Raw genomic sequence first — 57,671 nt, forward strand, 5'->3', positions numbered from 1 at the left:
ATGGCAAAAGAAAAGTTTGAACGCGTAAAACCGCACGTAAACGTAGGTACAATCGGCCACGTTGACCACGGTAAAACTACCCTAACTGCAGCAATCACTAACGTACTTGCAAAAGTATACGGTGGTGTAGCGAAAGACTTCGCATCAATCGATAACGCTCCAGAAGAGCGTGAGCGTGGTATCACAATCTCAACTTCACACGTTGAGTACGATACACCAACTCGTCACTACGCACACGTAGACTGTCCAGGACACGCCGATTATGTTAAAAACATGATCACAGGTGCTGCTCAAATGGACGGCGCAATCCTAGTAGTTGCTGCGACTGACGGTCCTATGCCACAAACTCGTGAGCACATCCTACTTTCTCGTCAGGTTGGTGTACCTTACATCATCGTATTCATGAACAAATGTGACATGGTTGACGACGAAGAGCTACTTGAGCTAGTTGAGATGGAAGTTCGTGAACTTCTTTCTGAGTACGACTTCCCAGGTGATGACTTACCACTAATCCAAGGTTCTGCGCTTAAAGCGTTAGAAGGCGAGAAAGAGTGGGAAGACAAAATCGTTGAGCTTGCAGAAGCACTAGATTCTTACATCCCAGAGCCAGAGCGTGACATCGATAAGCCATTCATCATGCCTATCGAAGACGTATTCTCAATCCAAGGTCGTGGTACAGTTGTAACTGGCCGTGTTGAAGCTGGTATCATCAACGTGAATGACGAAGTTGAAATCGTAGGTATCAAAGAAACTACGAAGACAACGTGTACAGGTGTTGAGATGTTCCGTAAGCTTCTAGACGAAGGTCGTGCGGGTGAGAACATCGGTGCACTTCTACGTGGTACTAAGCGTGAAGACGTTGAACGTGGTCAAGTACTAGCGAAGCCTGGTTCAATCACTCCACACACGAAGTTCACTTCAGAAGTATACGTACTTTCTAAAGATGAAGGTGGTCGTCACACGCCATTCTTCAAAGGTTACCGTCCACAGTTCTACTTCCGTACAACTGACGTAACAGGTGACGTACAGTTACCAGACGGCGTTGAAATGGTAATGCCTGGTGACAACATCAAGATGACTGTAGAGCTAATCGCTCCAATCGCGATGGACGAAGGTTTACGCTTCGCTATCCGTGAAGGTGGCCGTACAGTTGGTGCTGGTGTTGTAGCTACAATCGTAGAATAATCTACAGATTGCAGTAACACTGTGAAAAAGGTCGCTTAGGCGGCCTTTTTTAATGGTTAAAGAAAATGAGTTGAGCATTCACTCATCATTACTACTACTTTTTATTCCTCTAAAACTAATAGCTTAACTTGCCCCTAGGCTTCCTCTTTTGTTTCATCATTTCGTCATGAAAAGTCACTTTTTAAGTAACAAAACCTTTTTACCATAACCGCGCTGATTACTCTTGTGCAGTTTAGTTAGCACTCTAACTCTTTAAAAATAACGTACTAACGGAACGTAACGATGAAAATTAATAAAATTGCCACTGCAATTGGCTTAACGTTGGCATTCTCAGCCACCGCCAATGCGGGCGTGTTACCAGATAGTCAAAAACAAAATGATTGGTATAGTGCCGCAGAAGCTAAAGTAATAAAAAAAGAAGCGGCAGCTCAGGCTGAGCAAACGTTTAAAGCGAAGAATGTCATTCTATTTGTTGGTGACGGTATGGGTATCTCAACGCTCACTGCATCCCGCATCATGGCAGGGCAAATGGAAGGTAAGACGGGTGAAGAAGGCCTACTTAGCTTTGAGGAGTTTCCTTATTCTGCGCAAATTAAAACGTATAACGTTGATGCGCAAACCCCTGATTCAGCGGGGACGATGACGGCCATTATCTCAGGGGTTAAAACGGATGTTGGCGTAATTGGGGTTAATGAAAATATTGAACGTGGCAAGTGTGCGACAGTTGCTGGCAATGAGTTAATCACGGCGACTGAACTGGCTGAAATTAAGGGCCTAGCAACTGGGGTAATATCAACAGCACGTATCACACACGCAACACCAGCAGCGACCTATGCAAAATCGGCTGATCGTAATTGGGAAGATGTATCAGATATGCCAGCGGATGCAATAGAAGCTGGTTGTGAAGATATTGCCTCACAACTGGTTAATTTTGAGAAAAATCTAGAAGCGCGTTTCGTTGGTACGGATGTAGATGGTCTTGATGTGGTAATGGGCGGCGGTCGTCGCCACTTCTTACCAAAAGATGTGTCATTTAATTCGGCTGATGCTGTCAGCAGTGTTGAAGGTGACCGTACCGATGAGCGTGACTTAACTGCTGAATGGCAAGCAATGTACCCTGATGGCAAGTATGTGATGGACCAAGCTGGCTTCGATGCACTGGTTGGCGATGAGAAAAAAGTTTTTGCATTGTTTAACGAATCACATATGCAGTATGAAGCAGATCGTGATAATGACGTTGCAGGTGAGCCTTCACTTTCACAAATGACAACTAAAGCAATCGATATATTGAAGAATAATGAAAAAGGCTTCTTTTTAACTGTTGAATCAGGTCGTATTGATCATGCCCATCACGCAGGCAACGCTTATAACGCGTTAAACGATACTATTGAATTTGCTAAAGCGGTGCAATCAGCAGTCGATAACACGAACCCTGAAGAAACATTAATCCTTGTTACTGCTGATCACAGCCATGTATTTACGATTGCTGGCTATCCCAAGCGTGGTAATCCAATCCTAGGTCAAGTAGTTGCAGTGGGTAGCGAAGAGCCAAGTCTTGCTGCAGATGGTATGCCTTATACCACCGTTGGTTATGCAAATGGTTTAGGGTTTCGTGATTTAGGCGATGAAACTGATGCAGATGCATCATATAACGACGCTGCTTTTGCAGGCCGCGCTGATTTAGTGGGGGTTGATACGACTGCACCAGGTTATCACCAAGAAGCCATCGTGCCGTTAAGTTCAGAGACTCATGCTGGTGAAGATATTTCACTGCATGCGAAAGGTCCAGGTGCGCAACTTGCGCAAGGGGTTGTGGAGCAGAATGTAATTTTCCACATCATTAATCAAGCTCTCGAACTAATTGAAGAATAATGGCGACGACGATGAAAAAACTAAATTTAATTTCTCTTGCTGTAGTAGTGGCATTAACGGGTTGTTCTGATGATGATGACAACTCACCAAAAACGTTAACGGTTGAAAACACACTCGCTGTGGGGTCAGAGCAGTGTGTAAACGGTGGTACAGAAACGCTAACTGGCACCGATAGCAATGATAACGGTACATTAGACTCAGCAGAAGTTACCGATACAACTTTGTCATGTAATGCACCGGCAACCACCTTAACAGCAGCACAGCTAGCGCCGCTTACGGATAATGACTGGTTTAAAGAAGCGCAAGTCAAAGTGGCTACTAGCGAAGAAAACATTGCTGCAGTTGCGAAAGACTCAGGTAAAGCGAAAAACGTGATCCTGTTTGTAGGTGATGGCATGGGTATTTCGACCGTGACTGCTGCACGTATTATGGCAGGTCAGCTAGAAGGTAAGCTAGGTGAAGAGCACCAACTTAGCTTTGAAGCTTTACCGTTTTCTGGTTTTGCTAAAACCTATAACGTGGATGCGCAAACACCTGATTCAGCGGGCACGATGACGGCAATGGCATCAGGTGTAAAAACCGATGCAGGTGTTATCGGCGTTGATGAAGATATCGAACGTGGCAACTGCGCAACGGTTGCGGGCAATGAGCTGGTAACGGCGACGGAGCTGGCTGAGATTGCTGGTAAGTCGACAGGGATTGTATCGACTGCGCGTATTACACACGCAACGCCTGCTGCAACGTATGCAAAATCGGCAGATCGTAACTGGGAAGACGTATCAGATATGCCTGAAACTGCAGTTACTGCTGGCTGTGAAGATATTGCATCGCAGTTAGTTAATTTTGAGGCAAACTTAGAAGCACGCTATGCCGGCTTAAATGTTGATGGTTTAGAAGTTGTGATGGGCGGCGGTCGTCGTCATTTCTTACCTAAAGACGCTGCATTTAACTCAGCAGATGCTGTGAGCTCTGTGGAAGGCGACCGTACCGATGGTCGCGACCTAACTGCAGAATGGAAAGCGAAATACCCAGCGGGTCAGTATGTGATGGACCAAGCAGGTTTTGATGCAATCAATGCAGATACAACAGAGCGCGTATTTGGTCTGTTTAATGAATCACATATGCAATACGAAGCAGACCGCGCGAACGATGTTGCTGGTGAGCCGTCACTTTCTGAAATGACCGCAAAAGCAATTGATGTACTCGATAACAACGACAATGGTTTCTTCTTAACTGTTGAAGCTGGTCGTATTGATCATGCTCACCATGCGGGCAATGCATACAATGCATTAAGCGACACAGTTGAGCTTTCAAAAGCTGTGCAAGTTGCCCTTGATAAAACCAGTATTGAAGACACGTTAATAATCGTAACAGCTGACCACAGCCACGTATTTACCATTGCAGGCTACCCAAAACGTGGTAACCCAATACTAGGTAAAGTGGTACCAGTGGGGAGTGATGAACCATCACTTGCCGCCGATAATATGCCGTACACAACGGTTGGTTATACCAATGGCGGTGGTTTCCGTGACCTAGGTGATGAAACCGATGCTGATGCAGGTTATAACTTTGCACCGGTGACAGGTCGCGTTGACCTTACCGATGTTGACACAACAACACCAGGCTTCCACCAAGAGGCTGTTGTACCATTGGGTTCCGAAACACATGCTGCAGAAGATGTGGGTGTGTATGCAGTAGGCCCTGGCGCGCATTTAGTAACGGGTACTAATGAGCAAAGCCTTATTTTCCATGTAATGGATTATGCCGCTGACCTTGTTAAACAAGCCGATGCTAAATTAGCACAGTAATGAGTTTTTGGGAGGCACTTAGAGCCTCCCTTACTCTGTAAGTTATTGATAGAAAACCGCAGATAAAAAGAGAATACCGTGAAAGCAGCTATCTTAATTGCCACATTAATGAGTCCACTCGCCGTTGCTGGCCAATGCAACATGAACACAGGTTTTACGCAAGCCAACTACAAAGTGACGACAGGTACTATTACTAATAAACAGCACACAGAAAGCATTTTTACTCTTTGGCGTACGCCGCATCAAGTGGCTAAACAAAACCCACAGTTTATTGAATTATGGCAAGAGTTACGGAATCAACAAATAAGACCAATTCGTTACTTTCAAGAGGCTCAGCGCGGTATTGAGTATCAACCCTCAGAAGTGCAAGGCAAGCAAGATTGGAGTAGTAAGTATCAGTTAGTCAGCGATAAGCTTTTAGCCTCAATGACGCACCAGAAAAGTACAGGTGAAGGCTGTGAGCTGGTGGAGTATTATACAAAGCAGCAAGGTGAGAGCAAGATAGAGCTAAGCTGGCTTGCGAATCAAAAATTACTAAAATCAATTCGCATTTCATCACCACGCTATAGTCGTGAAATTGTTTTAACAGCCAGCAATCATAATCAACAAAAGGTGAAGGCACAGTTTGCAGAGTGGGATAACTATCAAACCACAGATTACGCAGACATTGGCGACAATGAAAACGACCCATTCCTCGCAAAAATGATTAACCAAGGCTTTGTTGAACATGGCGCCAGTGGTTTTTATGATGCTCAAGGTAACCAGTTACAAGGCTCACACAAACATCATCATTAATAAGAGTTATTGGCCATAATTGCTTATGGGCTTTAGCTCTTGGTTTTTTTCTTATTAACCCCAAGGTTATAGGATACAAGATAATTTTAGGAGTGTGTGATGACAAAGCATGTTGTGGTAACAGGTGCAAATAAAGGTATTGGCCTTAATTTTTGCAAGCAATACGTGACGAAAGGGTATCGAGTAACCGCCGTTGTTCGTTCCCCTAGTGAAGAGCTTAAAGCATTAGATATCAAAATCATTAGTGATATTGATGTGGCCAACGCCGATGATGTTACCACGTTAGCAAATCACCTCCATGGTGACAAAATTGATATTTTGATTAATAACGCTGGTGTTTTTCATAACGAAACTTTAGACGATATGGACTTTAGTGCAATTGAAAAACAACTTCACGTGAATGCTATCGCCCCTGTTCGAGTCACTCACGCACTACTACAAAGTTTGGGCCTTAATGCGAAGGTTGCGATGATCACATCACGAATGGGGTCAATTGCCGACAATAGTTCTGGTGGTTATATTGGTTATCGTATGTCTAAGGCTGCACTGAATGCCGCAGGGGTAAGTTTGGCGCACGAGCTTAAAGATAAAAAAATTGCGGTTGGATTATTTCATCCTGGGTTTGTGCAAACGCAAATGGTTAATTTTGCAGGTGATATTAGCCCCGACACAGCAGTAGAGCGTTTAATAAAACGTATTGATGAACTAAACCTGAGTAATACCGGAGGCTTTTGGCATTCCAATGGTGAAACCTTACCTTGGTAAGGCAAGCTCACCTTGTTTAAAAATAGGGTAGTTAGTGGTTAAATTGCTGCTAACTACTGATAACTTTCGCTAATTTTTGAACTTATTGTTTGCTATACTCGTATAATTGAAAGCCATATCGATGTAGAGAGCAGCACATGGAATTAGAGCAGAATAGCGATTTAACTCTTCCCCTTTTTTATTTTGACGAGAACCTTCACCGTCGTGACATTGAGTCCCCAGATTTACTTTTGCATGTCACGCTCAGTGAAGAGTTGCTGACTCAGCTTTGTCAAAACCCTGCGCAAGATAGCAGCGTAGCTATAACGCTGACAGATTACCGTGTTGATGTTCTTAGCGTTGATTACCAATCGCTTATTGATACAGAACACGATGCCCAATTAACCCTTGTTCGAGGCCCCTTACTAAGTGCAATGTTAAGCACCGAAGGGGAGCATAGCTTTGTATCGCCACAAGTCGATATGATGCCAACATTTGATTTGGGTGATGACATCGAAGATAGTGAGGAAGAAGGATGAAAAAGGCCTTAACCACGCTGTTTGGTTTAATATTATTAAGCGGTTGTGCTTATTTAGGTGCAGCGCATTACGATGAACTTTTTGGCAAAGAGCAGCCTCAAGAACGAGTAGTCGCTGCAGCCTCAGCTGAAGGTGTAGAGTTTTTAACGGATGTAAAACCTGTGCTTGATAGCCGATGTGTTGTGTGCCATGGCTGTTATGATGCACCGTGTCAGTTAAAACTGTCATCAGTAGAAGGAATTGATCGTGGCCTTAGTAAAGAGCGCGTTTATGATGGGACACGTTTACTTGCTCAGGAGCCTAGCCGACTACTGTTTGACGCACTTGATACTGCTCAGTGGCGTGAAAAAGGTTTTACTCCGGTGCTCAATGAGCGCATTCAAACTGAAGAAGCCAACCTTGCAGGCAGTGTGCTTTATAATGCCCTAGTGCTTAAACAAAGCAGCCCATTACCTGCGCAAGCAATTTTAGGCGATGAATTTGATTTCAGCCTTGATCGCGAGCAAACCTGTACCACAATGGGTGAATTCGACTCATTTGCTAAAAATAACCCTCACAGTGGTATGCCTTATGGTTTACCGGGGATTTCAACTGAAGAGTTTCAGCATCTTGCTAAATGGTTAAGAAAGGGGGGCTATTTAGCTCACATCGAGCCACCAGAGCCCGATGTTCTTGAGCAGGTTAAGCGTTGGGAAGCATTTTTTAATCAAGATGATCTAAAAGCTCAGCTAGCTGCGCGCTATATTTATGAACATTGGTATTTGGCTCATATTTACTTCCCTGAGCATGCTGATAAGCATAGTTATTTTAAACTCGTGCGTTCATCAACTCCGCCAGGGCAAGATATCAAAGTAATAAGTACTCGTCGCCCGTATGAAGATCCTAAAGTTGAACGAGTTTACTATCGCTTAATGCATGATCGCTCAACTATTTTAGCGAAAACGCACCTGCCTTTAGCACTTAATGATGAGAAGCTTGAACGCTTACATTCGCAATTCATTGAGGCTGACTATCAGGTAAATAAGCTACCGAGTTATAAACCTGAGGTTGCATCAAACCCATTTAAAGCATTTGCTGCAATCCCTGTTAACTCACGCTATCAATTTATGCTTGATGAAGCTGAGCTGATAATTATGGGCTTCATAAAAGGGCCTGTATGCCGTGGTCAAATAGCCTTAAATGTTATTAATGATCAATTTTGGGTGGCTTTTGCTAAGCCTGAAATGGCAGCTACACCTAAAGTGGGTGAGTTATTATTACAGCACGAAGATGCACTTGCGTTGCCAGCTGAAGAAGAGAGTAATGCTTTACCAATTTCCAGTTGGGTAAAATACTCTAAACGTCAAAACCAGTATTTGTCGGCAAAAGTCGCGTTGGCCAATAAAATGTTTGAAAATGGCCAACATTTAACAACGGATCTACTTTGGCAAGGTGACGGGCATAACCAAAATGCGGCGCTAACAGTATTTCGTCATTTTGATAGCGCAACGGTTGTCAAAGGTTGGATAGGCCAGCAGCCAAAAACAGCGTGGGTGCTTGATTATGCGTTGTTTGAACGTATTCACTACTTGCTGGTGGCAGGCTTCGACGTGTATGGCAATATAGGCCATCAGTTACTTACCCGTTTATATATGGACTTTTTACGTTTAGAAGGTGAAGCGAATTATTTGGCATTGCTACCAGAGGCTAAACGTAAGGAAATTAAAGCTCAGTGGTATCGTAAATCGCCACCTAGCTTAACTAACTTCTTCGAAGATGAGTTATCGTTTAGTCAACCAACAGGCATTGATTATAAAACATCAGATCCGCAAACTGAGTTGTTCACTATGTTAAAAGCAAAGTTGCAGTCTGTTTTGAGCCCTCGATTTGACTATACAAAAGTACCAGAGCCGTTAGCCAGTATTAATCATTTACCTGTTAAGGCAGTGAATCTATTGCCACAAATATCGTTTGTGTTAGTAAAAAATGGCAGCGATAAACACAAGGCATACACACTTATTCATCATAATGCTCACTATAATATTTCGAGCTTGTTGAATGAAGAAGGGCAACGTGCTTATGCAGAAGACACTGTCACTATTGTGCCTGGTTTTATTGGTGATTACCCTGAAGCTATTTGGTATCTACACAATGAACAGCAAGTCGCTGCGTTTGCATCTGGACTTGCAAAAGTAACGGATGAAGCTGCATATCGAGATTTAAAAAGTGAGTTTGCAATTCGCCGAACTCATCCGCAGTTTTGGCAGTACAGTGATATTTTGCACCAAACAGCGAAAGAATACCGTGGTGTTGAGTTTGGCCTATTCGATTACAACCGCTTAGAGAATAGGTAATAACGAGTAAGTAGTCTGATTTATAAAGCCTACAGCTATAGGCTTTATAAATCTTTTTATACTACACTGAATATAAAAAATACTTGAGTCGGATATGTTAGATCTGGTTGTAGATATCAGGAAACGATATCGCTGGGGATTGTTGGCAATCGCCATTTTAATTTCGGTATCTGTGTCTTTGATGCAGTATTTACTTTATATTCAAAAAGGTGATGCGCAAGTTATTAACATCGCTGGTAAACAGCGCATGTTGTCACAAAAAATAGCGCTTTATGGAAATGCGCTTATCTTCGAACCATCAGGGCAAACACAGCAGCATCGCATGCTATTGCAGCACGCTGTAGAGCAATTCGTGGCGGGTCATCAGTTTTTACTTCAAAAAGATAGCAGTGGACAGTTTCTTTATTTAAATGATGCGCTAAAGGCTCACTATTTCTCTTCTCCAACACAGCTAGACTTGCACGTTAAGCAATACATTAGTAAAGCGCAGCAGCTATTAAATAGTCGCTCTAATTATGGTACTCAAGGTCGCTCCCCATTTAGCAGTGAACATTTAGAAAAGCTTTTAATGGACTTAGATAAAGCTGTTTATCTCTTAGAGCAAAGCGCTGTTACCAAGGTAAAAGTCATTTCTATATTAGAGATTGTTTTTTGGGTTATTGCGATTGGATTGCTGATTGTGGAGCTTATGTTTATCTTCAAACCAATGGAAAAGCTCATTGCAAAAACAATAAAACAATATCAGCAACAAAAAGAAGTGGTAGAGCGTGTTAGCCATAATAAAGAGCGTTTTATAGCTCGCGCCAGTCATGAATTTAGAACACCATTGCAAGGATTGACAGCGTCAATAGGGGCGCTGGATATTAATGATAATCAGCAACTCACAAAAAAGCAGGCTTTATACTGCGTAAATAGGTTAGTCTCAATGCTGGATGAGCTACTTGATTTGCAGAAGCTTACTACAGGGGAGTGGCAGCTGAATTTAGCACAAGGCAATTTATTAACTAGCCTTCAGCAGGCCGTTACTCCGTTTGAATATGCGTGTAATGATAAAAAAATCACTTTTACGATTAACTTTGCAGAATCAGTAAACAAAGAGGTCATTAGTGATCATGGGCGACTCCAACAAGTATTTGCAGAGCTTGTAAACAATGCTGTCAAGTTCACTCCAACACAAGGGCGTATAGCGGTTACAGCCAGTTGCCAAGGTGAGAAAGGTTTTGTATTTGAGGTGCAAGATAATGGTAAAGGGTTTGACCACTCATCCAGTGATTTTTTAAATGACGAGCAAGATGCAGAGCAGAATTTTCAAGGTTTAAAAACGGGACTGCTCAGGGTAAAACAAATTATTAAAGCGCTTGAAGGGGATATTCAGTTTTTTAATGTCCCGCCCCATGGCGTGAAAGTGGTAGTAAAGCTAGCCTTTAAGCAAGCACCCAAAGAGGCAACTAAGGCATTATTACCTAGTAGCTTGCATTGTTTAATTGTTGAAGATAACACTTTAAATGCGACAATATTAGGCCGCATTCTGAGCCAATTTAATTATACTTATGATATAGCGCCAAACGGTTTAATCGCGACAGATATGACCGAAACTAAGCCATATGATGTGATATTCATGGATCTCAACATGCCTGTGATGGATGGCTTTCAAGCAATCGACATAATTAGAAATGAGCAATGTCAACTGACGCCTATTTTGGCTGTAACAGCCAATACCTCCAGTGAAGATTTGCAACGCATCTATGCGTTAGGTGCAAACCTTCACTTATATAAACCAATAACAGCCGAAACAGTAGAAAAAGCCTTGACGATTATGTTTGCTGAAAATAGACCAGAATAAGCGCCATTAAAGGTTTTAATTACTGACTTTTATATCGCCGACGCCCACCTCAACATCAATCTCAAATTGCCCATTACCACTATAGTTTGAGTGTGAACTGACAATTTTTCTGCTTTGTTTTGCTTCATTTAGCATGCCACGAATTTTTGTATCACCCACACCTGTTTCCAGCTCAATACGTTTGTAGTCATCAAGTGCACTATCGATACGCACAGCCCCCACTCCAAGCTCAATATCCACAGAGTTACTTGTATCATTTATTTCAATGTCACCCACACCTAGCTCTACATCAATCGCCATTGTGTTGGGCATTTTTACTAACCAATTTTGTTGAATATCATCGTTATCAAGCTTTAAGCTCAGTGAGCCTGCGCTTTGTGAATGACTAAGTTTAATATCTGATAAGTCCATTTCAGAGTCAAACCAACCTGTATCGTTTTTTGGCTCAATACGCACTGTGACCACCACTTCGCTGCCTGTGTAGTTTTGTACTTCTAAGCTGCCAACTGGAAAATCGATTTCAAGCTGGCTTGTGCCATTAATTGCAAAGGTGTGATTGAGCTCTCGTGAATCTTTTGCTGTAGAGTCTGAGGTTGCCAGTATCAGGCCTATTGCAGCCACACAAAGTAATTTTTTCATTGTTTTTTTCCTATAAATGACCTTTTATACCTTAGTCGCAGCTGTATTCAAAAAAGGTTTAAACGATTTTTAATTTTTTATCGAATGGGGTAACGTCAAGCTAACGGTAACTTAGAATGAGGATTCAACGTGCAACAAGTGCAGTTGGTTAATGTTAAAGCCAGCCTAAAGGGGCAGGGTAATGATATTTATTTTTTAGATGATCTCAATATTAATGTATCGGCATTGCAGCAATGGGTTTTACTTGGCGCCAATGGCGCGGGTAAATCAGCAGTGGCTGCAGCCATTGCCGGTTTTGCTAAAATAGAGCAAGGCCACTATGAGAATAGCTTTGAGCGCGTTGCATTGGTCTCACCAGACAGCCAAAAGCAGCTACTCGCGGCGGAGCTAACAAAAGATCAAGATGACATTGTTGAGGGTGTTACTGTCTCTAGCACCGTTTACGAGATTATGATTGCTGGCCGTGATGAGCAGCAGCTTGATAATGAGTTGCTACAACAATTAATTGCCATGTTTGATTTTAAAGATAAGCTTAGCAAGGCATTTCGCGATTTATCAACCGGAGAAACCCGTAAATTATTGTTAATTCAGGCTTTGGTAGGGCGACCAGATTTACTTGTGCTTGATGAGCCGTTTGATGGTTTAGATGTCACAGCGATGGCTGAGCTAAATCAATTATTAACAAGGTTAAGCGCAACAACAACTCTCATTTTTGTACTCAATAGATTAACTGAAATCCCTGATTTTGTTGAACACTACGGCTATGTTAAAGCGGGTGATGTGGCTCAGCAATTAGCAAACCCCACAATTGAGCAGCGCGATGATTTATTAAAGCTATTGCATCTAACTCATACAGAGCTACGAATACCTGACGCAGATAGTGATCATCAAGCACCCACACTTACTGATTCGATGTTAGTAAAACTAAAAAATGCTTCAGTGAGCTATGCGGGTGAGACAGTTTTTGAAAACCTAAACTGGCAAATAAATCAAGGCGAACATTGGCAGTTAACCGGCAAAAATGGCTCAGGTAAAACCTGCTTGCTGAACCTTATCACTGGCGATAACCCGCAGTGTTATAACAACGATATTAAGGTGTTTGGTTTTCAGCGTGGCAGTGGTGAGAGTATTTGGCAAATTAAACAGCACATTGGTTATATCTCTAATGCGCTGCATATGGATTATCGAGTCAGTATCACGGCACTCAATACCCTTGTATCGGGTTTTTATGACAGTATTGGCCTTTATCAAAAAGCCACTGATAAACAGCTAGAAATTGCTACCAAGTGGTTAGCTTTGCTGGGTTTAAGTGACAAAAAAAATAGCTCTTTTAGTCAGCTATCCTTTGGTGATCAGCGATTATTATTGATTGCGAGGGCAATGATAAAACACCCTAATTTATTAATTTTAGATGAGCCTTGCCTTGGTCTTGATGAAGCAAATAGGCAGCGAGTGCTATTACTGATAGAAAAAATCTGCGCCGCAGGGACAAGTACTGTTGTGTACGTTAATCATCATGCAAGTGACAAAATCACAGGTATTGAACACTATTTAGAGATGGCTGATTTCACAAAAAAAGCGCCATAAAAGGCGCTTATAAAATTTGAATTTGATTATAGAACATTTAGATACGTGTAACCGTGAAGCCTTTATCAGTTAGCTGCTTTAGCAAACCATGTTGTTCAGGCAAGTGCAAAGCACCAACGGCAATAAATAATTTTTCTTTGCCGATACGTGATGAAAGTTGCTTTACCCAATTATTATTGCGATCGATTAGCATTACTTGCTCACTTAGTTCACCATATTGAGAATCATCAAAGCTTTCGTTATAAAACTTTGCTAGCGTTTTCATATCGCCAGATTTCCACGCATTGATAAGGCCAAAAAAGTAAGTGTCGACATCAGCTAGCTGCTCAAATGTTTCTTCAATCATCTTATCGTTCATAACTGCTAAATGAGTAAACATTTCCATTTGTAGCTCAAGAGTTTCTAATTCACCGATAGGTTTATTGTGTGCTTGCGCATAAGCAAGTACTTGTTTGTCTATACCATACTGGTCAGAGAATCCCACATTTTGAAACTCCATTTGCATCATGGTGACCATCACAGCCCACGGTGCTAAGTTTTTAAACATTGCGATATCGATAGACTTATCGGCAAAGTATTTTTGTAGCTTATTGAAGTTATCTACAGAAAGCTCTGATTGCAGTGTTTTTCCATCTTTAAGCATCATAAAAGGCAATGAGCGGCGCTGCATTTCGGTTGCTGAAATGGTGCTGATATCTACCTCAACAATCACTTCATCACTGCTCTCAATTGCAGATGTAACCTTATTTGGTAGACCTTGCATGCTTTTATCACCCACATGCACGGTGCCAAATAAATAGGACGAAATACCGTTTTTTTCTATTTTCCATAGTCCTGGTTCTGCCAATGCACATTGGCTAAAACCAAGTAATAGCACCATAAAAAACAGAGCATTAAAGCGCTGAATGAATCTCATAATTTTCCCTTTCAAATTGTGACTGTTTTCAATACTAAACTAATTTTCCACAAGCAGTTAAATTAAATCGAATGAAAGCAGAAAAAATACCAGACAAGAGCTAAAAATTAATCAGCTATAGAATAGCTAATAAACAGGTATGAAGTTTCCATATTTGTATAAAAGTGAAATATAAACCCTTTTTAAATCATATTTTGAATATTAATTCCTTTTTAAGTGTTTTTTATATGTTTTTTTGAATTAATTTTATTGTTGACTTGAAGGGCTTAGCGCGGTACTAATAGAAAAAGGCAGCGGGATGGCTAGATTTCCGCTACAAATGAACAAAATTTGGTTACAGATAAATGCTTACAAACAAACTTTCTCTAATTCTGATTAACGTCGTGGTGATTATTATTACCGCGGGGGCGAGTTAGTGCTTAGAGAAAAGTGAAGCATTTAAAAAGCCCCCCGCACTTAACAGTTCGGGGGGCTTTTTCGTTTTAAGGTTTGAGTTGCAGCAAATACACAATGTCACTGAGGAATGAGGATTTACGATGACAGGCGCAGAGTTAACAATCGATTTATTGGCCAAACATGGCGTTAAGGATGTTTTTGGTTACCCAGGTGGTGCCATCATGCCTATTTACGACGCTTTGTATGGTGCGCCAGTCAAACATTATTTGACGCGCCATGAGCAAGGGGCTGGCTTTGCAGCGGTGGGCTTTGCGCGAAGCACAGGTAAGTTAGGCGTGTGTTTTGCAACTTCCGGTCCAGGGGCGACCAACTTAATAACCGCGCTTGCCGATGCGATGATGGATTCGGTGCCATTACTTGCTATCACAGGTCAAGTACCAACCGCAGCGATAGGTTCCGACGCCTTTCAGGAAGTGGATGTGTTAGGCATGTCGTTATCATGCACTAAACATAGTTACATGGTTGAAAGAGCTGAAGACTTAGCCGAAATCCTACAAGAAGCCATCCATATAGCACAAAGCGGCCGCCCAGGCCCTGTGTTAGTTGATATCCCTAAAGACATCCAAATGGCGCAAGTACCATTCCACCCTTGGTTAGCCGCCGAAGATCACTTACCAACATTAGATTCAAACCAAGTTGCTATTGCCAATCAAATCTTAAGTGAAGCGCAGCGCCCTGTAGCGTATATCGGTGGTGGTGTACAAGCTGCCAATGCGCAAGATGAATTAATGCAGTTTTTAGAAAAAACACATATGCCTGCAGTATCAACGTTAAAAGCGTTGGGTAGTGTATTACCTGATTATGAATATGACTTAGGCATGCTAGGTATGCATGGCGGTAAAGCGGCTAACTTAGCGGTGCAAGAGTGTGATGTTTTGGTCTGTATTGGTGCCCGCTTTGACGACCGTGTCACTGGCAACTTAAGCAAGTTTGCGGCAAAAGCAAAGGTTATTCACCTTGATATTGATGCGGCAGAGGTTGGTAAGCGTAAGCCTGCAAAAGCGTCATTAGTGGCAGATTTAAAAACGTCTTTACCGCAACTTGATTGTTTTGTTACACCAGATGAGTGGCTAACGCATATCGAAAGCATGATGAAAGAGCATGCATGGCGTTATGACTATCCGGGCGAGAAAGTATTTGCACCTTACTTGTTAAACCAGCTAAGCCAAAAAATGCCATCAACGGGTGTGGTGTGCTGTGATGTGGGTCAGCACCAAATGTGGGTGGCGCAGCATATGAAGTTTAGCCACCCAAGTAATCATTTAAGTAGTGGTGGTGCAGGTACCATGGGTTTTGGTTTGCCGGCCGCTATTGGCGCGCAAGTTGCTCGCCCAAGAGATTTTGTGATCACAGTGTCGGGTGATGGTTCAATCATGATGAACATTCAAGAACTGGCAACAATTCGCCGTAACAATCTGCCAGTTAAAATTCTAATCTTAGATAACCAGCGCTTAGGCATGGTACGTCAATGGCAGCAGCTATTTTTTGAAGGTCGTTATTCTGAAACAAACCTTTCAGATAATCCTGATTTTGTGCAGTTAGCAGCGGTGTTTGGCATTCCAGGTCAAACCATCACTAAAGCAGATGAAGTTGATGCTGCGGTTGATGCGTTAGTAAATAGTGAAGGCCCATACATTCTGCATGCCTGTATCGATGATAAAGAAAATGTATGGCCGCTTGTACCGCCCGGTGCTGCCAATGATGAAATGATGACGGAGACAGTAAAATGAAACACACCCTAACGATTGCACTAAAGAATCAAAGTGTTGCGGTAGAGCGCTTTTTACGCGTAGCGCGTCATCGCGGCTTTGACCTAACAACCATGAATTTAGAAATGGCTGACGAAGCGTTTCACGTCACTATGACGGTAGACAGCGATAAGCCAATTTATCTACTAACATCACAATTAAATAAATTGGTCGATGTTAAACACGTTAATGTTGAAAACCAATTTCAACAACAAGCAATCTAGTAAAAAAATCAACAGGTAACTAGAGCAATCAGATTGATGTTTTAGTGAGAAATAAATTAGGAATGAGGAAGTCAGTGGCATGCCACTGCAACAACTGAGGTAATTATGGCTAAATTAAGAAGTGCAACAACAACAGAAGGTCGCAAACGTGCTGGGGCGCGTGCTTTATGGCGTGCAACAGGGATGACAGATAAAGACTTTGGTAAGCCAATTATCGCTGTTGTTAACTCGTACACTCAGTTTGTACCAGGGCACGTTCATCTTAACCAACTCAGTGAGCTAATGGCCGAAACCATCACCGAAGCGGGTGGTGTACCAAAAGAATTTAATACCATTGCAATCGATGATGGTATCGCAATGGGTCACGGCGGCATGCTGTATTCACTCCCATCGCGTGATTTAATTGCTGACTCAGTGGAATACATGGTTAATGCACACTGTGCCGATGCCATGATCTGTATTTCTAACTGCGACAAAATCACCCCAGGGATGATGCTGGCAGCACTGCGTTTAAATATCCCCGTTATTTTTGTATCAGGTGGTCCAATGGAGGCGGGTAAAACACGCCTTGCTGATATCGACATTAAACTTGATTTAGTGGATGCCATGGTAAAAGGCGCTGATACCTCAGTAAGCGATGAAGACTCAGACAAAGTTGAGCGCTCTGCCTGTCCTACTTGTGGTTCATGTTCGGGCATGTTCACTGCCAACTCAATGAACTGCTTATTAGAAGCGATTGGCTTGGCACTGCCGGGTAACGGTACCACACTTGCAACGCATAAAGACCGTAAACAACTTTACGTTGAAGCGGGTGCGCGCATTGTTGATTTATGCCGTGAGTATTATCAAAAAGATAATGCAGCAGTATTACCGCGTGCTATTGCTAATCGCACTGCCTTTATGAATGCCATGGTGGTTGATATTGCCATGGGTGGTTCATCAAATACGGTTTTACACTTATTAGCTGCAGCGCAAGAGGCAGGTGTTGATTTTGATATGTCGCACATCGATGCGCTTTCTCGCAAAACTCCTTTCCTTTGTAAAGTGGCACCCGCAACCAATAAATATCACATTGAAGATGTACACCGCGCTGGTGGCATGATGGCAATTATTCGTGAATTAGGTAAGGCAGGCCTTGTCGATTTATCTGTTGATCACGTGGCGGGTCATACTATGGCTGAAATGGTGACTAAATGGGATGCGACTGACCCTAATAATGAAGTGGCGCAAAAATTCTATAAAGCAGGCCCAGCGGGTATCCGTACAACAAAAGCAATGAGTCAAGAATGCCGCTGGCCAGAACTTGATAATGACCGTGAAAACGGCTGTATCCGCAGTGTTGAAAATGCCTTTCGTCAAGATGGCGGCTTAGCAGTACTATCAGGTAACTTAGCCCTTGATGGCTGTATTGTTAAAAGTGCCGGTGTCGTTGAAGAAATGCTGCACTTTGAAGGCCCCGCAGTTGTATACGAATCACAAGATGATTCAGTTGAAGGGATTCTTAACGGTGAAGTGAAAGCGGGTGATGTGGTTGTTATTCGCTACGAAGGACCCAAAGGCGGCCCAGGCATGCAAGAAATGCTGTATCCAACGAGTTACTTAAAATCAATGGGCTTAGGTGAAAAATGTGCGCTTATCACAGATGGTCGTTTCTCGGGTGGTACATCAGGTTTATCCATTGGTCACGTTTCACCAGAAGCAGCAAGCGGTGGGGCAATCGCCTATGTTGAAAATGGCGATAAAATAGTAATTGATATCGCAACCCGTGAAATCACCCTAGCCCTGTCTGATGAAGAGCTTGAAGCACGTAAACAAAAGCAATTAGCACGCGGTAAAGATGCTTATAAACCACTGGACCGTGATCGCTATGTTTCATCTGCACTTAAAGCTTATGCGTTACTTGCAACCAGTGCAGACAAAGGGGCTGTGCGCGATTTAGCAAAACTTGAGGAGCTTAGTTAATTATGGTTTCTCAAGAGCTCGATTATTTTCGCGCTATCATCCAAGCGAACATGGAGCCGCTTGCAAAAGTCACCGAGGTCAGCGAAATGGCTGATCTTAGTGCACGGCTAGGCAACCATGTGTGGTTAAAGCGTGAAGACCAACAACCGGTTTATTCATTTAAACTTCGTGGTGCCTTTCATAAACTGAGCAAGTTGCCAAAAGGCTCTGATGTGATCACCGCTTCAGCGGGTAACCATGCGCAAGGTGTCGCACTCAGTGCCTCATTTTTAGGGCATAAAGCAACGATTGTAATGCCAGTCACAACACCAGAAATTAAAGTGAATGCAGTGCGTGCGTTAGGTGGTGAAGTGGTATTACACGGCCATCATTTTGATGCAGCAAAAGCCCATGCTTTAGAGCTTACTGAGCAGCGTAATGGGGTGTTTGTGCCACCGTTTGATGATCCCGATGTGATTGTTGGCCAAGGTACGGTTGCCCGTGAATTAATGCAGCAACTGAATGACCTTGATGCCGTCTTTATTCCTGTTGGCGGTGGTGGCTTACTTGCAGGCATGGCTGTGTATATAAAGTCGTTACGTCCTGATATCAAAGTCATTGGTGTTGAAGCTGATGAGAGTGCTTGCCTAAAAGCCGCGCTTGAAGCAGGCAAGCCCGTTGAGCTTGATCGTGTCGGTAGCTTTGCAGATGGCGTAGCCGTAAAAGTTATCGGCACAGAAACGTTTCGTTTAGCACAAAAATTTTGCGATGAGGTTGTCACTGTAACGGGCGATGAAATCTGCGCCGCAATGCAAGATATCTTTGTTTCAACCCGCGCTATAGCGGAGCCTTCAGGGGCGCTATCAACAGCGGGTCTGAAAAAGTGGTGCCAACAAAATGGGGTGAAAGGCTTAAACGTGGCTGCGATTTTATCGGGTGCGAATTTAAACTTTGACCGCTTACGTTATGTTGCTGAGCGAACGGCGCTAGGTGAAAAGAACGAAGCACTCCTTGCTGTGACGATTAAAGAAGAGAAGGGCAGCTTTAAGCAGTTTTGTAACTCGTTAGGCGGCAGGGCCATCACCGAGTTTAATTATCGCTATGCAGGCCCTGGCGAAGCGCAAATTTTTGTCGGTATAGCACTAAGGCAAGGCCAACAAGAGCTTGATGAGCTAAAAGCGGCACTGACAGAAAATGATTATACATTTTGCGATCTATCAGATAACGAGCTGGCTAAATTGCATATTCGTTATATGGTGGGAGGTAAAGCGCCAGCCCAACTTCATGAGCGATTACTGCGCTTTGAGTTTCCTGAATACCCAGGTGCATTAGCACGATTTTTAGATACCCTTGGTAGCAATTGGAATATCACTTTATTCCATTACCGCAATCATGGTGGATCGATTGGTAATGTGCTGGCTGCCTTTGCGATTGAACCGAGTGATTATGAGGTATTCAATGAGCATTTGAACCGTTTGGGATACAACGTTCAAGATGAAACGAACAATCCATGTTTCACCCAGTTCTTAACTAGCCAAGGTCAAGAATTGAGTGAAGTCAAAGCAGCTAATCAGTAACTAAATATAATCAAGACTGCTAATGAGGAGTCTTGATTTTCCCTCTATTTTTCCTATAGTTAATGCACGGTTTCAAGCAAGGATGTTGCGTGCAAGGTATAAAAGGCCTACTAGGGTTAACCTGTTTAATGCTCTCTATGAGCGCACAATGCGCTGATAAAGTTAGCCTACAACTAAAATGGACTCACCAGTTTCAATTTGCAGGCTACTATATGGCTGCAAAAAAAGGCTTTTATAAGGAAGCGGGCCTTGATGTTTCCATAATACCTGCCGATCCGAATGCGCCAGATACCTTCCCAAAACTGTTAAGTGGCGAAGCCGATTTTGCCATCACTCACTCAGGCATATTACAAAAGCGCCAGCAAGGCGCGCCAGTTGTTGCCCTTGGAGCCATACTGCAGTTTTCGCCATATTGTTGGATGGTAAAAAATAACTCAGATATTTTTCAGCCCAGAGACTTTGCTGATAAGAAGCTTAGTAAAATCGGTTCAGTTGAAAATGCAGAGTTATTGGTAATGTTGCAACGCGCGGGGCTTGATCAACAAAGTTTAATAGCTGCAAGTCATGAAGGGGGCATTGAACAGTGGCTTGCCGGTGACTTAGATGCGGTGCAAGTTTATGTCACCAATGAGCCCTACACGATGACATTACAAGGAGTGGGTCATCGACTCATTTGTCCGCAAAAGTTTGGTTTGAATGTGTATGGTGATATTTTATATACCAGCGAAGCAATGGTTGAAAAAAATCCAGATATCGTTGAGCGCTTTTATCATGCAAGTATTAAAGGCTGGCGTTACGCGTTATTACATTTAGAAGAGAGTATTGCCGTTACTCAACATGATTATGCTACTCATAAAAGCTTACAAGAGCTTGCTTATGAAGCAAATGTATTAACGAGTTATATTAAGCCGCCAGGCGTAAATCTTGGCAGTATGTCGATGGCAAAGTGGCGTTTAATTGCTGAATTATATGGCCTAGATCAAACCGAGTTTGACCGCGCGTTTAAAAACTTTATGTATCAACATCAAGATGATGGCGGCTTTGAATTATCTTGGATGCTTATTCTAGCTATTGTACTGAGTATTTTATGCATCCCTCTTTATATCCGTTTAATCAGCAGTGGTAGGCGTTAAAGGGTGAAAAACTGTTATAATCACTTTTATTTTTTGTCGTTTAGAAGTTATGACGCTTGCTCAGCAATTTATTGCCTTAGATACGCTGCTTTTTAAAACTCGCCAATACTGGCAATGCACCGCCTTCGATTTTGATGATCTTCCTTGGCCTGAATTAGCCAACTTACTATGGACGCTGGATGACCAACAAGTTAGCGAGCTTGATGCCGATCAGCCAGCTTTATATCGTTATTTTGCTGAGGCAATTGAGGGCATCGACCAGTTGGCTCTGTTGTGTGAACTGCCAGCTATCAGTACTGCCCGTAATGAGTTTCCGTTTTGGATAAGTAATGGCATTAAAGGTCGTAAATTTGAGCAACTACAAGACTTTGTTGCAGCGATTAGTCAGCAGTCATTAAACCGGCCTGTTTTAGAGTGGTGTGCAGGTAAAGGGCATTTAGGTCGTATGCTGGCATTCAATGGTGCGCCAAGTGTACATAGCATTGAGCTGCAACAGCACTTATGTGAACAAGGCCAGCACAGTGCTACACAACAGCACTTGGCAATGCAGTTTTCACAAGCTGATGTATTAACCGACAACACCGATGATTTTTTTGAAAGCCAGCAGCATGCTGTGGCTCTCCATGCCTGTGGTCGTTTGCATCAAACATTTATGCAGCAAGCAAGCAAAGCGAAAACCCAGCAAATCAGCTTTTCACCATGCTGTTATCATTTATTCACAGATAACGCTTATCAAGCAATGAGCGAGCCAGCAAAACAAAGTCAGCTTGCGCTTACGCATCGTGATTTAAAACTGGCACTACAAGAAACGGTAACGGCACCGAGTCGCGTCGATAAGGTAAGAAAAACAGAGGTTGAATGGCGTCTTGGGTTTGATGCGTTACGTAAATCAATCACTGGTGAATTACACTATGTGAGTGTGCCGTCAGTGAACAAGGCAATCTTCTCTGATTCTTTTGAATCATTTTGTTTATGGGCGGCTGAGAAAAAATCATTACCCCTACCTAAAGGTATTGATTACAATGAATTTTTAGAGGTAGGCAAAAAGCGCAAAAGGGTCACCGAGCGAGTTGAACTCGTCCGACATGTGTTCAGAAGGGCAATTGAAGTTTGGCTCGTGCTCGATCGTGCTTTATATTTGCAACAACAAGGATATCAAGTAACGGTGAGCACGTTTTGCGAGAAACAGCTGACACCAAGAAATATCTTGATCCAAGCTAATTATTAAAAACCGTAAAGAGGCGCAATGAGAAAGTTAAAAAATTTATTCGAAAATAATAGACGTTGGGCAGCACGTACGAGTGAAAATGACCCTGAGTTTTTTAAAATTCTATCAATGCAGCAAAATCCAGAGTACTTATGGATCGGTTGTTCTGACTCGCGTGTACCTGCAAACGAAATCGTAGACTTGTTACCGGGTGAGTTATTTGTCCACCGTAACGTAGCAAATGTGGTTGTACATACCGACCATAACTGCCTTTCAGTGATGCAATACGCTGTTGAAGTGCTAAAAGTAAAGCACATCATGGTAGTAGGTCACTATGGCTGTGGTGGTGTACAAGCGGTATTAAACGAAGCACGTTTTGGCTTAATCGATAACTGGCTACGCCATGTGGGTGATGTAAAAGAAAAACATATCGAACAACTCAATGCATTACCTGAGCAAGAGCGTTTAAATAGCTTGATCGAACTAAACGTTATCGAACAAGTGCGTAACGTATGCCGTACTAATATTGTGCAAGATGCTTGGGCGAAAGGCCAAGAGTTAACAATTCATGGTTGGGTGTATGGTTTAGCAAATGGTCATTTGAACGACCTAGAGTCGGTCGTAACCTGTGCTGAAGAAGCCAGTGATACCTATGGCATTGCAGTAAAGCGCGTTTTTGAACGTGTTGCTGAAAAAAGCTAATAACCAAAACTAGCTAGATAGAAAAAAGGAGAGCGAATTCGCTCTCCTTTTTTATTGTTCGTCTTGTTTGCTAGCAAGTTGTTGCTCTAATAAAGCCACTTTTTCTTCAAGCTCAGTGAGTTTTTCACGAGTACGAATAAGTACTTGGCTTTGAATATCAAATTCATCACGGCTTACAAAGTCCATCTCAGCAAGTTTGTTTTGAATAGCTTGCTTGGTTTTACCTTCGACTGTTTCGGCAAGGTTTTTCACGCCTTGCGGCATGTTATCGGTGATTTGCTTAGCGATTTCTTCAAGTTTTGCTGGGTTGATCATCTTCGTCCTTTGAGTCACGTAAAAAAACAATCTTACCTTATTGGCTAGGCGTAGTGTAGTGATTACGGTAAAATTGCCCGTCCTGTCTTTGGATAATTTCTTTAGGGGCTTATGAAACTCAACCCAAAACAAGATGAAGCGGTAAAGTATATTAGTGGGCCGTGCTTAGTATTAGCCGGTGCGGGCTCAGGTAAAACGCGTGTTATTACTAATAAAATCGCTTACTTGGTGCAAAAGTGTGAGTATCAAGCACGCAATATTGCTGCGGTAACCTTTACCAATAAAGCGGCGAAAGAAATGCGTGAGCGTGTAACGCAAACACTTGGCAAGCAGGAGTCGAAAGGCTTATGGGTTTCAACGTTTCATACCCTTGGGCTTGAGATCATCAAAAAAGAGTTAACGACGTTAGGTTTTAAACCTGGGTTCTCATTATTTGATGATCAAGATACCAACCAGCTATTAGCTGAACTGACCGAAGAAGAGCTTAAAAAAGACAAAGATCTACTCAACCTTCTGAAGATGCAAATAGGTAGCTGGAAGAACGAATTGATTCTACCAGAGCGTGCTATTCGAGAAGCCCGTGAGCCACAAAAAGCGTTGTTTGCTCAGCTGTATGCGCGTTATCAAAATCAATTGCGTGCTTACAACGCCCTTGATTTTGATGATCTGATCATGATCCCCACCTTATTGTTAGGCCAAAATGCTACGGCACGTGAACGTTGGCAACAGCGTTTTCGTTACTTGCTGGTGGATGAGTATCAAGATACTAATACCAGTCAGTATCAACTGGTTAAGCTATTGGTGGGTGAACGCGCTCGTTTTACCGTGGTAGGCGATGACGACCAGTCTATTTACTCTTGGCGTGGTGCTAAGCCACAAAACCTTGTGCTATTGAGTAAAGACTTTCCGGGCTTGCGTTTAATTAAGCTTGAACAAAATTACCGAAGTGCTGGGCGAATTCTTAAAGCGGCGAATATTTTGATTGCCAATAATCCTCATGAGTTTGATAAAAAGCTATTCAGTGAGCTAGGTTATGGTGAGCCTATTAAAGTGATTGGCTGTCGTGATGAAGAGCATGAATCTGAACGAGTGGTCGCTGAGATCATTTCACATAAATTTATGAAGCGCACTAGCTATAAAGATTACGCGATTTTATACCGTGGTAACCATCAAGCGCGTGTGTTTGAAAAAGCACTCATGAGCAACCGCATTCCTTATAAGATCAGCGGCGGCATGTCATTTTTCTCGCGTTCAGAAATCAAAGACATCATGGCGTATTTACGTTTGTTAGTGAACCAAGATGACGACAATGCCTTTTTACGTATTGTAAATACGCCTCGCCGTGAGATTGGTACGGTGACACTGGAAAAGCTAGGTACCCTAGCTAATGAAAAACACATTAGTTTATTTGCTGCCTGTTTTGAACCTGAGCTTGCGCACCGATTAAAAGGGCGTGGCTTTAATGCCTTAGCTGGCTTTGCTCGCTGGGTGGTTGAGCTTTCTGATAATGCGGTACGGGGCGATACCCTGGAAGCTGTAAAAGAGTTAGTTAGGCAAATTAACTACGAAGCATACCTATATGAGTCATCACCGAGTGCAAAAGCTGCTGAAATGCGTATGAAAAACGTTTCGGAGCTTTATCGTTGGATCACCGATATGTTAACAGGGGACGCAGACAATCCACCACTGAACCTTGCCGAGGTGGTTAGTAAACTGACCTTACGCGATATGCTTGAGCGTAACGAAGAAGAAGATGAATCTGATGCGGTACAATTGCTGACTCTGCATGCTTCAAAAGGTTTGGAGTATCCGTATGTGTTCATGGTAGGCATGGAAGAGGGCTTATTACCGCACCAAGTGAGTATTGATGAAGATAACGTTGAAGAAGAGCGTCGTCTTGCTTATGTAGGGATCACGCGTGCTCAGCAAGAGCTGGTCATGACCTATGCTAAGTTACGCCGTCAATTTGGTGAAACCTCAGACACAGAGCTGAGTCGCTTTGTGCAAGAATTACCACAAGATGATCTAGCCTTTGAAGCGAAGAAACCACCGTCTTCACAGGCTGAGCGTATGGAGAAAGGCCAAGCACGAGTCGCTAATCTAAGAGCCATGCTTAAGAAGTAATACTTTGTACTGTTTGTGAAAAAGGACTAAAAGGGGCTAGGGCGTGTTGTTTGCCTATAAACAAGGATAAACCGTGCTTATCTAACAAGGTGCGGTAGTTAAAAATCGATGGCCCCTTGGCGATTACCTGAATATTTTGGATATTCGTAATGGCCAACACGCCTTGCAATTGTAGGTGATAATTATCTTGTTGGAGCACACGTTTACTGAAAGTAGAACTAAGTAGTAAGTAATCAAAGTTAAACTCAGTCAGTAAATTAAGCTCACATCTGTCTTTTGCGAACTCGTTTAGTCCTACCGAAAACCCTTGTTCAATTAAGCTTTTTAAGTTTTCAATTTGTACCGCAGATGCATAACGGATTTCTTGCTCATTAAATAACAAACACATTCTCTGTGCGTTGTGTGCATTTAATAATTGGCGTAACGATTGAAAATTAATACGTTCTAACACTAAGCCTGAACAGGGGAAGAGTACTTTTTGTAAGTTAGCATTATGGGCTAATTCGAAAGCTTGTTTTAATAAGCTAAGCTCCACTTCGAAATGTTGAACTTTATCGGTTGCAAACTTTTTCAATACCTCAAAACTGGTACTGCCAAGCACGGGGTGTTCACCAAATGCTTCCAATAATGACTCAGCTCTAGATTCCTCATTGAGTGTGATGATTTCTGCGCTTCTAAAATGCATTGGCAGATCATCAAGATGATGCATACTCTCGGTTTCATGTTGAGAAGTGGTTGTATTCAATAAAGGGTGGAAGCACTCAAAACGGTTACGCCCTGCATTTTTTGCATAATACATCGCAGCATCTGCATCACGAATAATTTCATCGGTATGTTTATAACTTGCTTTTGAGTAAGTAATGCCAATACTTGCGCCACTTTGAACGCACTGACCTTTCATGCAGAAAGGTTTTTTCATTATCTCAATAATACGTTTTGCAACATCTTCTGCTTGCTGTCTTTCGGTTAAATGATTTAACAGTACCACAAACTCATCACCGCCTAAGCGAGCTAATAAGTCGTGCTCTCTTATACAGTGTGAGAAAGACTCGGCAACACCAATTAGAAATTGATCCCCTGCTTGGTGACCAAGTTGATCATTTATATCTTTAAATTTATCTAAATCAATAAATAAAACCGCAAATTGTTGCTCAGGATAACGTTGATAATGTTGTAATGTTTTTTCAAGTTGAGTTAAGAATAAGCTACGATTGGGCAAGCTGGTTAGTGAGTCATGATGTGCATCATGATATAGCTGTTGTTCTATTTTTTTACGCTCTTCAATTTGCATTTGTAAATGCATATTTGCTTGGCGAAGTTCTTTCGTTTTTTCTGTAACCCGTTGCTCAAGTTTTTGGTGGCTCAACTTTAACTCTTGGCTTGCTAAATGAGCCTGAATTACGCTTGCTATTTGATGTGATACAAAAGTAATTAATTCGCAATCATCTTGGCTAAATTCATGTTTATTACAATAAGCTTGGCAAACAATAAGACCAATGACCCCTTGTGACGTTTTTAGTGGAGCGCCTAACCAACTGGTTGCTCTTCTTTGTGGTGGGACATCGATAGGGCGTTCAATGACGCCTAGTTTTATTAAATCTTTTGCTCTTTGCTCATCTATCACTTGGCACTTTTCTGTACTAAGTACTAATTCACTGTAGCCTTTGGCGAAAGGCCTAGGTTTTGCGTTGTCATTAAATTCATCGACGCAATAGGGGAAGCTTAACCAATTAGTTGTTTGATCATACAAGGCAATGTATAGGTTATCGGCATAGGTGATGGTTTTAATAATTTCATGCACATGGGCATAGACGTCTTCAACGTTTTTACTCAAAGTTGCCAGCTCTGAGATTTTGAATAAAATTTGTTGGCGATCGAGTGCTTTTTTACGTTGTAAAATTTCATCATTTAAAGCTTGGTTACTTTGCGTCAGTGCACGGGTGCGAATTTTGACTTCAGACTCAAGTAACTCGCGTTTTTTCACCCGTTCGATTGCTGTTGCAAGGTAAAGCGACATGACTTCTAGTAGTTCTATTTGCTGCTCTGTATAGTTTTGTGCCTTGTCATAACTTTGCGCGACCATGACACCAATGATGGCTTTCTCACGGTAAACGGGTACGCCCACCCAATGCTCTGCTGGCGTGCCGTATGCTTTAAACAACCCCTTCTCAACGGCTTCTTGTGTTTGCTGTTTAGAAAAATAGCTTGTTTTGCCGTGCTTAAATACGTACCCAGTTAAACCATCTTTGAAGAAATGTTCATATTTTAGAGGGACAGACAGGCCATCTTTTTCATCGGCAAAATAAGAAAGTTCAAGGTTATCTGTAACAGGGTTATTTAGTACGACATAAAAGCTTTTACTGGGTATAAAGTCTTGAAGAATATTATGAATAGCAGGGTAGAGCAGGGTTAATTCGGCAACAGTACTTGCTTGCTCTGAAAGTTGTAGTAGAGCATGCTGCAAGTGATGTGATTGCTTATATTTCTTTATAAGCGATTTTAAGCGAGCATTTTTATGGGCTAGCTTTTCAATGTGTGTTGCTGAATCTTCCAATGATTTAGAACCAGTTATTATTTTTGTTTATTTATTGTTCTCTATAGTTCCACTTTTTTCGTAGATCGTCAAGTAGATGATGGTCTCTATTAGTAGTGAAGATATGCGATTATAGGTACGAATTGCTTGGGTTTGAGAGGAGTTAAAGAGCAAAAAAAAGGGCTTAACAGAGTTAAGCCCTTCGTCGTTATTTATTTAGCAATTATTTGCTAGTCATAAAGTCGATTGCTGCACTGATTTCTTCATCAGAACAGTCCATACACGTCCCTTTCGGCGGCATGGCATTAAAACCATTGATTGCGTGATCTAATAAGGTATCTTTACCTTTCGCAATTCGAGGAGCCCAGTCATCTGCTGATTTAGGTGCGCCAAGAGCACCTGTGCCGTGACATGCAAAACATGCGGCTTGATAAACTTGTTCACCAGAACGTGGACCTGTTGGCTCAGCAGCAGCAGCCGCTTTATCACCTTCTAGATATACAGAACCAATTGGCGCTAGACGCTTTTTAATGGCATCTTCAGTCAAAGAGTTGTCATATGCTTGCGCATATGCCGTTGTTGCTAGCAGTAATAATGCAGCTGATAGTTTTTTCATTTTGCCTTGCTCACTTCGATTTGAACGTGATCAATCACGATATATATGACGGAAATTAGAACGATTATAACGCTAAGCCACAATTTATAAAATGATCTGAAAGGCTTTTTCTTTATAAAAACCGTCATTTTTTGCGTTAGCGCAATAAAAATTAGCTGCTTAAATAGCGCACTATGCCAATTCGAGTACTTTTTTAACGAGTTTTTGAATCCCTGCATCAGCATCTAATAAACTCTGCGCTAACATATAGGCGGGTGTGGTGACGACTTTATGTTGCTCATCAATAACAATATCGTCAACAGCACACGCTTGGTGATCGCCGCCTAGCTTTTCGATGGCAGAGGCTGTGTCTGTATCATTACCAATGGTTGTTTTAACACCTTGACCGTAAATAAGAGGTAGCATAGCGGGCGCAATACACATATAACCTGCGGCTTTATTAGCTTTAACAAAATCTGTACAGGCTTTTAGTACGTCATTTTGCACCTGAGCTGCAGGGCCTTTTACTGCAAAGTCAGATAGATTTTTAGCGGCACCAAAGCCACCTGGGACAATTAACGCATCAAATTCATTTACCTTTAACTCTGTAATTGCTTTTATATCACCACGAGCTATGCGAGCAGCTTCTACTAACACATTACGATTAGGCGCCATTTCTTCACCGGTTAAATGGTTGATTGTGTGTAGTTGGTCAATATCGGGTGCAAAGCATTGATAAGACGCACCTGCTTTTGCAATGTGCAACAGGGTAAGTACTGCTTCGTTAATCTCTGCGCCATCGTAAACACCGCAACCTGCTAAAATAACAGCCACTTTTTTCATTTGATATCTCTCCTTAATGCAACTGGGTTTAGTGTAGCAAGTATCTAAGTAAGACCACAAAATAAAATAATTTTGTCGTTAAAATGCTCGCAACACACGATGAATCGCTGTTTATGCCTTTTCATAAAATACTAACGTTAAAAAAAGTATAAAGGATCGCTATGATCTTTGATCCATTGTGCTAGAATACTCCTCCGGTTATGGAAAGGGACGTTATATTCGTTGTCGAATAGACACAGGACGTGAATAAATAAAACCGTTTTCCACATTGGGTAAAATAATAAAAAAAGAACCTCGTATTATCTTTTTTAAATAAAAACATAAACTTACATGAAATTCCTAAGTGTAAATCTTCTTCGGGAGGATTGCTTGTGGGTTTTATCTACAAAGTTATCCACAGCTTGCTATTATAGAAACCGTTATTGGTTAATAATTCACAGTCGTTTTCTTCATAGCCTTATGGCATGCTTACAGACAATTTAATGTTATTCAATTAGGATCCAATTTCACCATGGCTCAGATCCCTGAAAATCCACTTGTTCTTGTTGATGGTTCTTCTTATTTATTCCGTGCATATCATTCGCCACCACACCTTACTAACTCAAAAGGTGAAGCGACAGGCGCAATCTATGGCGTAGTTAATATGCTGAAAAGTTTGATCAAACAATATGATCCATCACACATGGTGGTAGTGTTCGATGCCAAAGGTAAAACCTTTAGAAATGACATGTACAGCGAATATAAAGCCAACCGCCCACCAATGCCGGATGACTTACGCACACAGATCGCACCACTGCATAACATTATTAAAGCAATGGGTTTTCCACTTATTAGTATTGAAGGTGTTGAAGCGGATGATGTGATTGGTACCTTTGCACGTATTGCCTCTGAACAACAACGTCATGTGCTGATCTCCACGGGCGATAAAGACATGGCGCAGCTTGTTAATGAACACGTAACGCTTATTAACACGATGACCGATAGCATTTCAGATCCAGAAACCGTGGTTGAGAAGTTTGGCGTGGGGCCTGAGCTGATCATTGATTACCTTGCCTTAATGGGCGACAAAGTCGATAACATTCCTGGTGTTGATGGTTGTGGTCCAAAAACGGCGGTGAAATGGCTACAAAAATATGGATCATTACAAGGGGTGATTGATCATGCTAGTGAAATCAAAGGCAAGATTGGTGAAAAGCTTGCTGCAGCACTTGATCATCTACCACTTAGCTATGAATTAGCGACGATTAAATGTGATGTTGAAGTTGAATCGGAGCTTGAAAATTTCAAACTACAAGAGCCTAATCGTGATGAACTGATTGCACTCTACGGCGAATGTGAATTCCGCCGTTGGTTGGCAGAACTACTGGATAACCCTAAAGACGCTGACACACACTTGGATGTGCCAACAGAAGCTAACGAACTACCAAAAGTCGCTGATGCACACTACGAAACTATTTTAACTGAAGAGCAACTTGATACTTTAGTAAAGCAATTAAATGACGCTGAACTTTTTGCTTTTGATACTGAAACAACCAGCCTTGACTATATGCAGGCGCAATTGGTTGGCATGAGCTTTGCGGTTAAAGCGGGTGAAGCAGCGTACATTCCAGTTGCTCACGATTACCCTGATGCGCCTGAGCAATTAAGCTTAGAAACCGTTATGGCAAAAATTGGCCCAATCCTCGCGGATGAAAACAAAGCCAAAGTCGGACAAAATCTTAAGTACGATAAAAGCGTATTAGCTAACGCCGGCTTTGAATTAAACGGTATTAAGTTCGACACTATGTTGGAGTCGTATGTTTTTAATAGTGTGGGTAGCCGTCATGATATGGACTCGTTGGCACTTAAATACCTAGGCCATAAAAATATCAGCTTTGAAGATATCGCAGGCAAAGGTAAAAAACAGTTAACGTTTAATCAAATTGAGCTAGAAAAAGCGGCGCCGTATGCCGCAGAAGATGCTGATATAACACTTCGTCTTCACCAAGTGCTATGGCCAAAAATTGATGCTGACAGCCAATTAAAATCAGTCTTCGAAGACATTGAGTTACCACTCGTTTCTGTGCTGTCTGATATTGAACGTACCGGTGTAGCGATTGATAGTAATATGCTTGCTGCTCATAGCCAACGCTTAGGCGAACGCCTGTTAGAGCTTGAGCAAGAAGCTTATGATATGGCTGGTGAAAAGTTTAACTTAGGCTCGCCTAAGCAGCTGCAAGCAATTTTGTTTGAAAAGCTAGCACTTCCCGTTATTAAGAAAACACCAAAAGGCGCACCTTCAACAGCTGAAGAAGTATTGCAAGAGCTGGCTCATGACTATCCGTTACCTAAGGTGATTATCGAACACCGTGGTTTATCTAAACTAAAATCAACGTACACAGATAAACTACCGCTAATGGTTAATGAACGCACAAAGCGAGTACATACCTCATACCATCAAGCAGTAACAGCAACAGGGCGCTTAAGCTCAACGGATCCTAACTTGCAGAATATTCCAATTCGTTCGGAAGAGGGACGTCGTATTCGTGAAGCCTTTGTTGCTGCAAAGGGGCATAAGATAGTGGCTGCGGATTACAGCCAAATTGAATTACGTATCATGGCGCATTTATCACAAGATAAAGGTCTACTTACCGCGTTTGCTAATGGTTTAGACGTACACAGTGCAACGGCCGCAGAAGTCTTTGGGGTAAATCTTGAAGACGTAACCAGCGATATGCGCCGTAAAGCAAAGGCTGTTAACTTTGGTTTAATTTACGGTATGTCGGCGTTTGGCTTATCACGTCAATTAGATGTACCACGTCATGAAGCACAGCATTATATTGATAAATACTTTGAGCGTTTCCCAGGTGTGCTTGAGTACATGGAAACAACCCGTGAAAAAGCAGCTGATAAAGGCTATGTAGAGACTATTTTTGGTCGCCGATTACATTTACCAGAAATCAACGCAAGAAACGGGGCTCGTCGTAAAGCGGCAGAACGCGCTGCTATCAATGCACCAATGCAAGGCACCGCTGCTGATATCATCAAAAAAGCGATGCTGAAAGTTCACCAGTGGGTAAACGCACAAGCTGAAGGTTCTGTTAAATTACTTATGCAAGTACACGATGAATTAGTGTTCGAAATTAAAGAAGAATCTGTGGACGATTATAAAGCAGAAATTTGTAAGCTAATGTCTGAAGCCGCCACGCTTGATGTACCACTGATTGTTGAAGCCGACAGTGGTGACAACTGGCAACAAGCTCACTAATCGCTGAATTAGGAGTCGCGAGTATAAAATACAAGTGGCTCTGCAGGATTAAAATGTAGTCGCGGGTTTATCCCGCGCTTTCACTTTTATAGATTTCGCGACATACAATCACTCCTCCCAGTTTGGCCGACTTACAGCCACAAGATCACTCACGTAAATGATTAAGTACTTCACGGCAAAACGACTCCTTATAAAGGAAAAGTTACTTACGCCACACGTTGAATAACCGATAATGTAAAACGGCTTTTATTGTAAAATTAAAGTTAACAAGAAAAGACCGTTTTATCGTTTCGTTATATGTTTATCAATTCGTGTTTTTTAGTAGCAGATTTAATTTATTTTTAACTGAGTATTTGCTAAAGTCCGCGCCGTCCTCATCCTGTAGGACATCCTGTTGATGATGCATCTGAAAAGATGCAACGTATTGATAGCTTCTCCCCAGTTTGCTATACCGACTCACTCCTTGTTGAGTGAGTCGCTTTTTCTTTATCTTATCATACAATTCATTGCACAAATTAACCTAGATGATACCATCAAAAGTGATTCTTATTTACTTTCGAAGGAATGCGTTATGTTTAAATCTATGGCAATTGCTGCCTTTTCATTATCGAGTTTATTAGTTGCCCCTTTAGCCAGCGCAAACTGGCAAGTTAATAATGAGCAAAGCAAAGTGAGCTTTGTCTCTATCAAGAAGAATTCAATCGCTGAAGCACACCATTTTAAAAAGCTATCAGGAGGCTTGAACGAGCAAGGTCAATTAAAATTAATGATTGATTTGACGTCTGTTGAAACTCTCATTCCAATTCGTAACGAGCGTATGACTAAATTACTGTTTGAAACACATGAATTTCCAAACGCAATTTTGACGGCAGATCTCAGTAAAACACTTGCAACCCTTAAACCAGGCCAACATGTACTAAAAGGTTTAAAGGCTGAATTAGACTTTCATGGTAATAAGAAAGAGTTAACGATTGATGTACTTGCTAATATGTCACCGAAAGGCGATGTAACCGTATCATCTCTTACGCCAGTTATTATTAATGCAAGTGATTTCAAAGTAACAGAAGGCATCAGCGAATTACAAAAGCTAGCGGGTTTACCATCCATTGCAACAGCTGTCCCTGTTACTTTTTCGCTCACGCTTGATAAAGAAAAGTAATGCAATCGCTTGCTGAGTTAGAAGCCGCCCTTCAGACACCCGATAAACCGTTTGATCAATGGCAGCCACAAAGTTGTGGGCAATTGCCAATAACGATTGATGCGCAAGGGCGGTGGTTTTATGCCGGCAGTGAAATAAAACGCGAGGCAATGGTTAAACTCTTTGCCTCCGTGCTTTGCCAAGAAGCTGACAGCTATTTTTTAAAAACGCCTGTTGAGAAAATGGCTATCACAGTCGATGATGTCCCCTTTATGATTGTTGATTGGCGTTTTGAAGAGACTGAACAAGGTCGTGCGCTTTGCTGTGTTGATAATTTACAGCGCAACTGGTTGGTATCAGAAAAACAGCCATTAGAGCTACGTGAATTTGCTGGGGTGAGTGTACCTTACTTACAATTGGCCCATGGCTTGGCTGCAAGGGTATCGAGAAAGGTGTATTATCAGTGGGCGGAAATAGCCTGCTCAGACGAGCAGGGCTATTACATAGAATCATTAGCCAAGCGTTATTACTTAGCCTGATTGGTTACGCTTCTGGTTGTTCTTCAGACTCAGGTGCTTGAGCTTCAATTGGTCCTAAAAACCACTCATCTAGCTTTTTAGCAACTTCAGGTAAGCCTGTGCCTTTTAATGAAGAGAAGGCATGAACTGTAATATCACCCTCTAAGCTACTTAACTCACGGCGAACGTGTAAAACTTGCGCTTTACGTGCGCCTTGTTTGAGTTTGTCGCACTTGGTTAATAGTGCCAGCACTGGAATTTCACTGCCCACAGCCCAGTCGATTAAGTCACGGTCTAAATCTTTTAACGGATGGCGAATATCCATTAAAACAACGATACCTTTTAAGCTTTGACGCTTTTGTAAGTATTCACCTAGCGACTTTTGCCATTTTTTCTTCATTTCGATAGGAACTTTAGCGAAACCGTAACCCGGTAAGTCGATAAGGCGTTTATCGGCATCAAGTTCAAAGGTATTGATCAACTGAGTACGACCTGGTGTTTTAGAAGTACGTGCTAATTTTTGATCTGTTAAGGTATTGAGGGCACTTGATTTACCCGCATTCGAACGACCAGCAAACGCGACTTCAATCCCCGTATCAGCAGGTAAGCGTGAGATATCAGGTGCGCTAGTAACAAAGGACGCAGTATTATATTTGATACGAGATTTGAGCACAGGCTCTCCTAGTCTTTTAAAAATAATGGTAGTCAGTGGCCTAAATCCACTCAAGGCTCGTATTTTATACTATTAAAGCAGCATTCAAAAGCGTATTTAAGAGTGCTAAGCTGGCTTTGAATGAGGAAAATTTCTAGGTAGAAACTTAATCTAAGTCAAATCCCTATAAATTATGAGCTTAATGTGGGCAGAAAACGTGCCAGAGAATTTATTATCGTGTAGAATATAGAAATCACAACATCCATATTGTAGATGATACAGGGTCGGAAACAGAGAATTCACCATGAAAAAAATAGCACTATCTTTAACTATATTGCTTGGTACGTTGTCAGCAAGCAACGCAACAGCATTTGATGGCGATGTAAACGCAGGTAAAGAGAAATCGGCAACGTGTGCGGCTTGTCACGGCCCAGACGGTAATGCACCGGTTACTATCTACCCTAAAATTGCAGGCCAACACGCAGATTATATCTATAAACAATTACAAGAGTTTAAATTAGGTATGACATCTGGTGGCAAAGAAGGTCGTATGGATCCAGTCATGAGTGGCATGGCAATGCCACTTAGCGATCAAGACATGAAAGATCTAGCAGCTTACTTCTCTTCTTTAAATATGTCTGAAGGTACAACACCTAAAGATGTAGTCGAAGTAGGTCAACAGCTTTATAAAGCAGGCGATGCTGAGCGTGGCATTCCAGCATGTGCGGCGTGTCACGGTCCTCGTGGTAACGGCACGTCACTTGCTAAATTCCCGAAAGTTTCGTTTCAACATCCTGAATATATTAAGTCGCAACTTGAAAAGTTCCGTGATGGCACGCGTAATAACGACTTAAACGGTATGATGCAAGACATCGCTAAAAAACTAACAGATAAAGACATCGAAGTGCTTTCAAAATACTTAGGTGGCTTACACTAAAGTCTGATTGCGAGCTGTATTGCTTCGCACTAAAATTTATTTAGTTTGGAAAAAGCAGCGTAAGCTGCTTTTTTTATCTTTATCCTGTGTCGAAATATCCTACTCTTGTGTGAGACATTGACCATACCTTGGTGTGAGCTAAGTCTTATTTTTATTTTATCTTTAAATGTAACTTATTGTTATTGAATGAAATGAGCTTGTTTCAATATCTTCAATGTGAGAAAAGTTATATAAATTAGTTGTAACAAAATTATTAATAAGTAAATTAACCACTGTCGCTGAAACAATAAAACAACATGGACAATGTTAATAAGGAAAGTCATTGCGGCGAATCTTTAGGGGTAGACACTGGTTAGGTGTCCTAAAGGAAATAACAAAAAAGTGTCAGGATTGACCGAGAATAATAAAAGCTCATGGAAGTTTAATAATAAAAACAAAATGGAATGCTACACGGAAGGTAAAAATAATAACAAAATGGAAAACAATAATAATAAAAATAATAAAGACTAAAAAAGTCGAAGGGAGAAGTGTCCAGATAACTGGCGCTCAGATTAGTAGGCGGTAGAGATGTTTTCTCTACCGCCTTTTTATTTGTCCTGTTACAATAGCCCCCGTTTATACGATAAGTATAAAAAGTGCGCAGGTTATCGTGTTGACCAATATCATCCGCACACACCAAATTCTTCTGGTTATGCCAGCATTACAATGCCTAGAGGCGTTGTGCACAACCTCTTAAGTGAGACGATCAAGATATGAGTAGAAAGAAAAAGTCGCGTAAAATTCCATCGAATGGTCCAGTACGTCTAAGTAAAGAAAAGCTTAGAGAAATGCGCGCATTAAAAGAGCAGCGAGTAAAGAAAACAAAAGGGGCAAAAGCCGGTACTCGCAATGCACCTGATGCTTTAAAAGATGATAAAGCGACAACAAACAGTCAGCCTAAAGATAAGCGAACGGGCAGTAAAAAGCCTGTTTCATTGGTGGCACCAAAAGCTGAACCAAAAGTTGAAATGAAACGTAACTTAAAACCAATGGTTGAGCTCAAAAAGGTGAATGAGCCTGAGTTAACGCCAGAGCAAGAGTTAGAAGCACTTGAAAGTGACGAGCGCCTGCTTAAGCTTGTTGAGCGTCATGAACGTGGCGAGTTACTAACAGGCAAAGATGCCAAATACTTTAACAGCCGTATTGCGCGTCACCAAGCGCTCTGTGAGCTTTTAGGTATTGAAGATGAAGATGATGATTACGAAGACGACTTTGAAGATGACTTTGACGCTGAAGGTGAGTCTGATTTTGATAAGTACCTATCAGATGACTTAGCCAACGAATGGTTTGATGAAGACGATGAGGATGAGCGATGAGCACGAGCTTGATTATTGCCATAGTAATTGGTGCGGCAATTATCGCAGGGCTTGCGTTTTATGCAGGACAACTTCTGTATAAATTAAAAGAGCAAAATAAGCTGATCGCCAAGAAGCAGGCTGAGCATGAGCAGCAGCTTGCAGCATCAAAAATGAAACGTAACGCAAAATTGGCTGATAGCATTCACTTGATAGCGCGTGCTATGAATGAAGAGCAGTGTGAATTTTCAGAAGGCTGCTTACGTATCTGGGTATTGATGTCTCAATACAGCTTTGCTGAAGAGTTCGAGCTGAGTGAGCGCTATCCTGGCATCTTTAAAATGTACGAAGTGGTCAAAGATATGCCAACTCACGATGCCCGTAAAAAATACTCTAAAAAAGAGGTTTTCAAGATGGATACAACTCGTTGGCGTGCAGAAGAGCAACATAGCGACGAGATAAAAGCAGATTGTGCACGTTTGATCGAAGAATTTAAAGCTGCACCTGGCAGTGAAAACGTCGTATTCAATTAAGCGGGTTGGTAAAGCCGTTATAAAAAAGCAGAGCACTTTATTGCTCTGCTTTTTAGTTTGGGCGTGAAAATATCAAATAACCCGTGAAAAACGTGTTTGTTTGATTTGTTGTTGTAAGTGCGCATCAAAGCACATACAAATAATACGAATAAATAAGTTACCACGTGCAGTGACCGTGATTTTATCTTGGCTAACTGACACTAAACCATCAGCACGTAATGGCTCGAGAGCGAGTAGAGCTTCACTGAAATAGCTTGTAAAGTTAATTTTAAACTGCTGCTCGATTACAGGAATATCAAGCTCAAACTGACAAATCAGTTGTTTTATTACAGCTGCACGCAAGGTATCGTCATCACTGAGTAAAACACCTTTACATACCGCGCTGCCAAAACCTTCTTGCACAGCTTTATAATAGTGCTTAAGCTCTTTTTCATTTTGTAAAATGGCATTGCCAATTTGCGAAATTGACGACACACCTAAGCCTAATAAATCACATTGACCATGCGTGGTGTAGCCTTGGAAGTTGCGGTGTAACTGACCTTCGTTTTGTGCAATAGCGAGCTCATTATCTTTACGGGCAAAGTGATCCATACCGATAAACTGATAGCCTGCAGCTAACATCTGCTCAAGTGTATTTTTAAACATTGTGAGCTTGTCACTAGCAGACGGTAAGTCGGCATCCTTAATTTTACGCTGCGCTGCAAATCTATCTGGTAAATGAGCATAGTTAAATACCGAGACGCGATCTGGGTTTAATTCAATTAACTGCGCAATCGTCTCTTTAAAGCTCTCTGGAGTTTGTAGTGGCAAACCGTAAATCATATCTGCATTAATTGATTTGAAGCCAAGCTTACGAGCCTCACTGATTAAACCTTTTACTGACTGCACGCTTTGCGGGCGATTAACTGCCAGCTGTACAGCATCATTGAAATCTTGAATACCAAACGAGACACGATTGAAGCCAAGCTTGCGCAGGTGTACTAGCATGTCATCAGCTAAAGAACGAGGGTCAATTTCAATACCGCGCTCGGCATCATCAGCAAAATTAAAGTGCTGCTCAACCAATGCCATTAAACGGCTCATTTGCTCTGCCGATAGAAAGGTTGGTGTTCCCCCCCCTAAATGCAGTTGTTCAACGCTATAATCAGCAAATAGCGTTGCCTGCTCAGCAATCTCAAGCGCCAAGTTATCCAGGTATAAATCGGCTTTCGATTGATGACGAGTGATCACTTTATTACAACCGCAGTAATAACAAAGCTGACTGCAAAATGGGATATGGATATACAAAGATAAAGAACGGCTCTTCGAGGCCGCAATCGCATTGATCATATCTTGTTGTTTATAACCATCAGCTAAAGACAATGCAGTGGGGTAAGAAGTGTATCTAGGCCCAGAAATATTGTATTTGTTGATCAAAGATTGATCCCAGCTTGGTAAATTTATCACAGTCAGCACTCCGCAATTAATAGAGTGACCATTTTAACGAGTTTACTCATTCTGCTATTTGATCTAGGACAATATCGACGCCTACAAACTAGCCAGCATAGCAGAGGTAATTGAAAAATAGATAAGTTTACTATTTGAGCAGTTAGAGTATTGATTGTTAAAATAAAGAGTTTTGCTAGTGACAAGGCTAAAAAAAGTTTTTATACTGCAACCCGCTTTAGAGACTTATGTCTATAAACGCATCTAAAAAATTAGCTTTCGCTAATAGCATGGCCCCTTAGCTCAGTTGGTTAGAGCACACGACTCATAATCGTTAGGTCCCCAGTTCAAGTCTGGGAGGGGCCACCATTTTTACAAGCTTTCCCAGTAAACACCTACTAACAGAAACTACCCAAACTATTTTTAAAATAATTTACGAGCTGTATTTGCTTTTGACCAACAAGAACATTCAAGTATAGAAAGCAATCAAAAATTGATGTACCCTTTTTCTTTTATTAACGAGGGAATGTTATGTCAACTGAAAAAATGATCGAACGAAATATAGGTGTATTGCGCGATAAAATCAGAAATGCAGATACAAAAACCGTTATGGGCTGTGTTGCGATTGCAACGAGCGCGGATATGTTATCTGGTGCAAAACTATCTAAGTCACAATACAGTCATATTGTTAATAGCCCTCAGCGATGTAATTTAATCAAAATCGCTTTATATAAAGATTTAACTAGATTAATAACAGAGAAAGCTATACCCAAATTATTATCTGCTGCAGATCCAACTTCAGATTTATCTAAAGTAGCTTTTATGTCCGAAGCATCAGCTGATGCCGCTGGCGAGACTTTAGAATTAAAAACTGGTATACCTGCATTTAAAACAGCAGCTGTTTTGAATGCATTAAGTGCAGGTATTCAAATTAAAACCATGTGGGATATACAGGCGATTGAAAGTAGCTTTGCGCAAAGCCCAGTGCAGTTTGAAAAGTTATTCGCCGATTGGAGAAGCTGGAATATCGCAGAGCGTTATCAGGTGGCACAATGAAAAAGTTTTTAGTTTTATTATTACCAAGTACATGCTTTGCACAGTTTTCAGATTTATCTTTGTGTGAGGATAAGCAAACTATGCTAGGTATGGACTTTTATGATAAGTGCGTAGGTGTAGCAGACGCATCTGTACATAAATTAAAGTCTGATATAACAGCGAAGCAACTTTATGATTACATCACAATGGGCATCAAAGATGTGAACGCTTTGGAAAAACACCTTTCTGATGACTTGATTGGTATAGTGCACGCATTAATATCGATTGACCCAAACCCGCTTTATTACACGACTGTTGGTAATAATATTTTAGTGAACACAAGAGAAGGGCTAAATATTTTTGAAAAGCATGATGGCTACTGGTTGCAAAAGTTAGTATCAAATAGACCTCGTGAGGAATATGATTCATCCGAAAACTAATTCAATATTGAATAACCATTTAAGTAAACCTCACTCATACAGCTTGAGGTTTAGTGTAGATTAAAAATTATTCGCCGCTTAAAAAGCCGGTACAAACACCGGCTTAAAAACATATTTAAAGCGCTAATACTGGCTGATTACTTATAACCATTAGGGTTATTGCTTTGCCAACGCCACGTATCTTGCATCATTTCATCAATACCTCGCTCAGCTTGCCAACCTAGTTCATTGAATGCCTTTTCAGTTGCAGCATAACAGGCGGCTATATCGCCAGAGCGACGTGGTGATATTTGGTAAGGTACGGCTTGACCACTGGCTTTCTCGAAAGCGTTGACCATCTCTAGTACTGAATAGCCGTTTCCTGTGCCAAGATTATAAATATGGGCGCCTGTATTATCGGCAATGCGTTCTAGTGCTTTTAAGTGACCTAACGCCAAATCAACCACATGGATATAATCACGAACACCGGTACCATCTTTTGTATTGTAGTCATCGCCAAATACGCTGAGTTTTTCGAGCCTTCCTACAGCAACTTGTGAAATATACGGCAACAAATTATTTGGAATATCATTAGGGTCTTCACCAATGAGGCCTGATTTGTGCGCCCCTACAGGATTGAAGTAGCGTAGTAATGCTAGGGCAAAACGGTCATCTGATTTAACAATGTCTTGCAGTATCATTTCAACCATAAGCTTAGATGTGCCATATGGGTTGGTTGTGCCACCCACAGGAAAATCTTCACGAATAGGTAAACTCGCAGGGTTACCATAAACCGTTGCAGATGAACTAAAAACTAATTTGAATACACCTGCATCACGCATGGCATCCACTAATGTAAGGGTACCTTGTACATTGTTTTGATAGTACTCAATAGGTTTAGCAACAGATTCGCCTACAGCTTTTAAACCAGCAAAGTGGATGACGCTATCAATGTTATGATGCTTGAAAATCTCATCAAGGCATTCTCTATCTTGTACATCACCTTGATAAAAAGTAATTTCTTTTTCAGTGATTTGCTTAACGCGTTTAAGCGATTCGTTGGATGAGTTACTTAAGTTATCAAGAACAATAACTTCACTGCCTTGTTGGAGTAGCTCTAACACTGTATGAGAACCGATGTATCCAGCTCCGCCGGTGACTAAAATGGCCATAAAAGCTCTAAGATTAATACGTGGTTGAATAGCCTCTATTTCATCATACTTTGTAGCAAAATTATATTCTAAATTTACAATAGTAAGGGGTGTCTATTGTCTTGCTTTGGGTTACATTTTATACCATATTGGTTACAAGTGAACGATGTGGTTAAGCTATAGTTAAAGGTGGCTGTTTAGTTTATATAACCGTATTTCGATGGAGAGAAAGATGAATACATTAAAGAAAATAACTCTCGCTATGATATTTGTATTGCCAGCCTTCACCTATGCGGGAGAGGCAACGGTAAAATGGCACGACTTTGATGATTATCGGGATGTACGCCCAGGGAATAACTCAACTAAAGGATCATTTCATAAAAGCGTAGCGAACAACCTTGAAAAACACTTTAGCAAGCTTGCTGAAAAACTACCAGAAGGGTATACGCTTAATGTTGAGGTGACGGATCTTGATCTTGCTGGTGATGTTCGTTTTGGTTCGATGAACGAACTGCGCATTATTAAGCCAATTTATTTTCCTAGAATCGATTTAAATTATTCAGTGACAGACAAAAGTGGCAAGGTATTAAGCGAGGCCAGCGATGTAAAACTCAAGGACATGGGCTTTATGGATCGTATGAAAATGGGCCGTGATGAAGCCTATTATTACGATAAACGTTTGATCACTGATTGGTTTGAAGATGAGCTATTACCATCATTAAACCTTGGCGAGTAATCACTAAAAGCTGTAAGCCGTCAGCCATCAGTTAGGCACGGCCAAGCAAGCTTGACGTCTACGTTTGATGTAGGCGTGAAATTTATTTCGCGCGATAGCCTCTATTTACAACAAATGAAATAGAGGCTTCTACGTTACTTAAACGTCGCTAACAGTTGTAATAACTGTTGAAGCTTAATAACTGTTTTTTTCAGTTTTTCTTCGTCCATCCCGTCGTTGCTTAAGCTTACTACATCAGCAGCAACATCGAGAACATAAGGTTTAAAGCGTTTGGCTTCAAAATCAAAGCCTGCATCTTTTGCAAATAAGGCTTTGAATTTGCCATGGCCTTGCTGCTGTAAATCATCTAATTTTTTATCGGCATCAAGTGCCTGACGATAAACGATTTTTAGGTTAGCATTGAGTTGTTCAATAATTGAATCCATTTTTTTCCTAAAGCTTTAGACTGCAATGCCGATATAGTACGTGGATTGTTATAAAAAGTCAGGTAGTGAACTATGAATATATCAGGATCAAATTTACCGGCAATGAGTGGCGGTGGTGAAAGTGCGGAGCTTTATAGTGCTGCTCTTGCAAAAAAACAGCAAAAAGCTGAAGGCGCTGCTGCACTTGCTCTTATTGAAGGTGCTGCAGTAAATTCGAGCGCCGCACAAACACCTGCAAAGTCTGTAACCGCAACGTTGGGTAATAACATAAACGTATATGTGTAACTAAACTAGATTGAGGTCGATAGGAGTTTTACTTTTTTCGCCACCGATCTCTCTAACTAGTTTGGGTACTAAAAACCCAGGTAATGCTGCTAGCATGTCTGACATTATTTGTTTTGCTAGTTGCTCAGGTATATCAAAATGACTCGCCCCTTCCACTTTATCGAGTAGGTGCAAGTAATAGGGCAGTATGTCAGCATCGAATAGAGCCTCACTGAGGGCTATTTGCGCCCTTGCTGTATCATTCACATCTTTTAATAACACCGCTTGATTTAACAAAGTGACCCCCACTACTTTTAGCTTTTGCATAGCAGCTTTAAAGTCATCATCAATTTCGTTTGCATGATTAATATGGTTGATAAACACCACTTTTAAAGGTGATGCTGCAAAACGGGCACACAGCTCATCGGTAATTCTTGCAGGGATCACCACAGGCAAGCGGCTATGAATACGTAGGCGTTTAATTTGTGGAAGCTGTTCTAACTCATCCATAAACCAACTAACAGCATCGTCTTTGGCCATTAATGGGTCGCCACCACTTAAAATAACTTCGTTGATGTTGGTATCTGCTTTTATATAGGCGAGGGCTTCAATTAAACTGCGCTTATTCAATTGATTTTCTTGATACGGAAAGTGGCGTCTAAAACAATAACGACAATTGACCGCACAGCCTGTTTTAAACATGACCAAAACACGAGAGCGATACTTGTGTAATAAACCAGGTTGGTCGTTATCTTGCTCTTTTAATGGATCTTTGTCGTATCCTGTTTGTGCTAAAAATTCTTGGTGCCTTGGCATCACTTGCAGCAAAAGTGGGTCGTTGATGTCGCCATAACGCATTTTTTTGATAAAAGGCTGCGGCACGCGGACAGGAAAAAGACTGCGTGCTTTGAGGTCTTTTTCGTCTACTTTGCTTGATAATCCTAGCATTTTTAGCAAGCGTTCAGGGCAAGTGACAACATTTGCCAATTCTTTTTGCCAGTTTTTATGCAAATTTACTTCATTTCTTTGTATCATTGACACGTAGATTACTCGAAATTATTTAGACAGAGGAAACGATGGCGAATTATAGCACCAATGAGTTCAAGGGCGGCCTAAAAATTATGTTAGACGGCGAACCTTGCAGCATCTTAGAAAATGAAATGGTAAAACCAGGTAAAGGCCAAGCGTTTAACCGTGTTCGTATTCGTAAACTTATCACAGGTAAAGTACTAGAAAAAACATTCAAGTCAGGTGAAACAGTTGAAGGTGCAGACGTAATGGATACAGATTTAGCGTATCTATACACTGACGGTGAGTTCTGGCACTTTATGAACAACGAAACATTTGAGCAAATCGCTGCTGATGAAAAAGCGCTTGGCGACAATGCAAAATGGTTAGTTGAAAATGACGTGTGTACAATCACACTTTGGAACGGTAGCCCAATCGCTGTGACACCACCAAACTTTGTTGAATTAGAAATTACTGAAACAGATCCAGGTCTAAAAGGTGATACAGCGGGTACTGGCGGTAAACCAGCAACATTAAGCACAGGTGCTGTTGTTCGTGTTCCTCTATTCGTTCAAATCGGCGAAGTGATCAAAGTTGATACACGTAGCGGTGAATACGTGAGCCGTGTTAAGTAATAGGCTTAATTAAGCAATTTATTATAAAATCCCAGCTTCTGCTGGGATTTTTTTTGGGAATCACTTTATGTCTAATGTCCTTTGGCAACCAAGCGCCGATATTGAAACATTACGCGAGCGCGCTGCAATCATTCGCTGCATTCGTGAGTTTTTTTACACTCGTGATGTGATGGAGGTTGAAACGCCCAGCCTTAGTGCTGCCAGTGTAACCGATGTGCATTTAGCCACATTTAGCACAGAGTTTGTTGGCCCAGGCCATGCTGGTGGCTTGCCATTGTATTTACAAACGTCGCCTGAGTTTGCCATGAAGCGTTTACTTGCTGCGGGCTCTGGTGCTATTTTTCAGCTTTGTAAAGCATTTCGAAATGAAGAAGCAGGAAGCCATCATAACCCTGAATTCACAATGCTTGAGTGGTATCGCCCTGGTTTTGATGAATTTGCGCTTATGGATGAAATGGATGAGCTTATGCAATTAGTGCTCGGCGTAAAACCCGCAGAGCGACTAACTTATCAGCAAGCCTTTATTAATGCATTAGCTGTAGACCCTTTAACGGCTGATATCAGCACATTACAGCAACTAGCAACGGAGCAGGGCTTTGCCGATATTGCTGCGCATGAAACACATCGCGATACCTTGTTGCAGCTATTATTTTGTATGAAGGTAGAGCCAACGATTGGCCAAGAAAAGCCTTGTTTTGTTTATCATTTTCCGGCTTCGCAAGCCGCTCTTGCACAAATTTGCCAGCATGATGAGCGGGTAGCAGGGCGCTTTGAGTTATATTTTAAAAATATGGAACTGGCAAACGGCTTTAATGAACTAACGGATGCTAAAGAGCAGGCTGCTCGCTTTAAAGAAGATAATCAATACCGTGAAGCGAATGGCTTAAAACAAGTGCCAATGGATGAGCGTTTAATAGCTGCACTTGAAAATGGGTTACCACAATGTGCTGGTGTGGCACTGGGAATTGATCGACTCATTATGCTGGCAACCAAAAAGCAAAAGATTAAAGACGTGATTGCCTTTGATGTTGAAAGGGCTTAATTGTAGGAGCGGGTTTCCCCCGCGATTTTCGTTGATTTTAAAAGCGCGACATAAAGTCGCGCCTACGGTTTATAGCTCGTAAATAAATGTCACACCGGCAACCATAGGTTCGCCAAGTTGTGTGTATGTGTGAGTCGCGTAACCATCTAATGGGTCGTTACCAAACTCAAAACCACGAGTTGGTACGTCTTCGTCAAATAAGTTACGTGCCCATGCATTAATGCTCCAATTATCACTTTCATAACCAAACGAAGCATTCACTAAATTAGTGCTTGGCGCTTTTGAGTTGTGGCTATCAGAGAAGTAGTAATCGTCTTTGCCTTCTACACCAATTGATGCGTAAAGTGCTGGCGTAAAGTTATAGCGCGCAGTGAATGCATATTGGTATTTAGGTGCTTGTGCTTGGTCACGACCATCTTGATCAAGGCCTGATTGTGCAACAAAGTCATTAATTTCAGTGTGTAGATAACCCGCACTACCAGTGAGTAGCAGATTATCGGTGGCTTGGAAGCTGCCTTCAATTTCTAAACCGTAGTTTTCGCCAGAGCTTGCGTTATCGATATAGCCTGTGAACTTTTGACCTTCAACTTGCCATGATTTTAGCTGCATATCTTCGCGATACATGTAAAAAGCGGCGAGGCGTAATACAAATCTATCGTCAAGTGAGCTGCCTTTCACACCAAACTCACCGCTCCATAAATATTCAGGGGCAAATGATGTGTGATTCGCAAAGAAATCAGCATCTAGATTTAAGCCTTCATCTTTTGCTTTTGCCAGTGCTTCAGAGTTAATACCGCCCGCTTTGTAGCCACGAGTAATACTGGTGTAGATCATGGTGCGATCAATCACTTGGTATTCAAGTGCAAGCTTACCACCTACCATGACATCATCGGTTTCTTCAATAAAGCCATTGTTATCAATGTAGTCGCCTTGGTATTGCTCAACGCGCAGACCCGTAATTAAGGTTGTTTTTGGTCCTATAGGGGTTGCTACTTGACCATATGCAGCGATGTTGCTGGTTTCATAATTTGAGGTAAATGGTTGTGTCAGCCATGTGTATTGGCGTTCTAAATCAACTTCACGACCTTGATAATAAATGCCCGCTACCCATTCGCCAGACTTGCTATTAAATTGCAGTTCGGCCGCTTGATCTTTACGATCGCGCAAGTAAGTATCTGTTGAGCTATAGCCCCACTCATGTAAACCTGCGGCGCAAAGCTCTGGCTGAGCTTCATCATTACACACCCAATCTTCGTCAAAACTGTAAAGTAGCTCACTGTCGATACCTGACACATTAAGGCTTACATCAAATAAATCGAAGCCGGTGTACGTATTGGCAAGGCCAACTGCAATGCTTTCTTGGTTATCTTCGCCAGGCTCATCAGCAACACTGTAACGGCTATTATCGAGTGTGAATGCATCGTAGCCATTATTAATATCAATATAGTGAACACTCAGTTCTGTGCGTAAGTTATTTGTTAGCTGGCTGTGTAATTTAAAGCGAGAAACGAGCTCGTCTTGTTGCTGGGTATCTTTATTTAAATAACGGTTTTCAACATAACCATCAGACTCTCGTTGATAAATGCTGGCGCGCACTGCGGTGTCGTCGGTAATACCCGTGCCGGCAGCAATACCTGCCTCATAGCTGTTGTAGTTACCTGCGCCAAGCTGCACTTTTACACTTGGATCAAGGGTTGGTGCCGCTGATTCCATTTGAATCATACCGGCAAGTGCATCAGCACCAAAGCGTGTGCCTTGTGGTCCACGGTAAATTTCAACTTGGTCAACATCAAATAATAATGAACTACCACCAAGGCCAGAGTAGTTAATACCGTCGATCACCAAACCTACGGATGGGTTAATTGGGTCAACAAACTGTGAGCGTAAACCAACACCACGAATTTGCACATAACGACCACGTGATGCGCCAGACGTAAAGTTTACATTCGCGGCACTTGCTAGCATCTCATCTAAAAACTTAGCGCCTCGCTGATTGATCTCATGATCAGAAAATAAGCTGGCGCTGGCGCTAAGTGTTTGAATACTTTCTTTTTGGAAATCACCAGTGACTAAAATTTTTTCTAGCTCACCGTCTTCAGCATAAGCGATTGTTGATGCTGCAAATAATGGCAAAATAGCAGCAGATAATAATGATAAACGTCGTTTCATGCGGTTCTTAACTCCATTTTAGGGACTGCTATTCTAGCAAGCCTGCTGGCCAAATGGCTATTGCTACCCAAACAAAGTGAATCTTTAGGTTGTTTAGGTATTTATGATATAAACGCAGGCAATTATACGTAAATTGATTAGGAATACGACTATGACCTTTAAAGTTGACTTTAAAGTGCGAGATTATGAGTGCGATTTACAAGGCATTGTTAACAACAGTGTGTATTTTAATTATCTTGAGCACGCACGTCATGAGTTTTTACATGCTAAAGATATCGATTTTGCAAAATTAGCCAAAGAAAAAGTGAATCTTGTAGTGCTTCGCAGTGAAATGGATTACAAAGCCTCTTTAGTACCTGGCGATGAATTTTATGTTGTGGTAGAACCTGAGCGAGTTAGTCGACTAAAGTTTGCTTTTAGACAAACTATTTATCGTAAATATGATGATAAAGTTATGCTGCAAGCATTTGTAATTGGCACGTCAGTTAATGAAAAAGGTCGTCCTTTTTTACCAGAAGAAATCGATAAGTTATTCAAATAACCCGTGTTGTTCTATAAAGAGCTAGCTTAGAACATTTTTTTACAGATAAAACATGTTTTTTTAACGATCAAACACGTTAAATATTGTTATCATTACTAAATTGAAAATAAAGTCGAAAAACATATGAAGCTAGTCGCCTTGCCAATTCTTTTTGTATTATTTTGTGTGGGATGCTCATCAACTGGGAGCGTGTCAAGCGAACACTTAAAATACACACAATGGCAGCTATCAAAAATAAATGGTTTATCTATCCCTGTGTCACAAAGTGCATCAATGCGTTTTATTGAAGCCATGCAAATCAATGGCTTTGCGGGCTGTAATAAATTTTTTGGTGAAGGGCAGCTCGTCGAAGACACATTGAAAGTAAATAAGCTAGGTATGACTCGTAAGTCATGCGGTGAAAAAGTGGATGAGCTAGAACAGAAATTATTAATGACTTTAAAGCAAGGCGCAGCAATTTCACTGAATGATGAAAAGTTGGTGTTACAAGGCGAGCATCACTTCACTTTTATCGTTAAAAACTAAAACGCTTAGCTTGCAGCTATTTTTTAACTCACGTACACTCATTGTGTTTTTATAAAACAACGAATTTAAACTTGTCGGAGTGCCTTTAATAAGGCTGAGATCGCGAAAGCGGGATCCGTGAACCTGATCAGGCTAACACCTGCGTAGGGAACAAGCTGCCTCACTAGGCGCTTGTGCGCCAAATATAGGGGCATAAGCGGCATAGGCTGCAACAGTAAGTGTTTATCTTACTAACGATCCAATGGCGTTTGCCACTCTCTATTGCACTTGCAATATCTGACAAGACAACCCTTAAAGCAATGAGGTAAGTCATGTCAAACACACCAACTAAACCGTCTCGCCGCGAAACACGTGCGGCTGCATCAGATTATATTTACAACCTAACCGGTCAACCTTTTCCTAACTCACATAAAGTCTATGTTGAAGGCACACAAGAAAACGTACGTGTGGGAATGCGTGAAATCACCCTCAGCGATACCTTTATCGGTGGTACTGAAGAGAACCCCGTATTTGAACCCAATGCGCCAATTCGTGTTTACGATACTTCGGGCCCATACACTGACCCTGATTTTCAACTTGATGTACGTAAAGGTCTTGAAAAGTATCGTGAAAAGTGGATTGAAAAGCGTGGTGACACTGAAATTTTAGACTCAGTGACGTCGCAATTTTCTCAGCAGCGTATGGCAGATGAAGGGTTAGATCATATCCGCTTTGAACATCTACCAAAGATCCGCCGTGCCAAAGCGGGTAAAAACGTTACCCAAATGCATTATGCGCGACAAGGTATCGTGACGCCTGAAATGGAATATGTGGCGATCCGTGAAAACATGGGACGCGAAAAAATTCGTGAAGAGTTACTCGCAGCCCAGCACAAAGGCGAATCGTTTGGCGCTAGCATTCCTGATTTTATTACCCCTGAATTTGTGCGTGATGAAATTGCCCGTGGTCGTGCCGTGCTTCCTAACAACATCAATCACCCAGAAACTGAGCCGATGATTATTGGCCGAAACTTCTTAGTTAAAGTGAACGCGAATATTGGTAATTCGTCGGTCACTTCATCAATCGAAGAAGAAGTAGAAAAAATGGTGTGGTCGACTCGTTGGGGCGCTGACACGGTAATGGACTTATCAACGGGTCGCTATATTCACGAAACCCGTGAGTGGGTGGTACGTAACTCACCAGTACCAATTGGTACCGTGCCGATTTATCAAGCCCTTGAAAAAGTAAACGGTGTTGCCGAAGACCTAACGTGGGAAATTTTCCGCGATACCTTGATTGAACAAGCAGAACAAGGTGTTGATTACTTTACTATTCATGCTGGGGTATTATTGCGTTACGTGCCAATGACCGCAAAGCGTGTGACCGGTATTGTTTCGCGTGGTGGTTCAATCATGGCGAAATGGTGTTTAGCGCATCATAAAGAAAACTTTTTATATACTCACTTTGAAGATATTTGTGAAATTTTAAAACAGTACGATGTGTGTTTCTCATTAGGGGATGGCTTACGCCCAGGCTCTATTGCCGATGCCAATGACGAAGCCCAGTTCAGCGAATTACGTACTTTAGGTGAGCTGACCAAACTTGCTTGGAAACATGATGTGCAAGTATTCATCGAAGGCCCAGGCCATGTGCCAATGCATATGATCAAAGAGAACATGGAAGAGCAGCTAAAACACTGCGAAGAAGCACCGTTTTACACTCTTGGCCCATTAACCACGGATATTGCTCCTGGCTATGATCATTTCACATCAGGTATTGGCGCTGCGCAAATTGCGTGGTACGGCTGCGCCATGCTGTGTTATGTAACCCCGAAAGAGCATTTAGGCTTACCAAACAAAGAAGACGTTAAAGAAGGTTTGATCACCTACAAGATTGCTGCCCATGCCGCCGATTTAGCAAAAGGCCACCCTGGGGCGCAAGAGCGCGATAACGCATTATCAAAAGCGCGCTTTGAGTTTCGTTGGCACGACCAATTTAACATCGGTTTAGACCCTGAACGTGCTCGCGAATATCACGACGAAACGCTGCCGCAAGAATCGGGCAAGATAGCTCATTTTTGCTCTATGTGTGGTCCTAAATTCTGCTCAATGAAGATCACTCAAGAAGTACGTGATTATGCCAAAGATCTTGAGCAAAGAGGGATTGATTTTAATACCTTAGGTGAGGGCATCGAAATCAAAATGGTTGATGTCGAAGCCGAGATGAAAGCGAAATCAGATGAGTTCAAAAAAACAGGCTCTGAGATATACCACAAAGCAGTTTAGGCTAGTTGTAGGCGCGATTTTATATCGCGCTATTTGCTTAAATCTTATCGTTTAAGGCTGAGGTTAATATGTCTTACAACATTGCAGTGATTGGTTTTGGCTTAACGGGACGCTTAGCTGCATTGGCGTTAAGTAAGCAGCATCAAGTTACGGTGTTTGAGCAAGATGATGAACATGCTAGCAACAGTGCTGGTAGCGTTGCTGCAGCGATGTTAGCCCCCCTTGCTGAATCAGTCCTGTGTGAACAGGATTTAGCCCTACAAGGGCTTAATAGCATCACTCGTTGGCAGCAAATTTTAAGTGAACTTGATGACGCTGTGTATTTTCAACAAACAGGCAGCTTGGTGGTTGCTCATCAGCAAGATAAGGGCGATTTACACAGTTTTGTGAGTCGCTTAAAACCGCTTGAAAGCTATCAAGCACAGACATTGGTTGGCACTCAAATCGCTGACCTTGAGCCAGAGCTAGCTGGGCGGTTCCATCAAGGTGTGTATTTACCTTGTGAAGGGCAACTCGATAATCAGGCATTTTATGGCGCTAGTTTTAAAAAGCTTACCTCGCAAGGAGTGCAATTTAACTTTGGCTGTAAAGTTGCATTGAACGCCCATCAAGTGAATGGGCAAAGCTATGATTATGTGTTTGATTGCCGCGGCTTAGGTGCTAAACAATCTGAACCTTTACTGCGTGGAGTAAGAGGGGAAGTGGCGCGTTTATATGCACCAGAGGTGAACCTAACCAGACCGATACGTCTGATGCATCCACGTTACCCAATTTATATTGCTCCTAAGCCAAATCATCAATTTGTGATTGGTGCGACTGAAATCGAATCGCAAGACCGAGGTAAAGTCACCGTACGCTCGGCGCTGGAGTTATTGTCTGCTGCTTATACGGTGCATAGCGGCTTTGCTGAAGGGCGTATCGAGAGCTTGCAATCGGGGCTTCGTCCAGCGTTTGCAGATAACCGCCCGAAAGTCACAAAACAAGGTCGAGTGATCTGCATTAATGGCTTATACCGTCATGGCTATTTACTTGCGCCTCAGGTGGTCGATGATGCAGTGAGCTTAATTGCTTAAGGATAAAAATGAATATTTTAATTAATGGTCAGTCAGTTACAGTGAATGATAATACATCGCTGACTCAGGCGTTAAGTCAATTTGGCGCAAGACCGCCATTTGCCGTTGCCGTTAATGGTGACTTTGTGCCGCGCAGCCAGTGTGACGCTAAAACCCTCAACGAAGGCGACAGCATTGAGCTATTGTCGCCAATTCAAGGAGGCTAAGATGGATAGTTTTTCGGTTTATGGTGAACAATTTTCCAGTCGTTTACTGATTGGCTCAGCATTGTATCCTTCACCGAGTGTTATGCAGGATTCGATAGTGGCCTCACAGGCTGAGATTGTAACCGTTTCACTAAGACGTCAGCAAAGCGTTGCTGCGGGTGATGATTTTTGGCAATTGATAAAAAATACCGGGTTAAAAGTGCTGCCAAATACGGCGGGTTGCCATAGTGTGAAAGAAGCGGTGACCTTGGCGAAAATGTGCCGAGAAGTGTTTACCACTGACTGGATTAAGTTAGAACTGATTGGTGATGAATATAATTTACAGCCCGATCCAATCGCACTGCTCGAAGCCACTAAAACCTTATTGGCCGATGGCTTTAAAGTTTTACCTTATTGCACTGATGATTTAGTACTGTGTCAGCGCTTAGCTGATTTAGGCTGCGAAGTACTTATGCCTTGGGGCGCACCGATTGGCACGGGTAAAGGCTTGCTGAACCCTTACAACTTAAAAATGATCCGTGAGCGCTTGCCAAACCATACTTTAATTGTTGATGCAGGCTTAGGTTTACCATCTCATGCCTGCCAAGCGCTTGAATTAGGGTATGATGCCGTATTATTAAATTCGGCAATTGCAGGTGCAGGTTGCCCAGTGACGATGAGTAAAGCGTTTAAGAGTGCTGTAGAGGCGGGGCGGTATAGCTATGTGGCCAAAGCGATGCCAGAGAAAGACGTAGCAAGCCCATCAACGCCGACGCTCGGTATGCCATTTTGGCATCAAGAATAAAATGTGAGGAATAACATGAATCAGGTTGTATGGACCATAGCAGGCTCAGATTCGGGCGGCGGTGCAGGAATTCAAGCCGACATTAAGGCAATGCAAAGTTTTAATGTACATGGCTGTACAGTTATTACTGCTTTAACGGCACAAAATAGTTTAGGTGTAGAAGCGCTAAACCCGATTTCAACAGAAGTGATTGAGTCGCAACTATTAGCCTTAGCCAGTGATATGCCTGCCAGTGTGATTAAAATTGGCATGCTTGCCAATGTGCAGCAAATACAGCTTATTAGTGAGCATTTAAAACATTATAAAGCAACTTGGGCAGAACCGCCTTTGGTTGTTTATGATCCGGTTGCCATTGCCTCGAGTGGTGATTTATTAACAGAAGAAGATACCGTTAGTGCCATCAAAGAGTGTTTATTGCCATTAGTCGATGTTGTAACACCGAACACCCACGAAACGCAGTTATTAACCGGTGTTTATTTGATTGGCCCAAGTGCAGTGAAAGAAGCCGCTGAAAAGTTAACGAGCTATGGTGCAAAAGCGGTGATTATTAAAGGGGGTCATTGGGATTACCCAAGTGGCTATTGCATTGATTACTGCGTGCAAGGCGAACAAGCATATTGGCTTGGCAACGAAAAAATTCAAACTCCGCATAGTCATGGCACTGGATGTAGTATGGCGTCGGTAGTTGCTGCTTGCTTAGCAAAACAGTACCCACTTAAAGATGCCTTTATTTTAGCGAAAGCCTATATAAACCAAGGTTTAAAAGCGGCTGTTCGCTATGGTGAAGGTATTGGTCCTGTTGCACATACTCGCTTTCCAACAACACTGGCGGATTACCCACAAGTCATCGAAGCGGGGAGTTGGTTAGGTGATGAGCTCGACTTTGATTGCCCGGCTAATTTTACCATGGCAGCAGGCTTTGCAGAATGTGACTCTAAACAGCTTGGGTTATATGCCGTTGTTGATACCCTTGATTGGTTGGAGAAGTGTTTAGCCGAAGGGGTTAAAACGGTTCAATTAAGAATGAAAAATGCAGACGATGCAGCACTTGAAGAGTCGATTGCAAGTGCGGTTATGCTGGGGCAGAAGTACGATGCGCAGGTGTATATTAATGATTATTGGCAATTAGCGATTAAGTACGGCGCTTATGGTGTGCATTTAGGACAAGAAGACTTACAAACCGCTAATTTAATTGCCATAAAAGAGGCAGGGTTACGCTTAGGTGTTTCGACCCATGGTTTTTATGAGATGCTACGCGCGCATAATTACAGACCAAGTTATATGGCGTTTGGCGCTATTTACCCAACCACCACTAAAGACATGACGGGGCAAATTCAAGGCTTAGAAAAGCTCGAAAAATTTGTGCCGCTAATGGCCGATTATCCAACAGTCGCAATTGGTGGGATTGATTTATCACGTGCAGAGCAAGTTGCGAGTACGGGGGTTGGCAGTGTTGCAGTAGTACGTGCGATTACTGAAGCCGAAGACTACCAAACAGCCATTGCCAAGTTAAAACTGCTGGTCGAAGGTCAGTCTTAATATGAGCGCGTTAAGCGACAAAGAGCAAATTCGTTATAGCCGCCATTTACTATTAAAAGAGGTGGGGCATGCGGGCCAGCAAAAGTTAAAGTCTGCACATATTGTGGTTGTCGGAGCTGGTGGGCTTGGCTCTCCAGCACTGTTTTATTTAGCGGCGGCTGGAATCGGAACGCTCACTTTAATAGACGATGATAAGGTTGAGCTTTCAAACCTACAGCGACAAGTACTGTATAAAATAAACCATATGGGGCAGGCAAAAACACAGGCGGCTGCCAAGGTGTTAAGCAGTTTAAATAATCAAATAACGGTTAAACCCCTATGCCAAAAGCTTGATGAAAGTAACTGTGCTGAGCTTCTTGAGGGTGCTGACATCATCCTTGATTGCAGTGATAACTTTGCTACCCGTTATTTGGTTAATCGTTATTGTTTAGCTAAATCTATCCCACTTGTATCAGCTGCTGCTATTGCAACACAGGGGCAGGTGATGAGTTTTGATTTTCGTCATAAACATAGCCCTTGCTATGGTTGTGTGTTTCCGCAAACGGATGAACAGACAGCGCTTAATTGTGACAATGCTGGGGTATTGAGCCCGTTGCTCGGTGTTATGGGGAGCATGCAAAGTTTATTGGCTATCAATATATTACTTGGCCATAAAGCGGGCAGTGAGTTTATTCAATTTGATGGGCTAACACTAAAACAGCAGCGCTTTAATATTCAAAAAGATAGTGAATGCTCAGAGTGTAATCGTGAGGGTAGGCGCGATTTATAGTGAATTTTAAGCAAACCACTTTTGCTAAAGTGGTTTGCTTAATTGAACTTATTAGTCGTTAATTTTCGCAAAGGGTGTGCCCATACGCGTCACTGTTTCTGGGTGTTGATCTGATAAGAACTCAGCTTGATTTGCACCCCAAGCTAAAATAACGGTAGAGCCTAACTTAAAGCGGCCCATTTCTTCACCTTTCTTCAGAGTAATCGCATTGTCACCTTCAGTTGGGTAATTCCAACTAAATACATCTTTACCCGCTGGTGGCGTTACAGTGCCTGCCCAGATAGTCTCGATGCTAGCAACAATTGTCGCACCAACCAGCACCATAGCTAGTGGGCCAATTTCGGTTTCAAAGATAGCCACAACACGCTCGTTACGAGCAAATAGGTTAGGTACATTTTGTGCTGTTAACGGGTTTACCGAAAATAAATCACCCGGTACGTAGATCATTTTGCTCAGCGTACCATCAACAGGCATGTGAATACGGTGGTAATCTTTTGGTGCTAAATAAATAGTCGCAAACTTACCGCCTAAAAACGGCGCTGTGTCTTCTTCTTTGCCACCAAGTAGTGCTTGTAAGCTGTAGTCGTGGCCTTTTGCTTGGATGATTTGACCGTCGACTACATCGCCTAATTGGCTAATTGCACCATCAACTGGGTGAGCAATAATGTCGCTTTCTTCAGCAAGTGGACGAATGCCTTCTTTTAATGGGCGAGTGAAAAACTCATTAAAAGTTTTGTAATGAGCTGGATCTGGGTATTTAGCCTCACTCATATCAATTTTGTATTGTTTGATAAACAATTTAATTAAGGCCGTTGTTAAGCCACCCGCTTTTGCTGCTGCTAACTTGCCAACCATGCGCGAAATGAAATGTTTTGGCATGGCATATTGCATAGCAATTTTGAATTTATCTAAACTCACTTGTTATTTCCTAAATAGTTATACGCGAGGAGCGCGTGCACCAGCACGGCCGTCGGCCATAGTTTCTAAAATTCGGTGGTAACTGTCAAAGCGAAGTTCTGAAATTTCACCATCATCAACAGCTTGGCGAATTATACAGCCAGGATCGTTTAAATGCTTACAATCGCGAAAACGACAGCCACCAATAAAATCACGGAACTCTTTAAAGCACCACGTAACGCGCTCAACATCTAAATGCCATAAGCCAAACTCACGAATTCCTGGTGAGTCGATTAGGTTACCGCCATTTGGTAAATGGTGTAATCGCGATACGGTGGTTGTATGCTGGCCAAGGCCGCTGTTTTCAGAGACTTTTTGAGTTAAAATTTCAGCGTCGGGTAGCACTGTATTGACTAAGGTTGATTTACCCACACCACTTTGACCAACAAAAATGCTGTTTTTATCTACCAGCTTTTGCTTTAGCTCATCTATGCCATGACCTGTTTTATTACTGACTAACAGTACTTGATAACCTAGCTCACGATAGATATCGAGAATTTCATCAATAAAAGCAAGGCCTTCATCGTCTATTAAATCTATTTTGTTAAGTACCAAAATAGGCTCAATACCCATGTCTTCACAGGCAACTAAATAACGGTCAATAATGTTTGGCGTAAACTCAGGCAGTACCGCCGAGACCATTAAAATTTGGTCGATATTGGCAGCGACGACTTTCACTCCGTCAT

At 42.0% G+C, this 57,671-nt stretch carries 51 protein-coding genes, 1 tRNA gene and 1 riboswitch (1 of these 53 running past the window's edge); of the genes, 38 read left to right on the forward strand and 14 right to left on the reverse strand.

What is annotated here, in order from left to right; all coding sequences use genetic code 11:
• The 8 genes from tuf (at nucleotide 1) to PAARA_RS07825 (ending at nucleotide 11,119) form a co-directional block, all read left to right on the forward strand.
• On the forward strand, nucleotides 1-1,185 hold the full coding sequence (tuf, locus tag PAARA_RS07790; RefSeq protein ID WP_062567544.1) for an elongation factor Tu: 1,185 nt from the start codon (nucleotides 1-3) through the stop codon (nucleotides 1,183-1,185).
• Nucleotides 1,186-1,467: 282 nt separating this feature from the next.
• A complete protein-coding gene (locus PAARA_RS07795) occupies nucleotides 1,468-3,057 on the forward strand; it encodes an alkaline phosphatase (RefSeq protein WP_062568487.1) in 1,590 nt (529 codons plus the stop codon).
• Nucleotides 3,058-3,068: 11 nt separating this feature from the next.
• Complete coding sequence (locus PAARA_RS07800) at nucleotides 3,069-4,865, forward strand: alkaline phosphatase (RefSeq protein ID WP_062568488.1); 1,797 nt, start codon at nucleotides 3,069-3,071, stop codon at nucleotides 4,863-4,865.
• A gap of 78 nt (nucleotides 4,866-4,943) precedes the next feature.
• Nucleotides 4,944-5,660: a hypothetical protein gene (locus PAARA_RS07805; RefSeq protein ID WP_062568489.1), complete on the forward strand. Its 717-nt coding sequence runs from the start codon at nucleotides 4,944-4,946 to the stop codon at nucleotides 5,658-5,660.
• 99 nt (nucleotides 5,661-5,759) lie between these two features.
• Nucleotides 5,760-6,425, forward strand: coding sequence for an SDR family oxidoreductase (locus PAARA_RS07810; protein WP_062568490.1), 666 nt, complete (start codon nucleotides 5,760-5,762; stop codon nucleotides 6,423-6,425).
• 137 nt (nucleotides 6,426-6,562) lie between these two features.
• Nucleotides 6,563-6,943, forward strand: a complete 381-nt coding sequence (locus tag PAARA_RS07815) for a hypothetical protein (protein WP_062568491.1) — start codon at nucleotides 6,563-6,565, stop codon at nucleotides 6,941-6,943.
• Nucleotides 6,940-9,276 carry a fatty acid cis/trans isomerase gene (locus tag PAARA_RS07820; protein WP_062568492.1) on the forward strand — a complete coding sequence of 779 codons (2,337 nt, stop codon included), beginning with the start codon at nucleotides 6,940-6,942 and terminating at the stop codon, nucleotides 9,274-9,276. The genes PAARA_RS07815 and PAARA_RS07820 overlap by 4 nt, the downstream gene beginning before the upstream one ends.
• Nucleotides 9,277-9,370: 94 nt before the next feature.
• Entirely contained in the window at nucleotides 9,371-11,119 is a 1,749-nt protein-coding gene (locus PAARA_RS07825) for a hybrid sensor histidine kinase/response regulator (RefSeq protein ID WP_083515283.1), read from the forward strand.
• A gap of 15 nt (nucleotides 11,120-11,134) precedes the next feature.
• Here PAARA_RS07825 and PAARA_RS07830 read toward each other — a convergent pair whose 3' ends face one another.
• The gene (locus PAARA_RS07830; protein WP_062568494.1) at nucleotides 11,135-11,758 is read right to left on the reverse strand and encodes a DUF4097 family beta strand repeat-containing protein; all 624 of its coding nucleotides are present in this window, start codon (nucleotides 11,756-11,758) and stop codon (nucleotides 11,135-11,137) included.
• Between the two features lie 129 nt (nucleotides 11,759-11,887).
• On the opposite strand from PAARA_RS07830, the gene modF reads away from it, so the two are divergent.
• Nucleotides 11,888-13,345, forward strand: a complete 1,458-nt coding sequence (gene modF / locus PAARA_RS07835; protein WP_062568495.1) for a molybdate ABC transporter ATP-binding protein ModF — start codon at nucleotides 11,888-11,890, stop codon at nucleotides 13,343-13,345.
• 37 nt (nucleotides 13,346-13,382) lie between these two features.
• Here modF and PAARA_RS07840 read toward each other — a convergent pair whose 3' ends face one another.
• Nucleotides 13,383-14,261, reverse strand: coding sequence for a TraB/GumN family protein (locus PAARA_RS07840; RefSeq protein ID WP_062568496.1), 879 nt, complete (start codon nucleotides 14,259-14,261; stop codon nucleotides 13,383-13,385).
• Between the two features lie 536 nt (nucleotides 14,262-14,797).
• Here PAARA_RS07840 and ilvG point away from each other — a divergent pair.
• The 7 genes from ilvG (at nucleotide 14,798) to can (ending at nucleotide 23,249) form a co-directional block, all read left to right on the forward strand.
• Nucleotides 14,798-16,447: an acetolactate synthase 2 catalytic subunit gene (gene ilvG / locus PAARA_RS07845; protein ID WP_062568497.1), complete on the forward strand. Its 1,650-nt coding sequence runs from the start codon at nucleotides 14,798-14,800 to the stop codon at nucleotides 16,445-16,447.
• Nucleotides 16,444-16,689 (forward strand): acetolactate synthase 2 small subunit, encoded by a 246-nt coding sequence (gene ilvM, locus PAARA_RS07850; RefSeq protein ID WP_054554110.1) that lies wholly within the window; start codon nucleotides 16,444-16,446, stop codon nucleotides 16,687-16,689. The genes ilvG and ilvM overlap by 4 nt, the downstream gene beginning before the upstream one ends.
• 105 nt (nucleotides 16,690-16,794) lie before the next feature.
• Nucleotides 16,795-18,651, forward strand: coding sequence for a dihydroxy-acid dehydratase (gene ilvD / locus PAARA_RS07855; RefSeq protein WP_062568498.1), 1,857 nt, complete (start codon nucleotides 16,795-16,797; stop codon nucleotides 18,649-18,651).
• A 2-nt stretch (nucleotides 18,652-18,653) separates the two neighbouring features.
• Nucleotides 18,654-20,207 (forward strand): threonine ammonia-lyase, biosynthetic, encoded by a 1,554-nt coding sequence (gene ilvA, locus PAARA_RS07860; protein WP_062568499.1) that lies wholly within the window; start codon nucleotides 18,654-18,656, stop codon nucleotides 20,205-20,207.
• A gap of 128 nt (nucleotides 20,208-20,335) precedes the next feature.
• On the forward strand, nucleotides 20,336-21,340 hold the full coding sequence (locus PAARA_RS07865; RefSeq protein ID WP_157066186.1) for an ABC transporter substrate-binding protein: 1,005 nt from the start codon (nucleotides 20,336-20,338) through the stop codon (nucleotides 21,338-21,340).
• A 49-nt stretch (nucleotides 21,341-21,389) separates the two neighbouring features.
• Nucleotides 21,390-22,568, forward strand: a complete 1,179-nt coding sequence (locus tag PAARA_RS07870; RefSeq protein WP_062568500.1) for a methyltransferase — start codon at nucleotides 21,390-21,392, stop codon at nucleotides 22,566-22,568.
• Nucleotides 22,569-22,586: 18 nt separating this feature from the next.
• Nucleotides 22,587-23,249, forward strand: a complete 663-nt coding sequence (can, locus tag PAARA_RS07875) for a carbonate dehydratase (protein WP_062568501.1) — start codon at nucleotides 22,587-22,589, stop codon at nucleotides 23,247-23,249.
• A 51-nt stretch (nucleotides 23,250-23,300) separates the two neighbouring features.
• On the opposite strand, the gene ubiK is transcribed toward can, so the two are convergent.
• Nucleotides 23,301-23,564: a ubiquinone biosynthesis accessory factor UbiK gene (gene ubiK, locus PAARA_RS07880; RefSeq protein ID WP_054561163.1), complete on the reverse strand. Its 264-nt coding sequence runs from the start codon at nucleotides 23,562-23,564 to the stop codon at nucleotides 23,301-23,303.
• Between the two features lie 111 nt (nucleotides 23,565-23,675).
• Here ubiK and rep point away from each other — a divergent pair, with 111 nt between their 5' ends.
• Nucleotides 23,676-25,688, forward strand: coding sequence for a DNA helicase Rep (gene rep, locus PAARA_RS07885; protein ID WP_062568502.1), 2,013 nt, complete (start codon nucleotides 23,676-23,678; stop codon nucleotides 25,686-25,688).
• Here rep and PAARA_RS07890 read toward each other — a convergent pair.
• From PAARA_RS07890 to elbB, 3 genes are all read right to left on the reverse strand, one after another.
• A complete protein-coding gene (locus PAARA_RS07890; RefSeq protein ID WP_062568503.1) occupies nucleotides 25,678-28,242 on the reverse strand; it encodes a diguanylate cyclase domain-containing protein in 2,565 nt (854 codons plus the stop codon). The genes rep and PAARA_RS07890 overlap by 11 nt on opposite strands.
• Before the next feature lie 202 nt (nucleotides 28,243-28,444).
• Nucleotides 28,445-28,837 (reverse strand): c-type cytochrome, encoded by a 393-nt coding sequence (locus tag PAARA_RS07895; protein WP_062568504.1) that lies wholly within the window; start codon nucleotides 28,835-28,837, stop codon nucleotides 28,445-28,447.
• Nucleotides 28,838-29,008: 171 nt separating this feature from the next.
• Entirely contained in the window at nucleotides 29,009-29,659 is a 651-nt protein-coding gene (gene elbB, locus PAARA_RS07900) for an isoprenoid biosynthesis glyoxalase ElbB (RefSeq protein WP_062568505.1), read from the reverse strand.
• Between the two features lie 511 nt (nucleotides 29,660-30,170).
• Here elbB and polA point away from each other — a divergent pair.
• The 3 genes from polA to PAARA_RS07920 all read left to right on the forward strand — a co-directional run bounded on the left by polA (nucleotide 30,171) and on the right by PAARA_RS07920 (nucleotide 34,583).
• Entirely contained in the window at nucleotides 30,171-32,906 is a 2,736-nt protein-coding gene (gene polA, locus PAARA_RS07905; RefSeq protein ID WP_062568506.1) for a DNA polymerase I, read from the forward strand.
• Nucleotides 32,907-33,477: 571 nt separating this feature from the next.
• Nucleotides 33,478-34,065 (forward strand): YceI family protein, encoded by a 588-nt coding sequence (locus PAARA_RS07915; protein WP_062568508.1) that lies wholly within the window; start codon nucleotides 33,478-33,480, stop codon nucleotides 34,063-34,065.
• Complete coding sequence (locus PAARA_RS07920; protein ID WP_062568509.1) at nucleotides 34,065-34,583, forward strand: DUF1285 domain-containing protein; 519 nt, start codon at nucleotides 34,065-34,067, stop codon at nucleotides 34,581-34,583. Before PAARA_RS07915 ends, PAARA_RS07920 begins: the two co-directional genes overlap by 1 nt.
• Before the next feature lie 4 nt (nucleotides 34,584-34,587).
• Here the strand turns inward: PAARA_RS07920 and yihA are convergent, their stop codons facing one another.
• The gene (gene yihA / locus PAARA_RS07925; RefSeq protein WP_062568510.1) at nucleotides 34,588-35,235 is read right to left on the reverse strand and encodes a ribosome biogenesis GTP-binding protein YihA/YsxC; all 648 of its coding nucleotides are present in this window, start codon (nucleotides 35,233-35,235) and stop codon (nucleotides 34,588-34,590) included.
• A 283-nt stretch (nucleotides 35,236-35,518) separates the two neighbouring features.
• Between yihA and PAARA_RS07930 the strand changes: the two genes are divergently transcribed.
• The 3 genes from PAARA_RS07930 (at nucleotide 35,519) to PAARA_RS07940 (ending at nucleotide 38,018) form a co-directional block, all read left to right on the forward strand.
• On the forward strand, nucleotides 35,519-36,151 hold the full coding sequence (locus PAARA_RS07930; RefSeq protein ID WP_062568511.1) for a c-type cytochrome: 633 nt from the start codon (nucleotides 35,519-35,521) through the stop codon (nucleotides 36,149-36,151).
• Nucleotides 36,152-36,903: 752 nt separating this feature from the next.
• A complete protein-coding gene (gene yihI, locus PAARA_RS07935) occupies nucleotides 36,904-37,506 on the forward strand; it encodes a Der GTPase-activating protein YihI (protein ID WP_062568512.1) in 603 nt (200 codons plus the stop codon).
• Nucleotides 37,503-38,018 carry a DUF2489 domain-containing protein gene (locus tag PAARA_RS07940; protein ID WP_062568513.1) on the forward strand — a complete coding sequence of 172 codons (516 nt, stop codon included), beginning with the start codon at nucleotides 37,503-37,505 and terminating at the stop codon, nucleotides 38,016-38,018. The genes yihI and PAARA_RS07940 overlap by 4 nt, the downstream gene beginning before the upstream one ends.
• A gap of 72 nt (nucleotides 38,019-38,090) precedes the next feature.
• Here the strand turns inward: PAARA_RS07940 and hemN are convergent, their stop codons facing one another.
• On the reverse strand, nucleotides 38,091-39,464 hold the full coding sequence (gene hemN, locus PAARA_RS07945; RefSeq protein WP_062568514.1) for an oxygen-independent coproporphyrinogen III oxidase: 1,374 nt from the start codon (nucleotides 39,462-39,464) through the stop codon (nucleotides 38,091-38,093).
• Between the two features lie 271 nt (nucleotides 39,465-39,735).
• Between hemN and PAARA_RS07950 the strand changes: the two genes are divergently transcribed.
• The 3 genes from PAARA_RS07950 to PAARA_RS07960 all read left to right on the forward strand — a co-directional run bounded on the left by PAARA_RS07950 (nucleotide 39,736) and on the right by PAARA_RS07960 (nucleotide 40,918).
• A tRNA-Ile gene (locus PAARA_RS07950) sits at nucleotides 39,736-39,812 on the forward strand.
• A gap of 162 nt (nucleotides 39,813-39,974) precedes the next feature.
• Nucleotides 39,975-40,499, forward strand: a complete 525-nt coding sequence (locus PAARA_RS07955; protein WP_062568515.1) for a hypothetical protein — start codon at nucleotides 39,975-39,977, stop codon at nucleotides 40,497-40,499.
• Nucleotides 40,496-40,918, forward strand: a complete 423-nt coding sequence (locus PAARA_RS07960; protein ID WP_062568516.1) for a hypothetical protein — start codon at nucleotides 40,496-40,498, stop codon at nucleotides 40,916-40,918. The genes PAARA_RS07955 and PAARA_RS07960 overlap by 4 nt, the downstream gene beginning before the upstream one ends.
• A gap of 137 nt (nucleotides 40,919-41,055) precedes the next feature.
• Here PAARA_RS07960 and galE read toward each other — a convergent pair whose 3' ends face one another.
• A complete protein-coding gene (gene galE, locus PAARA_RS07965) occupies nucleotides 41,056-42,069 on the reverse strand; it encodes a UDP-glucose 4-epimerase GalE (RefSeq protein WP_062568517.1) in 1,014 nt (337 codons plus the stop codon).
• 211 nt (nucleotides 42,070-42,280) lie between these two features.
• On the opposite strand from galE, the gene PAARA_RS07970 reads away from it, so the two are divergent.
• Complete coding sequence (locus PAARA_RS07970; RefSeq protein WP_062568518.1) at nucleotides 42,281-42,784, forward strand: DUF3016 domain-containing protein; 504 nt, start codon at nucleotides 42,281-42,283, stop codon at nucleotides 42,782-42,784.
• Between the two features lie 134 nt (nucleotides 42,785-42,918).
• Here PAARA_RS07970 and PAARA_RS07975 read toward each other — a convergent pair whose 3' ends face one another.
• Nucleotides 42,919-43,209: a hypothetical protein gene (locus PAARA_RS07975; protein WP_062568519.1), complete on the reverse strand. Its 291-nt coding sequence runs from the start codon at nucleotides 43,207-43,209 to the stop codon at nucleotides 42,919-42,921.
• Nucleotides 43,210-43,281: 72 nt separating this feature from the next.
• Here PAARA_RS07975 and PAARA_RS07980 point away from each other — a divergent pair, with 72 nt between their 5' ends.
• Nucleotides 43,282-43,494, forward strand: coding sequence for a hypothetical protein (locus tag PAARA_RS07980; RefSeq protein ID WP_062568520.1), 213 nt, complete (start codon nucleotides 43,282-43,284; stop codon nucleotides 43,492-43,494).
• Here PAARA_RS07980 and epmB read toward each other — a convergent pair whose 3' ends face one another.
• Nucleotides 43,495-44,508, reverse strand: coding sequence for an EF-P beta-lysylation protein EpmB (gene epmB, locus PAARA_RS07985; protein ID WP_062568521.1), 1,014 nt, complete (start codon nucleotides 44,506-44,508; stop codon nucleotides 43,495-43,497).
• Nucleotides 44,509-44,549: 41 nt separating this feature from the next.
• Between epmB and efp the strand changes: the two genes are divergently transcribed.
• A complete protein-coding gene (gene efp / locus PAARA_RS07990) occupies nucleotides 44,550-45,116 on the forward strand; it encodes an elongation factor P (protein ID WP_062568522.1) in 567 nt (188 codons plus the stop codon).
• A 67-nt stretch (nucleotides 45,117-45,183) separates the two neighbouring features.
• A complete protein-coding gene (epmA, locus tag PAARA_RS07995) occupies nucleotides 45,184-46,158 on the forward strand; it encodes an elongation factor P--(R)-beta-lysine ligase (protein WP_062568523.1) in 975 nt (324 codons plus the stop codon).
• Nucleotides 46,159-46,227: 69 nt separating this feature from the next.
• Here the strand turns inward: epmA and PAARA_RS08000 are convergent, their stop codons facing one another.
• A complete protein-coding gene (locus PAARA_RS08000) occupies nucleotides 46,228-48,327 on the reverse strand; it encodes a TonB-dependent receptor (RefSeq protein ID WP_062568524.1) in 2,100 nt (699 codons plus the stop codon).
• Nucleotides 48,328-48,478: 151 nt separating this feature from the next.
• On the opposite strand from PAARA_RS08000, the gene PAARA_RS08005 reads away from it, so the two are divergent.
• From PAARA_RS08005 to PAARA_RS08040, 8 genes are all read left to right on the forward strand, one after another.
• Nucleotides 48,479-48,868, forward strand: a complete 390-nt coding sequence (locus PAARA_RS08005; RefSeq protein ID WP_062568525.1) for an acyl-CoA thioesterase — start codon at nucleotides 48,479-48,481, stop codon at nucleotides 48,866-48,868.
• Nucleotides 48,869-48,991: 123 nt separating this feature from the next.
• Nucleotides 48,992-49,393, forward strand: a complete 402-nt coding sequence (locus PAARA_RS08010; RefSeq protein ID WP_062568526.1) for an META domain-containing protein — start codon at nucleotides 48,992-48,994, stop codon at nucleotides 49,391-49,393.
• Nucleotides 49,394-49,458: 65 nt separating this feature from the next.
• A riboswitch (TPP riboswitch) is annotated at nucleotides 49,459-49,560 on the forward strand.
• Between the two features lie 144 nt (nucleotides 49,561-49,704).
• Nucleotides 49,705-51,657 carry a phosphomethylpyrimidine synthase ThiC gene (gene thiC, locus PAARA_RS08015; protein ID WP_062568527.1) on the forward strand — a complete coding sequence of 651 codons (1,953 nt, stop codon included), beginning with the start codon at nucleotides 49,705-49,707 and terminating at the stop codon, nucleotides 51,655-51,657.
• Nucleotides 51,658-51,725: 68 nt separating this feature from the next.
• A complete protein-coding gene (locus tag PAARA_RS08020; RefSeq protein ID WP_062568528.1) occupies nucleotides 51,726-52,730 on the forward strand; it encodes an FAD-dependent oxidoreductase in 1,005 nt (334 codons plus the stop codon).
• Nucleotides 52,731-52,738: 8 nt separating this feature from the next.
• The gene (gene thiS / locus PAARA_RS08025; protein ID WP_171041525.1) at nucleotides 52,739-52,936 is read left to right on the forward strand and encodes a sulfur carrier protein ThiS; all 198 of its coding nucleotides are present in this window, start codon (nucleotides 52,739-52,741) and stop codon (nucleotides 52,934-52,936) included.
• 1 nt (nucleotide 52,937) lies between these two features.
• Nucleotides 52,938-53,720 (forward strand): thiazole synthase, encoded by a 783-nt coding sequence (locus tag PAARA_RS08030; protein ID WP_062568529.1) that lies wholly within the window; start codon nucleotides 52,938-52,940, stop codon nucleotides 53,718-53,720.
• 15 nt (nucleotides 53,721-53,735) lie between these two features.
• Nucleotides 53,736-55,259, forward strand: coding sequence for a thiamine phosphate synthase (gene thiE / locus PAARA_RS08035; protein ID WP_062568530.1), 1,524 nt, complete (start codon nucleotides 53,736-53,738; stop codon nucleotides 55,257-55,259).
• Between the two features lies 1 nt (nucleotide 55,260).
• Nucleotides 55,261-56,028 (forward strand): HesA/MoeB/ThiF family protein, encoded by a 768-nt coding sequence (locus PAARA_RS08040; protein ID WP_062568531.1) that lies wholly within the window; start codon nucleotides 55,261-55,263, stop codon nucleotides 56,026-56,028.
• A gap of 51 nt (nucleotides 56,029-56,079) precedes the next feature.
• Here PAARA_RS08040 and asd read toward each other — a convergent pair whose 3' ends face one another.
• Both asd and rsgA read right to left on the reverse strand, forming a co-directional pair.
• Entirely contained in the window at nucleotides 56,080-56,946 is an 867-nt protein-coding gene (asd, locus tag PAARA_RS08045; RefSeq protein WP_171038291.1) for an archaetidylserine decarboxylase, read from the reverse strand.
• Nucleotides 56,947-56,964: 18 nt separating this feature from the next.
• Nucleotides 56,965-57,671, reverse strand: the 3' portion of a protein-coding gene (gene rsgA, locus PAARA_RS08050; protein WP_062568532.1) for a small ribosomal subunit biogenesis GTPase RsgA. The gene runs 352 nt beyond the window's last position; only the last 707 of its 1,059 coding nucleotides appear in the window; its start codon lies off the right edge, out of view — the gene reads right to left on this strand; it ends in the stop codon at nucleotides 56,965-56,967.

The organism is Pseudoalteromonas arabiensis, assembly GCF_001550155.1.
GTDB lineage: Bacteria > Pseudomonadota > Gammaproteobacteria > Enterobacterales > Alteromonadaceae > Pseudoalteromonas > Pseudoalteromonas arabiensis.

Bases quoted from the DNA above. Each gene is read 5' to 3' on its own strand.
- PAARA_RS07940 (WP_062568513.1), top strand. From the start codon at position 37,503: ATGAGCACGAGCTTGATTATTGCCATAGTAATTGGTGCGGCAATTATC.
- ilvD (WP_062568498.1), top strand. From the start codon at position 16,795: ATGGCTAAATTAAGAAGTGCAACAACAACAGAAGGTCGCAAACGTGCT.
- PAARA_RS07840 (WP_062568496.1), bottom strand. From the start codon at position 14,261: ATGAGATTCATTCAGCGCTTTAATGCTCTGTTTTTTATGGTGCTATTA.
- PAARA_RS08010 (WP_062568526.1), top strand. From the start codon at position 48,992: ATGAAGCTAGTCGCCTTGCCAATTCTTTTTGTATTATTTTGTGTGGGA.
- yihI (WP_062568512.1), top strand. From the start codon at position 36,904: ATGAGTAGAAAGAAAAAGTCGCGTAAAATTCCATCGAATGGTCCAGTA.
- PAARA_RS07815 (WP_062568491.1), top strand. From the start codon at position 6,563: ATGGAATTAGAGCAGAATAGCGATTTAACTCTTCCCCTTTTTTATTTT.
- thiE (WP_062568530.1), top strand. From the start codon at position 53,736: ATGAATCAGGTTGTATGGACCATAGCAGGCTCAGATTCGGGCGGCGGT.
- PAARA_RS07970 (WP_062568518.1), top strand. From the start codon at position 42,281: ATGAATACATTAAAGAAAATAACTCTCGCTATGATATTTGTATTGCCA.
- rep (WP_062568502.1), top strand. From the start codon at position 23,676: ATGAAACTCAACCCAAAACAAGATGAAGCGGTAAAGTATATTAGTGGG.
- tuf (WP_062567544.1), top strand. From the start codon at position 1: ATGGCAAAAGAAAAGTTTGAACGCGTAAAACCGCACGTAAACGTAGGT.
- PAARA_RS07810 (WP_062568490.1), top strand. From the start codon at position 5,760: ATGACAAAGCATGTTGTGGTAACAGGTGCAAATAAAGGTATTGGCCTT.
- ilvG (WP_062568497.1), top strand. From the start codon at position 14,798: ATGACAGGCGCAGAGTTAACAATCGATTTATTGGCCAAACATGGCGTT.
- epmB (WP_062568521.1), bottom strand. From the start codon at position 44,508: ATGATACAAAGAAATGAAGTAAATTTGCATAAAAACTGGCAAAAAGAA.
- efp (WP_062568522.1), top strand. From the start codon at position 44,550: ATGGCGAATTATAGCACCAATGAGTTCAAGGGCGGCCTAAAAATTATG.
- PAARA_RS07960 (WP_062568516.1), top strand. From the start codon at position 40,496: ATGAAAAAGTTTTTAGTTTTATTATTACCAAGTACATGCTTTGCACAG.
- ilvA (WP_062568499.1), top strand. From the start codon at position 18,654: ATGGTTTCTCAAGAGCTCGATTATTTTCGCGCTATCATCCAAGCGAAC.
- PAARA_RS07800 (WP_062568488.1), top strand. From the start codon at position 3,069: ATGAAAAAACTAAATTTAATTTCTCTTGCTGTAGTAGTGGCATTAACG.
- ilvM (WP_054554110.1), top strand. From the start codon at position 16,444: ATGAAACACACCCTAACGATTGCACTAAAGAATCAAAGTGTTGCGGTA.
- PAARA_RS07820 (WP_062568492.1), top strand. From the start codon at position 6,940: ATGAAAAAGGCCTTAACCACGCTGTTTGGTTTAATATTATTAAGCGGT.
- PAARA_RS07915 (WP_062568508.1), top strand. From the start codon at position 33,478: ATGTTTAAATCTATGGCAATTGCTGCCTTTTCATTATCGAGTTTATTA.
- PAARA_RS08005 (WP_062568525.1), top strand. From the start codon at position 48,479: ATGACCTTTAAAGTTGACTTTAAAGTGCGAGATTATGAGTGCGATTTA.
- thiC (WP_062568527.1), top strand. From the start codon at position 49,705: ATGTCAAACACACCAACTAAACCGTCTCGCCGCGAAACACGTGCGGCT.
- PAARA_RS07920 (WP_062568509.1), top strand. From the start codon at position 34,065: ATGCAATCGCTTGCTGAGTTAGAAGCCGCCCTTCAGACACCCGATAAA.
- PAARA_RS07895 (WP_062568504.1), bottom strand. From the start codon at position 28,837: ATGAAAAAACTATCAGCTGCATTATTACTGCTAGCAACAACGGCATAT.
- PAARA_RS07825 (WP_083515283.1), top strand. From the start codon at position 9,371: ATGTTAGATCTGGTTGTAGATATCAGGAAACGATATCGCTGGGGATTG.
- ubiK (WP_054561163.1), bottom strand. From the start codon at position 23,564: ATGATCAACCCAGCAAAACTTGAAGAAATCGCTAAGCAAATCACCGAT.
- elbB (WP_062568505.1), bottom strand. From the start codon at position 29,659: ATGAAAAAAGTGGCTGTTATTTTAGCAGGTTGCGGTGTTTACGATGGC.
- PAARA_RS07830 (WP_062568494.1), bottom strand. From the start codon at position 11,758: ATGAAAAAATTACTTTGTGTGGCTGCAATAGGCCTGATACTGGCAACC.
- PAARA_RS07795 (WP_062568487.1), top strand. From the start codon at position 1,468: ATGAAAATTAATAAAATTGCCACTGCAATTGGCTTAACGTTGGCATTC.
- PAARA_RS08020 (WP_062568528.1), top strand. From the start codon at position 51,726: ATGTCTTACAACATTGCAGTGATTGGTTTTGGCTTAACGGGACGCTTA.
- thiS (WP_171041525.1), top strand. From the start codon at position 52,739: ATGAATATTTTAATTAATGGTCAGTCAGTTACAGTGAATGATAATACA.
- PAARA_RS07930 (WP_062568511.1), top strand. From the start codon at position 35,519: ATGAAAAAAATAGCACTATCTTTAACTATATTGCTTGGTACGTTGTCA.
- PAARA_RS07865 (WP_157066186.1), top strand. From the start codon at position 20,336: ATGCTCTCTATGAGCGCACAATGCGCTGATAAAGTTAGCCTACAACTA.
- PAARA_RS07975 (WP_062568519.1), bottom strand. From the start codon at position 43,209: ATGGATTCAATTATTGAACAACTCAATGCTAACCTAAAAATCGTTTAT.
- PAARA_RS07980 (WP_062568520.1), top strand. From the start codon at position 43,282: ATGAATATATCAGGATCAAATTTACCGGCAATGAGTGGCGGTGGTGAA.
- epmA (WP_062568523.1), top strand. From the start codon at position 45,184: ATGTCTAATGTCCTTTGGCAACCAAGCGCCGATATTGAAACATTACGC.
- polA (WP_062568506.1), top strand. From the start codon at position 30,171: ATGGCTCAGATCCCTGAAAATCCACTTGTTCTTGTTGATGGTTCTTCT.
- PAARA_RS07870 (WP_062568500.1), top strand. From the start codon at position 21,390: ATGACGCTTGCTCAGCAATTTATTGCCTTAGATACGCTGCTTTTTAAA.
- PAARA_RS08040 (WP_062568531.1), top strand. From the start codon at position 55,261: ATGAGCGCGTTAAGCGACAAAGAGCAAATTCGTTATAGCCGCCATTTA.
- galE (WP_062568517.1), bottom strand. From the start codon at position 42,069: ATGGCCATTTTAGTCACCGGCGGAGCTGGATACATCGGTTCTCATACA.
- PAARA_RS08030 (WP_062568529.1), top strand. From the start codon at position 52,938: ATGGATAGTTTTTCGGTTTATGGTGAACAATTTTCCAGTCGTTTACTG.
- PAARA_RS07955 (WP_062568515.1), top strand. From the start codon at position 39,975: ATGTCAACTGAAAAAATGATCGAACGAAATATAGGTGTATTGCGCGAT.
- PAARA_RS08000 (WP_062568524.1), bottom strand. From the start codon at position 48,327: ATGAAACGACGTTTATCATTATTATCTGCTGCTATTTTGCCATTATTT.
- can (WP_062568501.1), top strand. From the start codon at position 22,587: ATGAGAAAGTTAAAAAATTTATTCGAAAATAATAGACGTTGGGCAGCA.